This is a genomic window from Halorubrum distributum JCM 13561 (genome assembly GCF_000337395.1).
GTDB classification, from domain to species: domain Archaea; phylum Halobacteriota; class Halobacteria; order Halobacteriales; family Haloferacaceae; genus Halorubrum; species Halorubrum distributum.
This window is the reverse complement of record NZ_AOJF01000027.1, coordinates 1-54960: the sequence shown is the minus strand read 5'-3', so window position 1 is coordinate 54960 and position 54960 is coordinate 1. Positions and strand designations below refer to the sequence as shown.

The window sequence follows — 54960 nt, the reverse complement described above, 5'->3', positions numbered from 1 at the left end:
ATTCTTCAGTCGTCGTCCGCAGCCGGGGCGTCCGCGTTCTCGGCCTCGGCAGACTCGCGCGGCCCGCCCGCGTGCCCCTCGTGGGCGACGGCGGTCGCCATGAGGTGCGGCGGGATGGCAGGCACCTCGTCGGCCTCGACGGGGCCGTTCGCCTCGATGTCCTCGGGGGAGCGCGGGAACTCGCGGAGGCTCTTGTGGATCGCGATGCCAGCCTTCGCGCCCTGTCCCATCGCGACCGGGACCTGGTTGTGGCCCGGCGTCACGTCGCCGACGGCGAAGACCCCGTCGACGCTCGTCCGACCGTGGTCGTCGACGTCGACCTCGCCGCCGTCGGTGAGGTCACAGCCGAGGCCCTCCGCGAGCGAGGTGTTGTAGTCGGAGCCGTACATGGGGAAGCCGCCGCGGTACTCGCGGCGGGTCCCGTCCTCGAACTCCATTGCCTCCAGCCACCCGGAGTCGGGGTCGTTCTCGACGCCCGTAACGTCCTCGTGGACGATCTCGACCGGGTGTGCGCGAAGTTGTTCGTCGGTCTCCTCGCTCCACGTGGGCTCCGCGCCGCGGGTGAGCAGGTCCACCTCGTCGGTCATGTTCAGCATGATCATCGCGACGTGGGCGGCGGCCTCGCCGTGTCCCATCACGTACACCGGCTCGTCGACGAACATGTACGCGTCACAGTGGAGACACCAGTGGAGTCCCTTGGCGTTCCGCGGGAGCGGCGGGTCCGGGCGCTCGTCGGAGAAGCCGGTCGCGAGAACGACGTGGTCGGCGACGATCTCGGCGTCGTTCGTCGAGAGCCGGAACCGGCCGTCGTCGGTCTCGACCGCGTCGGTGACGAAGTCCCGGACGAAGGTGCCGCCGTACGACTGAACCTGTTCGCGGCCGGTCGCGAGCAGTTCGTTGCCGGACACCTCCTCGGTGACGCCGATCACGTTGTGCGTGTCCGCCATCATCGCCGCGCGCCCGCCGCCGCGGTCGATAAGCACCGTCTCGTGGCCCAGTCGAGCCCCGTACAGGGCGGTCGTCAGCCCGGCCGGCCCGCCGCCGACCACCGCGATCTCGTACTCGTCGTCGGACGAACTCATTATCCGTGTTACGAGGTGCGCCGGTTTAAATGGCGCCGTGCTGTGCGCGGCCGGCGACCAGCCACACCGTCGGGGTACGACCCGCCTACCTCCGACCGGCGGGCGTCGCCGCGATCCGACCGCATGCCCGGAGATTTATGCGTCCGTACCGCGTTCGCCCGGTCAGTGCCTTCCCGTCTCGCCCTCGCCGTCGGCCTCCTGCTCGTCGGCATCGCCGCCGACGTGGGAACGACGTACGTCGCCCTCACCGGGAGCGAGTACGTCGAGGGGTCGCCCGTCGGTCGCCTGTTCATCTCGCGGTTCGGGCTCCTCGGCGGGATGCTCCTCACGAAGGTCGTCGGCATGGCCGTCATCGGAGTCCCGGTCGCGCTCGCCGGCGGCACGCGGCGGTTCGTCGCGACCCTGATGTGCGCCGGGGTCGGCGCCCTCTCGCTGGCGGTCGCCGCGCGGAACCTCCTGTTCGTCGCCGGCATGTGGCCCTGACGGCCGCGTCGTCGTCGCCCGCAGTCCGCGGGTCGCCCTGAGCGGCGGCCTCGGCCGCCGCGACCCCAGCCGTTTTGCGTCGCCGGCGACAGGCGAACGTATGTCACGCCAGTCCGCTCCGGCCCCGTCCCCGCCGGAGACCAAGCGGGAGGTCGTCACGGAGACGCTCCACGGGATCGACGTCGACGACCCGTACCGGTGGCTCGAAGGCGACGACGAGGCGGTCCGCGAGTGGGTCGACGCGCAGAACGCCCACGTCGACGCAGCGCTCGACGACGACCTGCGCGACCGGCTCCGCCCGCGCTTCGAGGACCTCGTCGAGGTGGCCGACTACGGCCCGATCGCCGTCCGCGAGGAGCGGTATTTCGCGACGGTCCGCGAGCCGGGCGCCGACCACGCTCGCCTCGTCGCCCGCGGCGCCCCGGACGGCGCGGACCGCGTCCTCGTCGACCCGAACGCGTGGGCGGCGAACCGCGACGACGACCGCCCGCCCAGGTCGATGGCGTGGTACGTCCCCTCGCACGACGGCGAGCGCGTCGCGGTCGGCGTCACCGAGGGCGGCGACGAGAACTACGACGTGCGGGTGCTGTCGGTTCCCGACCCGAGCGAGGGGCACTCGGGCTCCGAGACGGGCGAGTCCGACTCCGACGCGGCCGAGGGCTACGGCCTCGGCGTCGAGGAGGTCGCGGTCCTCCCCGAGCGCGGTCGGGTCAACGCCGGGAGCCTCGCGTGGGAGGCGGACGGCGAGGGGTTCGTCTACGTCGCCACCGGCGGCGCGGCCGACGGCGCGCAGATGGACAAGGAGATCCGTCGGTTCCGGCTCGCTGACGGGGCTGACGAGGAGGATGTTCTGTTGGAACACGACGATCAGCACGTCTGGCCGCGGGTGACGGTCGACCCGGACTCCGGCCTGCTCGCGGTCGCCTTCTCCGAGATGGTGGGCGGCACCGAGTGGTACGTCCACGTCGACGGCGAGCTCCGACCGATCCTGACCGACACCGACGCCGAAACGTCGGTCCAGTTCCACGGCGGGACGGCGTTCGTCTCGACCGACCACGGGGCGCCCCGGCGGCGGCTGCTCGCCTGCTCCGTCGACCGCTTCCGCGAGGGCGACCTCTCGTTCGAGGAGTGCCGCGAGGTGCTCCCCGGCGGGGAGGGGATCATCCAGTCCGTGGTGCCGACCCCGGAGCGCCTCCTCGTCCACCGTCAGCGGGACGCCCACTCCCGGCTCTCGGTCCACGACCGCGACGGGACGCACCTGCGCGACGTGTCGCTACCGTCGTACTGCTCCGTCACGTGGGTCTCCGGGAACCGCGACGCGACCGAGGCGTTCTTCGGCCTCACCGGGTTCGACCGCCCGCCGGCGGTCCGCGGGCTCGACCTCGACGACGGATCGGGAGTCGGAGGGGACGAGTCGGACGGCGCGCCGGGACTCGCGTCGACGGAGCTCGATTCGACGGAGATCGACTCCGTCGACCTCCCGGTCCCAGACGACCTCGTCGTCGAACAGCGGTTCGTCGACTCGACGGACGGCGCCGAGGTCCCGGTCTTCGTCTGCTACCGCGAGGACGTGGAGGTCGACGGGGCGCGCCCGACGCTTTTGTACGGCTACGGCGGATTCCGGAACAGCGTCACGCCCTCGTTCGGGCGGTTCCGCCTCCCGTTCCTCGCGGACGGCGGCGCGTTCGCCGCGGTGTGCGCCCGCGGCGGGTACGAGTACGGCGAGCCGTGGCACGAGGCCGGGATGCTGGCCGACAAGCAGCACACGTTCGACGACTTCGTCGCGGCCGGGGAGGCGCTCTGCGGGTCGGGACTCACCGACGCGGACCACCTCGCGGTCGCCGGCGGGTCGAACGGCGGGCTCTCGGTCGGCGCGGTCGTCACGCAGCGCCCGGACCTGTGGGCGGCCGCGCAGTGCGCGGTCCCCCTCTTGGACATGCTCCGGTTCCACCGCTTCCTGCTCGGCGAGTCGTGGACGACGGAGTACGGCCACCCGGAAGACCCGGAGGCGTTCGAGTACCTCCGCGAATACTCGCCGTACCACAACGTCGACCCCGAGGCGACGCACCCGCCCGTCTACTTCACCACGGCCGCGAGCGACACGCGCGTCCATCCCTCGCACGCCCGGAAGATGACCGCGCGGCTCCAGAACGAGGCCGCTGGCGGTCCGTTCCTGTTGCGGACCAAAGGCGAGACCGGCCACGGCGTAGGCAAGCCCGCGTCGATGATCGTCGACGAGCAGACGGACTCGTGGGCGTTCCTCTACGAGCAGTTGGGTGTAGAAGTCGGCGGCGACGCCGACCGCGACGACGCCTGATCTACTTGCCTTCGTAGAGTCGCTCCGCGGTCGTCTCGGGGAGATCGGCGTCGCGGACGGCCTCCGCGACGCGGTCGACGTCGTACGCCACGCGGTGCGTCTCGACCGCGTCGGTCCCGTCGGCCGTGGTGTCGAGGACGGCGTAGCCCGCCCGCGGGTCGCCGTCGCGCGGCTGGCCGACGCTGCCCGGATTGAGCACGAACCCGCCGGCCACGGCGCGGCAGCCCTGGACGTGGGTGTGGCCGAGGACGATGCCGTCGTACTCGCCCATGTGGCGGTCGAGGTTGGGGAACTCCTCCGGGTAGACGTAGGCGTCCTCGCGCTCGGCCGCGGGGTGCGAGTGCACGAGCAGGTACCGGTCACCCCCGAACGTCTCCGCGCGCGGGAGGGCGCCGATCCACTCGCGCTGCTCGTCGGAGAGGGACGCCTTCGCGTGTTCGAGACCGGCCTCGGCCATCCGGTTGGCGGCGTAGCGCTCCGGGGTCTCGACGGTGCGGTCGTGGTTCCCGCGCACCGTCGCGGCCGCGACCTCGCGCACGCGCTCGACGCACTCGGCGGGCCAGGGGTTGTAGCCGACCACGTCGCCGGCGCAGTAGATCCGGTCGACGGCGGGCATGTCGTCGAGCACGGTCTCCAGCGCGGGGAGGTTCGCGTGAACGTCCGAGATGAGGCCGATCTTCATCGAGATGTGGTTCGATCGGCGGGATGGAATAGGTTGTGGCGAGAGGGTTCGTCGGACGGTTAGCGTCCCCGTGCCGTTTCGAGAGGATTTAAATATGGATGCTGGCGCGTGCCTCCGAGTGGCCGCCGAAGGCGGCCGCGAGGAGCACGCGCGAGGGAGTCAGTCGCCGGAGCGAAGCGGAGGCGACTGACGAGGCTGGGGAGGTGAGAGGTGCGGTGCTGTGCGGTGCGGGGTGGGACTCGAAGGGGCAGTTGCGAGGACGACGGCGCGCGACGTAAGCACCGCAGTGAGTGAGCGGAGCGAACGAACGAGGAGCGCAGCGAGCGCACCGAGTCCTCGCGACTGGGGCTTCGGAGGTGTTCGCCACCGATCCGCGACTAACCGCTTATAAACGAGCGACTGGGTCCTCGACGGTATTCCGTGCCGATCCCTACGCCTTGACCTTCTCGCGGAAGCGCTCGCGGACCTTCTCCACCTTCGGCTGCGCGTGCATCGTACAGTAGGCGTCGGCCGGGTTCTTCTCGAAGTAGTCCTGGTGTTTCTCCTCGGCGCGGTAGAACGTCTCCAGCGGCTCGACCTCGGTGACGACCTCGTCGTCGTAGCCGCCCTCCTCGTCGAGCGCCTCGACGTATCGCTCGGCGACGTCGCGTTGCTCGTCGTCGTGGTACAGCACGATCGACCGGTACTGGCTGCCGACGTCCGGGCCCTGTCGGTTCAGCTGGGTCGGGTCGTGGACGGTGAAGAAAATCTCCAGGATGTCCTCATACGAGAGGGCGTCGGGGTCGTACTCGACCTGAACGACCTCCGCGTGACCGGTGGTGCCGGTACACACCTCGCGGTAGGTGGGGTCGTCGGCGTGGCCGCCGGCGTAGCCGGAGGTAACGCTCTCGACGCCGTCGAGCTCCTTGAACGCCGCCTCGACGCACCAGAAACAGCCGCCGCCGACCGTCGCGGTCTCGGTGTTCGTCATAGAGACGTGTAGGCCCCGCAGACGTATTAATCACGCGTGGCCGGAAACGCGAGCGTCGGTGGTTTTTAAATAGCGAGCCGGTCTGAGTCAGCGGTGAACAATCACAAAGCCCCAGCCGCTCGTTTATAAGTACTCGACGACAGATCGGCGGTGAACAACCACAAAGCCCCAGCCGGGAGGCGGGCGCACGCTCGCTGCGCGCTTCGGTCGTTCGCTTCGCTCACTCCCTCCAGTGCTTGCGTCGCCTGCGCCCGCCTCCCGGCTGCCCCTTTGAGTCCCGCCCCGCACAGCACCGCAACCGCGCCTCACACCTCCCCAGCCTCGCGGCTCACGGCTCGCGGCTTCGCCGCTCGCGTTCGCCGCGTCCCTCGCGTGCTGCTGACTCGCGGCCGCCAAGGGCGGCCGCTCGCAGGCACGCGCCACCGCGGATCCATTTATAAACGATCGTCCGCCCGTTTGCGCCCTGTTCCCGAACGCGTTCGCCCGGCAACCCTGCGGTCGAACGGTAGACCTTTGCCGTCGCCCGCTCCAGTTCAGGTATGGTCTCGCTGGGACTGGTGGTGGCGCGGTTCAACGACGCCGTCACGGAGCCGATGGCCGAGGCCGCCCGGGAGGCGGCCGCCGACCGCGACGCCGTCGTCGTCGACGAACTGAGCGTGCCGGGCGCGTACGACAGCCCCCTGGCCGCGGACCGGCTCGCGCGGCGCGAGGACGTCGACGCCGTCGCGGTCGTCGGCGCCATCGTCACCGGCGACACCGACCACGACCGCGTCATCGCGAACGCGACCGCCGAGAAGCTCACGCAGGTGAGCCTCGACCGGGACACGCCGGTCACCTTCGGCGTGAGCGGCCCCGGGATGTCCGGCGCTGAGGCGCGCGAGCGGATCGACAAGGGGGCGGACGCGGCCGCGGCCGCGATCGACCTCGCGGAGGCGCTCGACTGACCGAGACACGACGACTACACACGACACATGAGCGACGCATACGACTTCTCGGAGCGGATCGGACGCGTAGAGCCCAGCGCGACGCTGGCGATATCGAACCTCGCGGCGGAGAAGGAGGCGGAGGGCGCCGACATCGTCGACCTCTCGGTCGGCGAGCCCGACTTCGACACGCCGGCGAACGTCGTCGAGGCCGGCAAGGACGCGCTCGACGCCGGCCACACCGGCTACACCTCCTCGAACGGCGTCCCCGAACTCAAGGAGGCGATCGCGGCGAAGCTCCGCGGGAACGGCGTCGACGCCGACGCCGACGAGGTGATCGTCACCCCCGGCGGCAAGCAGGCCCTCTACGAGACGTTCCAGACGCTGATCGACGAGGGCGACGAGGTCGTCCTCCTCGATCCGGCGTGGGTCTCCTACGAGGCGATGGCGAAGCTCGCGGGCGGCGACCTCTCGCGGGTCGACCTCGCGCCGCACGGCTTCCAGCTGGAGCCCGCGCTCGACGAGCTCGCGGCGACGGTCTCCGACGACACCGAGCTGCTCGTCGTCAACACCCCGTCGAACCCGACGGGCGCGGTGTTCTCCGAGGCCGCGCTGGAGGGCGTCCGCGACCTCGCCGTCGAACACGACGTGGCGGTCATCTCCGACGAGATCTACGAGCGCATCACGTACGGCGTCGAGCCGACCTCGCTCGCGAGCCTCGACGGGATGGCCGACCGCACGGTGACGGTCAACGGCTTCTCGAAGGCGTACTCGATGACCGGCTGGCGGCTCGGCTACCTCCACGCCACCGACGAGTTCGTCGGCGAGGCGGGGAAGCTCCACTCGCACTCCGTCTCCTGCGCCACCAACTTCGTCCAGCGCGCGGGGATCGAGGCGCTCGAGAACACCGAGGAGTCGGTCGAGGAGATGCGCGACGCGTTCGAGTCCCGCCGCGACCTGCTCGTCGACCTGTTCGACGAACACGGCGTCGACGTGGACGTCGGCGACGGCGCCTTCTACATGATGATCCCGGTGGACGACGACGACCAGGCGTGGTGCGAGCGCGCCATCGAAGAGGCGTCGGTCGCCTGCGTCCCCGGCAGCGCGTTCAACGCAGACGGCTTCGCGCGGATCTCCTACGCCGCGAGCGAGGAGCGCCTGCGCGAGGCGGTCGACCGGCTCGTCGCGAACGACCTGTTGTAGCTCGTCGCGCCGACCGCGCGGCCCCGAACCCGACGATTCCGCCGGGTTCGCTCGGCCGCCAACGTTTTTTGTCAGCTCGGATAAGTCCGGACGGACCACACTATGTACCAGACAATCCTCTACCCGACTGACGGGAGCGAGGGATCGGCGGCCGTCGCCGACCACGTCCGGGAGCTCGCGGCCGCGTTCGACGCGACCGTTCACGTCCTCCACGTGGTCGACGCGCGAAGCGCAAACTACGGGCTGAGCGGCGCCTTCCTGACGAAGGAGGGATCGGGCGTGCGGGCCGACCCGGCGCCCGACGACGGCAGCGGCATGGTCGGTGAGGGAACGGAGGCGGAGGCGACGCGGTCGGCGCTCGTCGAGCGCGGCGAGGAGATCGTCGAGGCCGCGGCCGCGGCGCTCCGCGACGCCGAGGCGCCGCCGGAGACGCTCACCGCCGTCGAAACGGGCACGCCGCACTCGGCGATCTTGGAGTACGCCGACGAGAACGACGTCGACCTCGTGGTGATGGGGACCCACGGCCGGACCGGCGTCGAGCGGTACCTGCTCGGCAGCGTCGCGGAGAAGGTGGTGCGGCTGTCGGACGCCCCGGTGACGACGGTGCGGGCGGACGACGGCGAGTGACGACGGTGCGGGCAGACGACGACGAGTAACGACGGCGCGGGCGGACGACGGCGAGTAACGACGGCGGTCAGGGTCGGCTTCGAGGCTCGGTCCGACGGTCCGGGCCCGCCGGCCAACGGTTTTTCTGGCTCCGTCGACCACGGTCGCTCATGAGCGACTCGGAGCGAACGGCGATCGGCGACGACGTTCGTGAGGCCCTCCTCGACCGCGTGACCAGTCAGAGCGCCACGGTCGGCGCGAGTGTCCCCGACGAGGTCGAGGTCGACGGGACCGCGCTCGACCTCTCCGCGTTCATCGTCGAGAGCCGGAAGGTCGACGCCGTCCCGCCCGCGCTCGACCGGAAGGTGACGGCCGCGCGCGACGCCCTCCGCGCGGAGCGGGAGCGGCGGCTCGACCGGTTGGAGACGGAGCCGCTCGACCGGGAGACCGCGGAGACGATCGCCGAGGAGGTCATCGGTATCGACCGCGCGCTGAACGCCTTGGAGGGGATCCGCCGCCCGGGGTTCGCCGACGAACACCACGCCGACACGCTGGCGGGCCACGAGCGCTGGCTCGCCTTCGTCGATCAGGTGCGGTGAGCCGTCGCCGGGCCGACGCCGCTCCTCCGCCGGGACGCCGCCGGTCCCTCGTCGCCGACCCCTTCCGAAACCCTTACTCGCCGCCCGCGTGGTACGTTCGGGTATGAGCGACACCGCAGCGTCGGACGACGGCGAGGCCGCCGTCGACGCCGAGGAGGTCAGACACGTCGCCGACCTGGCGCGGGTGCGGCTCGCCGACGACGAGGTCGACGAGTTCGCGGCGCAGTTCGGCGACATCCTGGAGTACTTCGCCGCGCTCGACGAGGTCCCCGAGACCGAGCGCGAGGAGGAGCTCGTCAACGTGATGCGCCCCGACGAGATCGAAGAGGGACTCTCCCAGGAGGAGGCGCTCGCGAACGCCGAGGAGACGGAAGACGGCTTCTTCGTCGGGCCGAAGGTGTCGTAGATGGCGGCCGACCTCAACGCCTTCGTCACGGAGGAGACGATCGAGGGCGACGCGGACGCCGAGGGCCCGCTCGCGGGGCGAACGGTGGCGGTCAAGGACAACATCTCCACCGCGGGGATCCGGACGACCTGCGGCTCAGAGATGCTGGCGGACTACGTCCCGCCGTACTCCGCGACCGTGGTCGACCGCCTGACCGAGGCGGGCGCGACGGTCGTCGGCAAGACGAACATGGACGAGTTCGGGATGGGGACGACGACGGAGACCTCCGCGTTCGGCCCCACCCGGAACCCGGTCGACACCGACCGCGTGCCCGGCGGCTCCTCCGGGGGCTCCGCGGCCGCCGTCGCGGCCGGCGAGGCCGACGTGGCGCTCGGCTCCGACACGGGCGGCTCGGTGCGGTGTCCGGCCGCGTTCTGCGGCGTCGTCGGCATCAAGCCCACCTACGGGCTCGTCTCCCGCTACGGGCTCATCGCGTACGCGAACTCCCTCGAACAGATCGGGCCGATCGCGGGCACCGTCGAGGAGGCTGCGGCCGCGCTCGACGTCATCGCCGGCGACGACCCGAACGACGGGACGACGCGCGACCTCGCCGACGTCGAGGGCGCCGATCCCGACGCGAGCTACGCCGCGGCCGCCGACGGCGACGTGGAGGGGCTGACGGTCGGGGTGCCCACCGAACTGTTCGAGGGCGCCGACGAGCGCGTCGTCGAGACGGTCGAGGCCGCGCTCGACGACCTCGAAGCGCAGGGCGCGGAGACGACCGAGATCTCGCTCCCGTCCGTCGAGCACGCGGTCCAGGCCTACTACGTGATCGCGATGGCGGAGGCCTCCTCGAACCTCGCGCGCTTCGACGGCGTGCGGTACGGGAACCGCGCCGAGTCGGACGGCAACTGGAACGAGTCGTTCGCGGAGACGCGCGAGGAGGGGTTCGGCGCGGAGGTCAAACGGCGGATCCTGCTCGGCACGTACGCGCTCTCGGCCGGCTACCACGACAAGTACTACGAGAAGGCCCAGGACGCCCGGGCGTGGGTCCGGCGGGACTTCGAGGACGCGTTCGCCGACGTCGACGTGATCGCCTCGCCGACGATGCCCGTCCTCCCCTTCGAGCTCGGCGAGAGCCTCGACGACCCGCTGCGGATGTACCTCGCGGACGCGAACACGACCCCCGTCAACCTCGCGAACCTGCCCGCGATCTCGGTGCCCGCCGGCGAGGCCGACGGGCTCCCCGTCGGGCTCCAGCTCGTCGGGCCGAAGTTCGGCGAGGAGACGATCGTTCGCGCCGCGAGCGCGGTCGAGGAGCGATGAGCCTCACGGACGAGGAACGCGGGCGGCTCGCGGACGTGGTCCGCCTCCAGCCGACGAAGAACGGCGAGCTGCAAGACGCCTGGGAGATGGAGAGCGGCAGCGACGTCCACGGCTACCTGGAGAACCACCTGAAGGAGTACTACTACCGCGACGACGACAGCCTGATCCGGACGACCGCCGAGGCGAACGACCTCGTCGACGTCGAGCCCGGCGTCGAACCCGACGCGGTCGCGAAGGGCGGCGTCCCCGAGACGGTCCGCGTTCCGGAACTGGAGTCGCGGGTCGTGGACGTGCTCGCCGGGCCGGACGAGCGCTCGCAGTCGGTCGTCAGTGTGCTCAACGCCCTCCGCGAGGCGTACGACGCCGACCCCGAGGTGGACGCGGTGCGGCGGGCGCTCCGGAGCCTCGAACGCAAGAACGTCGTCGAGGTCGTCTACCGCACCGTGCCGACGTTCCGGCTCGCGGTCGCCCGCGACGAGATCACGGTCGAGATCGAGGAGTAGGCGGCCGCGACGCGGCCGACCCCAGACCGGGGCGCGCTCAATCGCCGATACGACTTTGTACCGCGACTGACACCCTGCTACCGATGGCCGACGACGAGACCCTCCGCGAGCGGTTCCGCCGCAACGCCAGCGGCATCGCCGCTACGACGGTGACCGGGACGTGGCTCGCCGCCCTCCTGCTCAACTTCGACTGGTGGCTCGGGTTCATGCTGTTCGGGTACATCGTGATCGTTCCCGTCGTCTCGATGCTGTTTGACGAGGAGGAGGCGGAGTCCGTCCACGTCGAGTCCGACTCCGGCTCGGTCCGCGTCGAGCGCGGGACGGCGGCGGAGCGCGAGGAGGCGACCGGCGACACGGCGGACGCCTTGGAGCGGCTGCGGACCAGATACGCGAACGGCGACCTCACCGACGAGCAGTTCGAGCGGAAGCTCGACCGCCTGCTGGAGACCGAGACGCCGGAGGACGCCGCCGAGTGGGCCCAGCGCAACCGCACCGCCGCTCGGGAGCGCGAGGCGGAGCACGAGCGGTAACGCGAGTGGTTGAATCGGGGGCGGCTCCCGGCGGCGAGGCCGAACCTCAAGCTTCAATGCGCGCGGTCGACTCGACAGGGTATGAGCGACCAGGAACTGCGGAAGGAGGCGCACGACCTCGACGTCACCGTCTGGGTCGGGAAGCACGGCATCGACTCGGTCGTCGACGAGCTGGCCGACCAGCTCGACGACCGGAAGCTGGTGAAGGTGAAGTTCCTCCGGGCGGCCCGCGGCGGGACCTCGACCGACGAGCTCGCGGAGGAACTCGCCGAGGCGGTCGGCGCCGACCTGATAGAGACCCGCGGGAACACGGCGGTGCTGCACTGATGGGCGCCGCGGACGGGGCGGTCGGGGCCGTCGCCGTCGCGGGGACGCTGGAGCCGTACCTCGGCCCGGTGACCGGAATCGTCGTCGACGCCGCCATCTTCCTCGTCGTCGTCGCCGCGACGTACGTCATTTATAAATCGGTCGTCACGTCGATCCTCCGACGGGTGTTCGACAGGCAGGGGCTCGACGAGCACGCGCGGCGTCCGCTCCAGAAGATCGTGGCGTTCCTCGTGCTGTTCGCCGGTGTCACGGTGGCGTTCGGCGCGGCGGGCTACCAGGGGTTCCTGCGCTCGCTGGCGACGATCGCGGCCGCGGCGACGCTCGCGATCGGCTTCGCCTTACAGGACGTGATCAAGAACTTCGTCGCGGGCGTCTTCATTTATACCGACAAGCCGTTCCGCATCGGCGACTGGATCGAGTGGAACGGGAACTCGGGGGTCGTCGAGGACATCTCCTTCCGGGTCACCCGGGTCCGCACGTTCGACAACGAACTGCTCACGGTGCCGAACCACACCCTGACGAGCGACGTGGTGAAGAACCCGGTCGCGAAGAAGACGCTCCGCCTGAAGTTCGTCTTCGGGATCGACTACGAGGACGACGTCGAGACGGCGACGGACATCATCGTCGAGGAGGCCGAGAAGAGCGACGCCATCCTCGAAGACCCCGCGCCGTCGGTCCGGCTGACCGAGCTCGCCGACTCCTACGTCGGCCTCCAGTCGCGGATCTGGATCGACGACCCCTCGCGGGCCGACTACGTGAAGGCCCGCGCCGACTACGTGAAGGCCGTCAAACAGCGGTTCGACGAGGAGGGCATCTCGATCCCCTTCCCGCAGCGGACCGTCTCGGGGCGGAACGAGTGGACGGACCCCTCGTCGTTCGGCGGCGCTTCGGACGGCGGCGTCGACGGCGGGTCGCAAGCCTAAGCGTCCGCGGATCCGCCGCGCGTGCGACGCTGAACCCCTTCTTCCCCGCGTCGACGCGCCGGAGCCGTCGAGGGGAGCGATAGTAACGAACTTGAGGGTCCGGTAACTGGGTGTGCCCATGCACGTGGTCGTCATCGGGGCCGGCGAGGTCGGGACGAGCATCGCCGCGAGTCTCGCGTCGGACCACGAGGTCGTCGTCGTCGACGTCGACCCGGACCGGGCGGAACAGCTCAAGTACGAACTCGACGTGCTCACCATCGCCGGCGACGGCACGTCCTCGGAGATCCAGTCGGCCGCCGAAGTCGACCGCGCGGACATGGTCATCGCCTGTACCGACGACGACCAGACGAACCTCGTCGCCTGCGGCACCGCGAAGACGCTCGGCGGCGGGTTCACCATCGCCCGCGTGAAGAGCACGGACTTCCTCCGCACGTGGCAGGGCAGCGAGGGGGCGTTCGGCGTCGACTTCATGGTGTGTACCGACCTCCTGACCGCGGAGAACATCGTCCGCGTCATCGGGCTTCCGGCCGCGATCGACGTCGACCCGTTCGCCGGCGGCCTCGTTCAGATGGCGGAGTTCGAGATCGCGGAGGGGAGCCCCGTCGCCGGACAGACCGTCTCGGAGGCGGACCGGTTCGAGTCGCTCACGTTCGTCGGCCTGTTCCGCGACGGCGAGATGACGATCCCGCGCGGGGACACCGACATCGCCGTCGGCGACCGCGCGGTGGTGATCGGGAGTCCCGAGAGCGTCCAGTCGTTCGCGACCGACGTAGCGCCGGACACCACCCCCGACCGCGCCGACGAGATCGTCGTCGTCGGCGGCACCGAGATCGGCTACCAGACCGCCCGCCTGCTGGAGGAGCGCGAGTTCAAGCCGCGGCTGATCGAGCAGGACTCCGGCCGCGCGCGGTGGCTCGCCGAGAACCTCCCGGACACCGTCGTGATGGAACACGACCCCACCGACACCGAGTTCCTCTCCCGCGAACACGTCGACGAGTCCGATATCGTCGTCACGGCGCTCGGCTCCGACGAGAAGAACCTGCTCATCTCCGTGCTCGCCAAGCGGCTCGGCGTCGACCGCGTGATCGCCGTCGTCGACAGCCCGGACTACGTCACCGTCTTCGAGGAGATCGGCATCGACATCGCCGTCAACCCCCGTACGGTGACCGCCGAGGAGATCACGCGGTTCACCTACGAGAGCGTCGCGGAGAACATCGCGGTGCTGGAGAACGACCAGGCGGAGGTCCTCGAGCTCGAGCTCACCGAGGGGTGCGGGCTCGTCGGGCGACCGATCTCGGAGATCGTCGCGGAAAGCGACGTGCGGTTCGTCATCGGCGCGATCACCAGAGACCACCAGCTGGTCACTCCCCGCGGGGACACCGTGCTTCAGGCCGGCGACCACGTCGTCCTGTTCGTGGAGTCCGACTCCGTGGGCGAGATCACCTCCATGGCGTGATGCCGCCGTGACCAGCAGGATCCGGGTCGGCTGGCGGGCGAGCGTGGGGCTCACCGGCGACGTCCTCGCCGCCCTCCCGGTCCCGCTGGCGTTCCCGCTCCTCATCGCGCTCTACTACGGCGAGTCGCCGCTGCCCTTCGCCGCGGCGATCGCCGTCTCGCTCGCGCTCGGCGCGGCGTTCCGGTGGACCCGGGACCCGGCGGAAGACCTCGGGCCCCGCGAGGCGTTCCTCGCGGTCGCGATGATCTGGTTCCTCGTCGCCGCGGTCGGCGCGATCCCGTTCGTCGTCGCCGGCGTCGGCACGGTCGCGCACCCGGTAAACGCCATGTTCGAGTCGATGAGCGGGCTGACGACGACGGGCGCGACGGTCTTGCGCGACTTCTCGCTCCACTCGCAGGCAATCTTGATGTGGCGGCAGGTGATCCAGTGGCTCGGCGGGCTCGGAATCTTAATCCTCGCGACCGCGGTGCTCTCCGAGATCGGCGTCGGCGGGGCCCAGCTGATGGAGTCGGAGTCGCAGACGCAGGACGTCAACAAGCTCACGCCGAAGATCTCTCGAACCGCGCAGCTCATCTGGGGGATCTACTTCGGGCTCACGGGGCTGGCGATCGCGGTCTACTTCCTGCTCGGCCTCGCCGTCGACCCGCAGATGGACCTGTACAACGCGATCGCCCACGCGTTCACGTCGGTCGCGACCGCCGGGTTCTCGCCGGAGCCGCTCTCGGTCGGCGCGTTCCACCCGCTGATCCAGTGGGCGGTCGTCCCGTTCATGGTGATCGGCTCGACCAGCTTCGTCCTCATCTACTTCGCCATCAACGGCGAGCCGATGCGCCTGCTGAAAAACGAGGAGTTCCACTTCTATCTCGGCGCGATGGGGACGCTCGCGTCGATCGTCGCCGTCGGCCTGTTTCTCGACCCGAGCATCGCCTACGGTCCCGAGGCGACCCTCCGGCACGCCGTCTTCAACGTCGCCTCCATCGTGACGACGACTGGGTACGCCAGCACCGACTACGTGCGGTGGGCGCCCGCTGCCAAGCACATGCTGTTCATGGGGATGTTCATCGGCGGGATGGTCGGATCGACAACCTGCTCGATCAAGTCGCTGCGGTGGCTGGTGGCGCTGAAGTCGTTCAAGCGGAACCTCTACACCGCGATCCATCCCGAATCCGTTCGGCCGGTACGGATTACGGGCAAGTCGATCGACGAGGGCGCGATCCGGGACATCTACGCGTACCTCCTCCTCAGCATCGTGATATTCTTCCTGCTCGCCGTGGTCATCGTCGTCGACGCCGAGCGGGCGAACCTGCGCGTGACCGAGTTCGAGGCGCTCGGGGCCGCGGCGACCACGTTCCTCAACATCGGACCGGCGTTCGGCGAGGCGGGCCCGTACGGGACGTTCGCGACGTTCCCGCTGAGCACGCGGGCCGTGATGGTCGTGCTGATGTGGATCGGCCGGATCGAGATCATCCCCGTCCTCGTGCTGTTCACGAAGGCGTTCTGGACCTCCTAACTCCACGTTAGTCTCCCGCCGTCACCCCTTCGACAGTTTAATACAGCGAACGGGCGACTCCCATATCGATCGAATAACTATGTCGTGGGGCGTCAACTGGAAGGCGAGCGTGGGGCTGCTCGGCGTCGGGATCAAGTACCTCGCCGCCACGCTGTTGGTTCCGCTGCTTGTCGCCGTCGCGTACGGCGAGGACATCTGGGTCTTTCTCGTCTCGATGGCGCTCGTCGCGGGCGTCGGGTTCGCGGTCGAGCGGGTCGACCCCGACCCGGATCTGGGCCCCCGCGAGGCGCTGCTTTTCGTCTCGCTCGCGTGGCTCGCGGCGGCGGTCATCGGTACGGTTCCGTACCTCCTCGCCGGCTACGGCACCGCGTCGACCGTCGGGCTCCAGACCGGCTCGGTCGGCGCGCTAACGGGGTCGGTCGTCAACGCCCTGTTCGAATCGATGAGCGGGTTCACCACCACGGGCGCGACTGTCCTCGGGGAGATCAGCACCGACCAGCACTCCCACGCGCTCCTCATGTGGCGGCAGCTCACGCAGTGGCTCGGCGGGATGGGGATCATCGTCCTGATGATCGCCATCCTCCCGGAGGTCGCGGTCAACGGCGCACAGCTGATGGACTCGGAGGCGCCCGGCCCTGAACTCCAGAAGCTCACCCCGAAGATCGCGGAGACGGCGCGCGCGCTCTGGCTGATCTACTTCGGCTTCACGGTGTTGCTCGCGGCCCTCCTGTACGCGCTCCACCTCGTCGGGATGGCGCCGAACATGAACCTCTACAACGCCGTCGCGCACGGGTTCTCCACCCTCCCGACCGGGGGGTTCTCGCCGCAGGCCGAGAGCATCGGCTACTTCTCGGCGGCGGTCCAGTGGGTCGTGATCCCGTTCATGGTCGTCGCCGGGGTCAACTTCGCGCTGTTCTGGCACGCGCTTCGCGGCGAGGTCGACACGCTGCTGGAGAACGCGGAGTTCCGGACGTACGCCGGTGCGCTCGCCGTTGTCACCGCCCTGCTCGCCGTCCTCCTGTTCCGCGGCGCCGCGCCGGTCTTGGAGATCGGGGGCGCCACGGAGAGCGTCACGGAGAACGCGCTCCGGCAGGCGGCGTTCCAGATCGGCTCGCTGCTGAACTCCACCGGGTTCGCCACCTCGGACTTCGCGCAGTGGGACACGCACGCGCAGGTGCTGCTACTGTTCACGATGTTCATCGGCGGCTCTGCCGGCTCGACGGGCGGCGGGATCAAGATCGTCCGGTGGCTGATCGTCGCGAAGGCGATCCGGCGCGAGCTGTTCACGTCGGCACACCCAGACGTCGTCCAGCCCGTCCGGCTCAGCGGGAGCATCGTCGACGAGGACGCGATCCGCGGCATCATGGCGTTCACGCTCCTTTATCTGGTGTTGCTCTCCGTCTCGGCGGTGTTTATCGCGCTGGACGCCGCGCGAGTCGGCACGCAGCTCACCGCGCTGGAGTCGTTCAGCGCCTCGCTCGCCACGATCGGGAACATCGGCCCGGGGTTCGGCCGGCTCGGGCCGTTCGGGAGCTACCTCTTTTTCCCGGACACGTCGAAGCTGCTGATGGTGTTCCTGATGTGGATCGGCCGGCTGGAGATCGTCCCGGTGCTCGCGGTGTTCATCTCCGGGGTCGACGGACGGTAGGGCGCCCTCTCGACCCGGTGGCGAGAGCGTATCTTCATAACCGACGAGGAGAGTGGTGTTCGTATGACGAGTCCCGACGACGCCGGCGGCCAAGACCTGCTCGCTCACGTGCTCCTCCCCGTCGCGAACGAGGACGACGCGCTGGCGACGGCGCGGGCGCTCGAACCGTACGAGACCGGGCGCGTGACCGCGCTCCACGTCGTCGAGAAAGGCGAGGGCGTCCCGGACAAGACGCCCGTCGAGCAGTCGGAGGAGCTCGCGGCCGAGTCGTACGCCGCGGTCCGGACGGTGTTCCCCGACGCGGACGAACACACCGCGTACGCTCGGGACGTGGCCGAAGCGATCTTCGACGCCGCCGTCGAGACGGACGCGAGCGCGATCGCCTACCGGCCGCGCGGCGGGAACCGGCTCGTCCAGCTCCTCTCGGGCGACCTGTCGACCGAGCTCGTGACCGACGCGCCGGTCCCGGTGGTCGCGCTCCCCCGCGCCGAGGCGGACGAATGAGTCGTCGTCGCCCGCGCGCTCTCGGGCGGTCAGAGCGCTGAGAGGGGCCCGACCGATGACGCCGAGCGACGACGGCCCGACGGTCATGGTCGCGCTCTCGAACCCGCGGACGGAGGGCGCGCTCGTCGCGCTCGCCGGCGCGCTCGCGGAGCACCGGAACGGCCGCCTGCTCGCCGTCCACGTCGTCACCGTCCCCGACCAGACGTCGCTGGAGAAGGCCGCCGCGAACCGGGAGCGGCTCGACCGGTCCTCCGCGGATCTGCTCGCCGCGGCCGTCGACGACGCCGCGGCGTTCGACGCGCCGGTCGAGACGAAGACGGTCCTCTCGCACCGCGGGATCGAGGAGGTGTTCGACGCCGCGCGGACGAACGACGCGGACGCCGTCGTGATGGGCTACGGCGGGGCGCGGTTCGCCGGCGGGCGCGCCGAGGGGTCCCTGGACGAGCTCGCCCGCGACCTCCCCTGTGACTTCCTCGTCTTGGACGGGCAGCGACTCGACGCCGGGGAGGTCCTCGTACCGACCGCCGGCGGCCCCTCTTCGGACCTCTCCGCCGAGGTCGCGCTGGCGCTCCGAGACGTCAGCGGCGCGGAGGTGTCGCTGCTCCACGTCGTCGACGAGGGCGAGGCGGCGTCGGGCCGCGAGTTCCTCGCGGGCTGGGCCGACGGCCACGGACTCGGGGACGTCGACCTGCGGGTCGAGGCGGGCGACGTCGGGGCGGCGATCGAACGGGTCGGCGCGGGGTACGACCTCGTGGTCGTCGGCGCCACGGAGCGCGGCCTCCTCTCGCGGGTCGTCCGCGGATCGCTCGCGTCCGCGGCGATCGAGCGCCTCGATACGCCGGTGTTGCTCGCGGAGCGCCCGTCCGACCGGTCGCTCCGTGAGCGGCTGTTCGGCGGGCGCTGAGGCGGCCGCACGCGGGGTTCGTCGGCGAGCGTCGTTTCGGGCCGACCGCTCCTATTAATGTATAATGAATATTTATACGCGACCGGCGGGTACTCGGGGGTATGTACGACGACGAGGAGCTCTCCGAGATCCGCGAGGCGAAGGCGTCGTGGGAGGCGGAGACGCTCGACCCGACTCTCGACCGGCACGGCGAGCGGAAGGAGCGGTTCGCGACGGTCTCCAACCGCGAGGTCGACCGGATCTACACCCCCGAGGACGTGGCCGACCTCGACTACGACGAGGACCTTGGATACCCGGGCGAGGAACCGTACACCCGCGGCGTCTACCCGACGATGTACCGCGGTCGCACGTGGACGATGCGCCAGTTCGCCGGGTTCGGCACCGCGGAGGAGACCAACGAGCGGTTCCGCTATCTCATTGACGAGGGGCAGACCGGGCTCTCGACGGCGTTCGACATGCCCTCGCTGATGGGGATCGACTCCGACGACAAGATGTCGCTCGGCGAGGTGGGCAAGGAGGGCGTCGCGGTCGACACCCTGCGCGACATGGAGGTGCTGTTCGACGGCATCGACCTCGCGGAGGTGTCGACCTCCTTCACGATCAACCCGAGCGCGCCGGTGATCTACGCGATGTACGTCGCGCTCGCGGACCAGCGCGGAATCGACCGCGAGGAGCTGCGCGGGACCCTGCAAAACGACATGCTCAAGGAGTTCATCGCGCAGAAGGAGTGGGTGGTCCCGCCGGAGCCCTCCCTCGACTTGGTGACGGACACGATCGAGTTCGCGGTGGCGGAGACACCCAAGTTCAAGCCCATCTCGGTGTCGGGCTACCACATCCGCGAGGCGGGGTCGACGGCGGTCCAGGAGCTCGCGTTCACCCTCGCCGACGGGTTCGCTTACGTCGAGGCCTGCCTCGACCGCGGGCTCGACGTCGACGAGTTCGCCCCCCAGCTCTCCTTTTTCTTCAACTCCCACAACTCGCTGTTCGAGGAGGTGGCGAAGTTCCGCGCCGCCCGCCGGATCTACGCGAACGTCATGGACGAGTGGTACGACGCCGAGGCCGAGGCGTCGAAGCGGCTGAAGTTCCACACCCAGACGGCGGGGCAGTCGCTGACGGCCCAGCAGCCGCTGAACAACGTCGCGCGCGTCACGATCCAGGCGCTGGCGGGCGTGCTGGGCGGGACCCAGAGCCTCCACACCAACTCCTTCGACGAGGCGCTCGCGCTCCCCTCCGAGCAGGCGGTGCGCGTCGCGCTCCGGACCCAGCAGATCATCGCCGAGGAGTCGGGCGCGGCCGACATCGTCGACCCGCTCGGCGGCTCCTTCGCGGTCGAGAGCCTTACCGACGAGACGGAGGCGGACGCGATGGCGTACATCGAGGAGATCAGGGAGATGGGCGACGGATCCGTGCGCGACGGCGTCCTCCGCGGCATCGAGCAGGGGTACTTCCACCGCGAGATCCAGGAGTCGGCGTACGAGTACCAGGAGCGCGTCGACGAGGGCGAGGAGACGGTCGTCGGCGTCAACGCCTACGAGATCGACGAGGACACCCGGCCGGACCTGCTGAAGGTCGACGAGACCACCCGCGAGCGACAGCTCGACCGGCTGGAGTCGGTGAAGGCCGACCGCGACGACGACGCGGTCGACGCCGCCCTCGGCGACCTCCGCGACGCCGTCGAGGCCGGCGAGAACGTCATGCCCGCCATCGTCACGGCCGTGAAGGCGTACGCGACGATGGGCGAGATCATGGAGGTGTTCGAGGCGGAACACGGCGCGTACCGCGAGCGGATCGGCGTCGCCTGACCGGACAAAAAAGGGGAACGGGCGGACCGGCGGCGCGGTTCGACGGGACGGTACGCTGCCTCGACGGGACGTACGCCGTTTCGACGGGATCTCAGACCGTCTCGACCGGTCGCGCGGACTCCGCGCACCACGCGTTGCCCCGGCGGCCCGCCCGCCGGAGGTCGAGCTCGACGACCGAGCCGGTGTCGAGCGACGACAGCTCGGCCTCCACGTCGGGGTCGTCGTACTCGACGACGTACAGCGTCCCGTTTCGCGGGTATTCGCGGAGCGTGATCGCCCCGTGGTCGTTGCACGCGTCGACGACCGTGTACTTGCCAGTGCGGTCCATCCCGCGTGGAGCTACGATGTGACCCGTGTTAACAGTTGTGCGCGTCTGCGTCTGAACCGCACGCACCGACCACGAACGGTCCATTTTAATCGGGGCGCCGCCTCGCACGGGTATGACTGAGACGGAGGTCCCCGAGGACCACCCGCGCTACGCGTCGCTCGTGACGCGCCACCGGATCGAGGCGGGCGTCGAGAAGGGGATCACCTCGAAGCAGGGGCTGATCGCGCAGGGACGCGGCGAGGCGTTCGATTACCTCCTCGGCGAGCGCACGCTCCCGAGCGCCGACGACGCCGCGCGCGCCGCGGCCGCGACGCTCCTCCTCGCGGACCACCCCGTGATCTCGGTGAACGGCAACGTCGCGGCGCTCGCGCCGGCGGAGACGGTCGAACTCGCCGAGGCGGTCGACGCCGACCTGGAGGTGAACCTCTTCAACCACACGGACGAGCGCGTCCGACGGATCGCCGAGCACCTCCGCGAGCACGGCGCCGACGAGGTGAAGGGGCTCGCCGGCGACGGCGAGATCCCCGGCCTCGACCACGCGCGCGGCGTCGTCGACGCCGACGGGATCGAGGCGGCCGACGTCGTCGTGGTGCCCCTGGAGGACGGCGACCGCGCCGCCGCGCTCGACGCGATGGGGAAGACCGAGATCGTGATCGACCTCAACCCGGGAAGCCGTTCGCCGCGAACGGCGGACGTGCCGATCATCGACAACCTCCTGCGCGCGGTGCCGAACGTGACGGCGCACGCGGAGGACCTCGCGGACGCGGTGCCCGCCGAGTTGGAGCGGACCGTCGAGGAGTTCGACGCCGACGCGGCGCTCGACGCGGCCGAGGCGGCGATCCGCGAGGGATCGTTCGCGGACGGGGACGGGGAGTAGTTCGCCGGCCGCCCCCGCCGGAAGGCAAAAGCGTACGCCGCCCGTAACGGACGCCATGGAACTCGACGAGACGGACCGGGCGATCCTGCGGATCCTCCAGGAGGACGCGCGGACCCCGTTCTCGGAGGTCGCGCGGCGGATCGACATGTCCAGCGCGACCGTCCACGACCGGGTCAGCCGCCTCGAGGAGGCGGGCGTCATCCGCGGGTACCACGCCGACATCGACCCGAAGGCGGTCGGGTACGGCGTCGGCGCGTTCGTCGGCCTGCGCGTCGAACAGGGCCGCGAGGAGGACGCGCTCGAACGCCTCCGCGGCATCGACGGCGTCCGCGAGATCCACCTCACCACCGGCGAGTGGGACGTCATCCTCCGGGTCGTCGCGGCCGACACCGACCGGCTCCGCGAGCTGATGTTCGAGCGGATCGCGGAGACCGAGGGGTTCTCGCGCTCGCAGACGATGGTCATCCTGGGCACCGACTACGAGCAGCCCGGGCCGCCGCTGTAGCGGGGGACGGCGCGCCGCCGCCAGCGCTACGGGACCGGAACGCTCAACTCGGGACCTCCCCGAACGGTGACCATGAGCACAGGAGTGGCCGACGGGTTCGACCCGTCGCCGGAGCGCGCGTGGGCGGCGGTCGTCGGCGGCGTCACGGCGCTGCTGGCGATCGGATCGGTCGTCTTCCCGCGCGTCGTCTACGACCGCTTCCTCTGGCGCTACTTCTGGGGGCCGGTCGTCGCGGACGGCGAGGGCGCGCAGTGCGCGGTCCGCGAGGCGGGCGGCACCACGGAGCTGCTCGGCAGCAGCGCGGCGTGTCAGGCGGCGCGGAGCGCCGGCGAGGTCGTCGCGACCCCGGGGTACACCACCTTCTCGACGGTGAGCTACGTGGTGATCCTGCTGGCGATGCTGATCGGCGTCGTCTTCCTCCTCCGCCGGCTCGACATCGCGACGGAGCTCCGCTTCTTCTTCGCGCTGTTCCCGTTCATGCTGTTCGGCGGGGCGATGCGGACGGTCGAGGACGCGGGCGTCGCCGCGACCGACGCCGGCGTCGAACCGTTGATCCCGTTCCCGGCGAGCGCGGTGCTGATCAGCCCGTTCATCTACTTCACGGTGTTCCTGTTCACGCTCGCGTGCGTCCTCGCGGCGTACGGGCTCGAACGCCGCGGCGTCGTCGAAGACTACGCGCGCCCGCTGTTCGCGTCGGGCGCCGCGGGGCTCGCGCTCGCGGTCGGCTACCTCTCGTATCTCGCGGCCACGACCGGCTACGTCACCTTCTACCCGCAGGTGCTCGTCCCGACGCTCGTCATCGCGACGGTTGCGACCGCGGGCACGTGGGCGATCGCGACCCGACGGATCTCGACGATCCGGCAGGGCACCGGCGCGGCGGGGATCGTGATCATCTGGGGGCACGCGATCGACGGCGTCGCGAACGTGATCGGGCTCAACTGGATGCCCGCGCTGACCGGCACCGCGAACCTCGTGCCGAAACACGTCGTCAACGCGCTGATCGTCGACTGGACCGGGCGGCTGCTCCCCGATTCGATCCTCGCCGTCACCGGCGACGCGTGGCCGTTCCTCCTCGTGAAGCTCGCGGCCGCGACGTTCGTCGTCTGGGTGTTCAACGGCGAGATGTTCGAGGAGTCGCCGCGCTACACGCTGCTGCTGCTTATTACCGTGCTGGCCGTCGGGCTCGGGCCGGGGACGCGGGACATGCTGCGCGCGACGTTCGGGGTTTAAATAGCGGGCGGTTACTCCCCGTAATACAGGATGCTCGCAGATACGCTCGTTTATCCCGAGGTCGGATTACTGGCAGTCGGAAACTGAATTTGACACAATGAACGGGCACGTCAGAATTATTCTTCTCGGAAGTCTTGGTCTGATCATTAGCGTCCCCATTTGGTATACGATTATATCCTCTGAAGAATTTTCACCGGACGTTTTCTTGAATCCGAGCCTGCTATTCTGGCTGATATTCGGGTTTGTCGTTTTTCTGTTCGGGTATTACAACACCGATGTAGAGTAATTCGGGTCTACTCACGAGGCGATCGTTCCCGAAGGCTCACTCGCTCATTTATAAATGGCTAACCGCGGATCAGTGGCGGACTCCTCCAAAGCCCCAGCCGGGAGGCGGACGCACGCTCGCTGCGCTCCTCACTCGGTCGCTCACTGCGTTCGCTCCCTCGTTGCGGTGCTTACATCGCCTGCGCCCGCCTCCCGGCTGCCCCTTTGAGCCCCGCCCCGCACAGCAACCGCGCCTCACGCCTCCCCAGCCTCGCGGCTCCCTCCGCTTCGCTCCGGTCGCCGCGTCCCTCGCGCGTGCGACTCGCGCCCTGCGGGCGCTCGTCGGCACGCGCCACCGCCGACCATTTATCAGCAGTTTTCAGGAGATCGCGCCGGGGTTGGTCATTCGACGCCGTTCCGCAACGGCATCTTATAAGCCGCCGGGGGCGGAACGGTCTCGGTAATGCTGGACGGGGTCAACGTCGCGCTCGGCGTCTCGGGGAGCATCGCGGCGGTGAAGGTCGTCGAACTCGCGCACGAACTGCGCCGCTACGGCGCGAGCGTCCGCGCCGTCATGTCCCCGTCGGCGACGAATATCATTCATCCGTGGGCGGTCGACTTCGCGACCGACGAGCCCGTCGTCACCGAGATCACCGGGAGCGTCGAGCACGTCGAGCTCTGCGGCCGGGAGGGGTGGGCCGACGTACTGCTGCTGGCGCCCGCGACGGCGAACACCGCCGGAAAGATAGCGTCGGCGGTCGACGACACGCCCGTGACGACCTGCGCCACGACGGCCTTGGGCGCGGACGTGCCGGTCGTGATGGCGCCCGCGATGCACGAGCCGATGTACGACCACCCGGGCGTCCTCGACGCGCTCGATCGCTTGGAGTCGTGGGGCGTCCGCTTCGCCGATCCCCGAGTCGAGGAGGGGAAGGCGAAGATCGCGGCCGAGGACGACATCGTGACTGAGGTCGCCCGCGCGACGACGCCGCAGTCCCTCTCCGGGTCGCACGTCGTCGTCACCGCGGGCGCGACGAAGGAGCGGATCGACCCGATCCGCATCCTGACGAACCGCGCGTCGGGGAAGACCGGCCGGGCGGTCGCGCGGGCGTGCTACGCCCGGGGCGCGCGGGTGACGCTCGTCCAGGACGGCCCCGAGGTCCCCTACGCCGACGTGGTCGCGGTCGAGACGGCCGACGAGATGATGGCGGCCTGTCGGCGGACCGCGGCGACCGCGGACGCGCTGATCTCCGCGGCCGCCATCTCCGACTTCACCGCCGACGCCGTCGACGAGAAGATACGGTCGGGGTCGCCGCTGTCGGTCGAGCTGGAGCCGACGCCGAAGCTCATCGACTCGGTGCGCGAGGCGTACCCGGACCTCCCGATCGTCGGGTTCAAGGCCGAGACGTCGGGCGACGACGCGGCGATGGTCGCGGAGGCGGAGCGCATCCGCGACCGGGTGGGGCTGGCGTTCGTCGTCGCGAACGACGCGAGCGTGATGGGCGGCGACGAGACGCGCGTCCTGCTCGTCGGCGAGGACGGAACCGACCCCGAGGAGGTCGCCGGCTCGAAGGACGCGGTCGCCGGCCGCATCGCCGACCGGCTCGCGACGACGCTCGACGCGTCGGGGTGAGCGGCGGTCCGACCGGACGCTCGCGCCGCGGTTCCGACGGCGCTGGACGGCCTCGCGTGGGACGGAAGCCGCGCGGACGGTATCGCCCGCCTCCGGCAGGGTCTCCGCGGATACAAACTGTTTTGAGGCGGTAGGGTGACCAAACGGGTAGAGAAACACATGTGTAACGAGACGGTCACGCACGGCTCCGTGGGAGGTGTGGTGGGTGGCTGACGCCGGCCCGTCGCCCGGCGACGACGACCCAGACACCGAGGCGTCGGCCGACCCCGAGGCGACCTCGGATTCGGACGCGGCGTCGGCGCCGGCGTCCGGCGCGGTCATCGTTCCGGTCGAGCCGAGCTCCACGCTGCGCTCGACGATCGCGCACATCGCGGAGGCCGCCGCCACGGAGGGCGCGTCGGCGCTCCACCTCGTCGAGATCGCCTCGTGGCGGAACGGGGACCCGGAGAGCGACGAGCGGGCCGCCGCCGCGGAGCGCGTGCTCGAACGCGCGGCGGCGTGGGCGAGGGCCGACCTGGAGGACTCCGAGGCGCCCGGCGCCCCGGACGTCGAGGTCGTCACGGCGGTGCTCGGCGCCGACGGGTACCTGTTCGGCGCCGACGACTACGTCCGCGTCCTCGCGGAGTACGCCGAGGCGAACGACGCCGACCGCGTCGTCTTGGACCCCGAGTACACCCCGGTGGGGAACACGACGCTGCTTCAGCCGCTGGAGTTCGCGCTCTCGAACACGCCGCTGTCGGTCGAGACCGCGCCCGTCGACCGGCCGACGCGCCGCGAGCGCTTCCGGACCGAGGCCACGACCGGTCGGTTCGTGGCGCTGTTCGGGCTCTCGCTGGCCTTCTACCTCCTGTTGGGCGACCCGACATACTGGTTCGACGCCGTGACGGGCGTCGCGACCGCCGCGGTCGTCTCGATCACCCTCTCGCGGGTGAGCCTCGACTCCGACCCGGCGTTCCCGCGGACCCCGATGCGGATCGTCCGCGGGCTGATATACGTCCCCGTGCTGCTGTTCGAGATCGTGAAGGCGAACCTCGTCGTCGCCCGGGTCATCCTCGACCCGCGGCTCCCGATCGAGCCGACGCTGAACCGGATGCGGGTGATCGTGGGGAGCGGCCTCCCGCTGATGACGCTCGCGAACTCGATCACGCTGACGCCCGGGACGCTCACCGTCCGCGCCCGCGACAGCGACCTCTACGTCCACTCGCTCGTCCCGTGGGCCCGCGAGGGGCTGTTCGACGGCCCGCTCGAGCGGTGGACGCGCTTCGTCTACTACGGTCGCCGGGCCGCGCGGCTTCCGTCCCCGCGCGAGCGCGACGACGTCGCGATCCTCCAGGGCCCCGACGCCACCGAGGAGCTGCCAATCGCCGCCGCCGACGGCGGCGATCCGGGATCGGGCGTCGAGTCCGAATCGAGTGGCGGCGCGGGCGTCGAGGTCGAGTCGAGTGATGACTCGACCGACGCCGACGGGGTGACCGACCGATGAGCCTCGTGGACGCCTCGCTCGCGGCCGGCTACACCCTCGGCGACTTCCTGCTCGTCGCGGCCGCCGGCTTCGCCGTCCTCGCCGTCGGCATGCTGTACCGCGCTGTCGTCGGGCCGACGATGCAAGACCGGGTGCTGGCGGTGAACGTCCTCGGGACGAACACCGTCGTCATCCTCGCCATCCTCGGCGCGGCGCTCGGCGAGCCGACGTTCCTCGACATCGCCCTGGTGTACGCGCTGCTCAACTTCCTGATGGCCATCGCCATCTCGAAGTTCACCGTCGAGCGGGGTGGTGTGCTGTGACCGCCGCCGCCATGACGGAGACGGCCCGCGTGTGGCTCGTGGTCGCGCTCACGCTGCTCGGGCTGTTCTTCTCGTTCGTCTCGATGGTGGGCGTCCTCCGGCTGCCGGACGTCTACTCGCGGGCGCACACCGCGTCGCAGGCCGACACGCTCGGCGCGGGGTTCGGCCTCGCGGCCGTCGCGCTCACCGTCGGGCTGGCGGGCGCCGGCTTCAAGTCGGTGCTCCTGCTGTTCTTCATCTTCGTGACGAACCCGACCGCGGCCCACGCCATCGCGCGGGCCGCCTTCGAGGAGGGAATCGTGCCGTGGATCGAGGGGGACGACCGCCGATGACGGGGGCGCTCGCGTCGGCCGCCCCTCTCGGCGCGCCGGTGGTCGCGCAGGTCACCGCCATCGAGGCGAGCCTGTTCGTCTTCGTGGTGTTGACCGCGCTGTTCACCGCGTTGGCGCGCGACGTGCTCGCGGCGGTGATCATCTTCGGCGCGTACAGCCTCGGGATGGCCGCGCTGTACACGTTCTACCGCGCGCCGGACGTCGCGATGACGGAGGCCGCCATCTCCGCCGGGGTGACGACCGTGCTGCTGCTGCTCACGCTCGCGAAGACGACCCGCCTCGACCACGAGGCAGCCTTCGAGTCGGTGAACCTGCCCGCGGCCGGCGCGGCCGGGCTGCTGTTCGCCGGGCTGATGCTCACGATGGGCGACATTCCGGCGGTGGGATCGGCGGACGCGCCGATCTGGTCGAACCCGGACGTGACCCAGTGGTACATCGCGGAGACGTACGCTGAGACGCACGTCGAGAACACGGTGATGGCGGTGCTGGCGGCGTTCCGCGGGTTCGACACGTTCGGCGAGGCGGTCGTCGTGTTCGCGGCGGGGATCGCCGCCCTCATCGTCCTCCACCGGGAGGTGTTCGCATGAGCGGCACAGACGCCGGCGGCGACGCCGACGCGGGTTCCGACACGGGCGCCGCTGCCGACACCGACGCAGGAGAAGCCGGCGACACCGCCGGTTCCGAGTTCGCGTCCGGCGGCGGGTTCGGTCGCGACCGGCCGCCGCGCAGCGACGGCCGACTCGACTCGGAGCGCCGACAGGGAAGCCCGTACACGGAGAGCCAAGTGATCATGCCGACGGTGAAGATCGTCGCGCCGTTCGCGTTCACCTACGGGCTGTTCGTCACCTTCCACGGCGCCGGCTCGCCCGGCGGCGGGTTCCAGGGCGGTGCGATCGTGGCCGCGGTCGTGTTCATGATCGCGTTCGCGTTCGGGATCGAGGCGACCCGGCAGTGGCTCGCGAACACCGTCGTCGTCGCGCTCGCGGTCGGCGGCGCGCTCGTGTTCGCCGGCATCGGGTTGGTCCCGGTCGCGCTCGGCGGCGCGTTCCTCCAGTACGAGCTGCTCCCGATCCCCGACCCCGTCAAGTACGGGATGGAGGGCGTCGAGATCCTCGGCATCGGCACCATCGTTGCCGGCGTCCTCATCGGGCTGTTCCTCGTCCTCGCGAAGGGGTTCAGCGACGCGGGCGGGTTCGCGGACGCCGACGCGTTCGACGACGAGGTCGGCGAAGGTCCCGGCACCGAGGAGGGCGACGAGTCGACCGACGACGGGGCGACCGAACCGGGAACGCCCGGTCCGGCCGCGACTGACGGGGGTGAGCGGTAGTGTCCGCGCTCACCGGCGCGGCTGACCTCGCCGGAATCGCTGGCTCGGTGCCCGCATCGGCCGCCGGCGCCGTCGAGATCCTCGCGACGAGACACGCGTACGTCGCGTTCGCGCTGCTGCTGTGCATCGGCCTCTACATGATGATCGCGAACAAGAATCTCGTGAAGAAGATCATCGGTCTCAACCTGTTCCAGACGGCCATATTCCTGCTGTTCATCGCCTCGGCGTACGTCGAGGGCGGATCGATTCCGATCGTCCCGACCGGCGGTCCGGAGGGCGGGCTCTACGTCAGCCCCCTGCCGCACGTGCTCGTGCTCACCGCCATCGTCGTCGGCGTGAGCCTCACCGCGGTCGCGCTCGCGCTGTGTATCCGGATCTACGACGAGTACGGCACGCTTCGGACCGACACGCTCCGCGAACTGCTCCGCGACGAGGGGTCGATCCCGTCGCGGCGGTCGGCGGGGGCGTCGGGCACCGACGGGGCGACCGCCGCCGACGCGGCGCCCGAGACCGACGGGGCGACGGCCGCGCCCGGCGCAGGGGGTGAGACGGATGACTGACGTCCTCCTGCCGCTCGCGGTCGTCGTCCCCATCGTGGCGGCGACGCTGCCGCTGGCGCTCGGCCTCCGGTACGACCGTGTCGGCTGGCCGATCGCCGCGGTCGGGACGACGGCCGTGGCCGGGATCGCGGCCGCGATCGCCGCGGAAGTGGTCGCCAACGGCCCGTTCGACCACGCGCTCGGCGGCTTCCTGCCGCCGGTGGGGATCGAGCTCGTCGCCGACCGGCTGTCGGTGGCGGTGCTGCTGCTCGTCGCCGCGGTCTCGGTCGCGACGCTCGCGTTCGCGCGGGTCGCCGGCCCGCGGGGGAACCCCTTCTACAGCGCCTACCTCCTGCTGGTCGGCGGGCTCGTCGGGATGACGCTCACCGGGGACCTGTTCAACCTGTTCGTGTTCCTCGAGATAACCGGGCTGACGACGTACGCGCTCATCGCCTCGGACCGGTCGGGCGCGAGCGCGTACGCCTCGCTGAAGTACCTCGTCGTCGGCACCGTCGGCGCCTCGCTGTACCTGCTCGGCGTCGGCTACGTCTTCCTCGCGACGGGGACGCTGAACATGCTCGACGTCCAGGCGCAGATCGTCGCGCAGGCCGGCTACGGCGACCCGCTCGTCCGCGCGAGCTACGCGTTCATCGTGACCGGGCTGGCGCTGAAGATTGCCATCTTCCCCGTCCACTCTTGGCAGCCGGACGCCTACCAGCGCGCGCCGGACTCGGTCACGACGATCGTCGCGGCGCTCGTCTCGACGACGAGCGCGTACGCGCTGATCCGCGTGACGTACACCGTGTTCACTGTCGACTTCCTCGCGGCCAACGAGGGGATCGCGACCGCGCTGCTCGTCGTCTCGACCGTCTCGATCGTCGCGGGCTCCGCGCTCGCCGCGATGCAGTCGAACCTCAAGCGGATGTTCGCGTACTCCTCGGTCGCGCAGTTCGGGATGATCGGCGCGGCGGTCGCGCTCGCGAACGAGACGGCCCTGCTCGGCGGGATCGTCCACCTGATCGGTCACGGGATCATGAAGTTCGGCCTGTTCCTCGGGATCGGGCTGCTGGCGCTCGGCTACGGGACGCGGCAGATGGAGGGCCTCGCGAGCGCCGCGCGCGCGGCGCCGTACACGTCGGGCGGGGTCGCGGTCCTCGGGCTCGCCTTGGTCGGGATCCCGCCCTCGATAGGCTTCCTCGGCAAGTGGTACATCGGCGTCGGCGCGGTCGACGCCGGCCTCGCGGGCGGGGGTGCGGTCGGGATCGCGGTCGCGGCGGCGATCTTCGTCAGCACGCTGTTCACGCTGTCGTACGTCGCGCGCCTGCTAGAGCGGTTCTACTTCGCCGGGGCGGGGCTCCCGGGCGACCACGGCGAAGTTCCCGGGACCGGTGACGACGGTGACGGCGCGGGCGACGCGGCGGCGACCGACGGTGGGCGCGGAGATGACCACGCGGCGACCGACGGTGGGCGCGGAGATGACCACGCGGCGACCGACGGCGGCGAGGCGTCCCCCGCGAAGACCGCCGACGGCCTTTCCGCGCCCGTCGAGGGCGCCCCGCGGTCGTCGCTCGTCCCCGACCGAGTGCCCACGGCGCCGCTGCTCGCGCTCGGGCTGGCGGTGCTTGCGACCGTCGCGCTCGGCTTCGGCGGCTTCGCGCTCGCGGAGTGGTTCGACCCGTTCCTCACGGAGGCCTTCGCATGACTGACGCTGTACTCTCAGACCCACGACCCCTGCTGGCGGTCCTCGTCTCGTTCGTCGCGGCGTTCCTCATCGTCGCGTCGTACCGATCGCCGAACGTCCGCGAGGGGTGGACGCTCGTCGCGTCGCTCGCGAAGTTCGGCATCGTCGCGTCGATGCTGCCGGCGGTCCTCGACGGCGCGGTGTTCGAGTGGTCGGCCGGCGCGTTCCTCCCCGGGATCGGCGCGCCGATCGAGTTCGCGCTCCGCGCGGACGCGCTCGGCATGCTGTTCGCGTTCCTCGCGAGCGGGCTGTGGATAATCACCTCCTTCTACAGCATCGGCTACATGCGCGGGCTCGACGAGCCGAACCAGACCCGGTACTTCGCGGCGTTCGCGGTGTCGCTCGCGGCGACGATGGGGATCGCGTTCGCCGGCAACCTCGTGACGATATTCGTCTTCTACGAGCTGCTGTCGATCGCGACGTACCCGCTCGTCGCGCACGACGAGACGGCGGAGGCGCGCTCGGCCGGCCGGAAGTACCTCGCGTACACGATGTTCGGCGGCGGCGTGCTCGTCCTCGCCGGCACCGCGCTCGTCTACCTGCTCGCCGGCTCCGTCGACTTCACCGCCGGCGGCATCGCGGCGCTCGCGAACGCCGACCCCGGGCTGGCGATGCTCGCCTTCTTCCTGCTCGCGATCGGGTTCGGGGTGAAGGCCGGGATCATGCCGCTCCACCAGTGGCTCCCCGAGGCGATGGTGGCGCCGACGCCGGTCTCCGGACTGCTCCACGCGGTCGCGGTCGTCAAGTCCGGCGCGTTCGGCGTCTCGCGGGTCGTCCTCGACGTGTTCGGCCCCGAACTCGTCTACAATCTCTCGCTCCCGTTCGGCTTCACGGCGGGGCTCGTCCTCTCGACCATCGGGGCGATCACGCTCACCGCGGCCTCGCTCATCGCCCTGCGGAAGGACCACCTGAAGCGCCGGCTCGCCTACTCGACGATCAGCCAGTTGAGCTACATCATCCTCGGGCTCGGGCTGTTCGGCTGGTACGGGCTCGTGGGCGCGCTGCTCCACATCCCGGCGCACGCGTTCATGAAGCTCACCCTGTTCTTCTGTGCGGGCAACATCCACGTGTCGACCCACACGGACTACATCTCCCAGATGGCGGGGATCGGCAAGCGGATGCCGCTGACGATGGGGGCGTTCACGATAGCCTCGCTGGGGATGGCGGGGATCCCGCTCCTCGCCGGCTTCGTCAGCAAGTACTACATGCTGATCGGCGGGGTGCGGATGGGGATGAACTTCACCCCGGTCGCGTACTACCTCGTCGGCGCGCTGCTGTTGTCGGGCGTGCTCAACATCGCCTACTTCTGGCCGGTCATCTACACCGCCTTCTTCGAGGCGGAGGACGCCCACGACGCGAAGCCGCTCGTCGACTTCCCGCTCGGCGGCGAGTCGCGCTCGATCGTGGCAGCGACCGACGGGGGCCGCGCAGGTGACGGGGACGCTGACCAAAACGACGACGACCACGAGGGATCGGCTGACGACGTGGAGGACATCGTCGCGGACGCGGGCGACGGAGACGACCCCTCGTCCGAGGCCGCCGACGGGGTCGACGAGTCGGACATCCCCGACGCCGACCTCGACGACCTGCCGACCGACGAGGAGGGCGTCGTCCGGCCGGACTTCGCGGCGAGCGAGCGCGACTTCTCGGAGCCGGCCGAGCGCGTCGACACGGGCGATTACGCGGTCGACGAGCGCCCCTCCGACGCGGACGTGCCGTTCGGTCCCGGACGCGCCGACCCGGAGGAGTCGGCCTCGGCGGATGCCGTCGAAGCTGACCGCGGCCCCGACGATCCGCACGGCGACCACGACGACGACCCGCACGGCGGCCACGACGCGGACACGCACGACGACGGTCACCACGGCGGGCCGCCGGCCGGCGGCTGGAAACACATCGCCGGGCTCGACGCGCTCCGCGGGCGCGAGTCGACCTGGTTCACGCTCGGGCCGATCCTCGCCGCGATGACGCTCGCGGTGCTGCTCGGCGTGATCCCCTACGAGATGGGCTTCCTGGAGCTGATCGAGCTCATCGTCGACACGCGGCTCCCCGAGGGGGTGGTGCGCCCGTGACGGTGCCCACGAGCCTCCTCACGGCGGTCCCGCCGTACGTCCTGCTCGCGTTCGCGGCGCTGGCGGTGCTGGCGCTGCCGCGGCGGGCGGGCCACGCGGTGGCCGCGCTGGCGACGGCGCTCACCTTCGTCCAGGCGGTGCTGCTCGGCGACGGCGGGACGGGCGCGCACCTCGCGACGACGTTCCTCGGCTTCGACGTCGTGTTCTTCAACGTCGACCAGTTCTCCCTGCTGATGGGGGTCGTCGTCGGCTTCCTCGCGACCGCGGCGGTGCTGTACGCCTACGGCAGCGAGGCGCCGACGTGGGTGACGGCGTTCGCGCTGCTGTACGTCGCCACGACCTTCGGCACGATCTACGCCGGCGACTGGCTCACGCTGGTCTTCTTCTGGGAGCTGACGGCCGTCACCTCGACGCTGCTGGTCTGGCAGCACGGCGGCGAGGCGGTGCGGGCGGGCTACCGCTACGCGCTCTTCCACGGCACCGGCGGGACCATCCTGCTCGCCGCCGTCGTCGTCCACTTCGTCAACGCCGGGACGTTCCTGTTCTCGGAGACGGCCGGAATCGACCCGGCGGCGACGGCGCTCGCGGCGATCGGCATCGGGATCAACTGCGGGTTCATCTTCCTACACAGCTGGCTGCCGGACACCTACCCGCGCCCGCACGTCGCGGCGTCGGTGTTCCTCTCGGTGTTCACGACGAAGACCGCGGCGTACGTGATGTACCGCGCGTTCCCCGAGGGCGGCATGTGGCTCGCGTACCTCGGCGGGTTCATGGCCGTCTACGGCGCGTTCTTCGCGCTGCTCCAGTACGACCCGCGCCGGCTGCTCTCGTACCACATCCAGGCCCAGCTCGGCTACATGCTCGCCGGATTCGGGCTCGCCACGGCGGTCGGCGAGTTCGCCGTCACCGGCGGCTTCGCGCACCTGTTCAACAACGTCCTCTACAAGAGCCTCCTGTTCATGGCGGTCGGCGTCGTGGTGTACCGGACCGGCGTCGAGGACATCAGGGATATGGGCGGCCTCTGGAAGGTGATGCCCGTCACCTTCCTCGTCTACCTCGTCGGCGCGGCCTCGATTACGGCGGTGCCGGGGTTCAACGGGTTCATCTCGAAGGGGATGGTGCTCGACTCCGCCCACGAGGTCCACAACTACATCCTGCTCCTGGACAGCGGGCTGCTCTGGTGGCTGCTCGTCCTCGGCGGCGTGGGGACGTTCATGTCGTTCATCAAGCTCGGCTACTACATGTTCTTCCACGGCTCGGCGACGCTGTCGCCGGACGACGCCACGCCGTTCCAGACGGCCGGGATGCTGCTGGCCGCGGGCGCGTGCGTCTTCTTCGGCGTCTTCTACACCCAGCTGATCGAGCTGATGCCGTTCACGGACCTGATCCTCAGCGACGAGGTGTACTTCAAGCCGTACAGTCAGAGCCACCTGATCGAGAGCGCGGCGCTGCTGATCGCCGGGTTCGTCGGCTTCTTCGCGCTGAAGCGCCCGCTCGGCTGGCTCGCCCACCGCATGCCGGACGTCGATCGCGTCATCTTCCCGGCCGCGTTCTACCTGGGGCGGGGTTCCGTGTGGGGCGTCACGGAGCTGTGGGCCGCGGTCGACCGCGCGACGATGGCGCTGGCGGGCGCGACGATGCGGACCGCGAGCCACCCGCGGGAGGCGCTCTCGCGGGCCGGAGTCGACGTGGAGATCCGCGCCGGCATCGGTCGGAGCGTGCTGCTGTTGACGCTCGCGGCCGGCGTCGCGCTGTTCGCCTTCCTGCTGGTCTGACCCCGCGGCGCGGTCGTCCCGCGCTCGCGCCGCGCCGCACGTCTGTCCGGCGTCACCCCGTCTCGTCGTCGGTCCGCCGCGCCTGCTCGCTAAGCGTGAGGAAGGCCACCGCACCGAAGAACGCGACCACGAACCCGAAGACTGCGGCGTCTTCGCCGGCGTAGTGGCCGAACAGAAGCGGCGTGACGCTCAGACCGAAGAGCCCCACTCCGTAACCGATCCGGTCGGTGCGCCCCTCGAACCGCGGCGCCGCCGCGAGCAGCGAGACGTCGAACGCGAGGTAGAAGTAGGCGGCTCCGGCGTACACGGCCGCCGTGCCGACGGCGGTCGGGAGGTACGGGACGAGCTCGTAGACGCCGAGCGCGGCGAGCAGGCCGACGCCGGTCGCGAGCGGGAGGGCTCGGTTCACGGGCGTCCGGTTCGACGTCGGGGGTAAAAAGCGCCGCGTCGACGCCTTCTGGTCGTCGCGTGTGATTCAGGTCGGGACCGAGCGGGAAAGCCGAGCAGTTCGGCGTCAGTACTCCTCGTAGGCGAGATTCATCATCCACTGCGAGAAGGCGTCGGCCTGCGCGTCGACCTCCTCCTCCCCGATGAACGGCGAGAGCATGTCGTCGGCCATCAAAAGCGAGAAGTCGAGGTCGCGCGGCGCGGGCTCCAAGTAGTAGGTGTTGTGGCCGTCGTAGACGGTGTCTTCCCGCTGGATGACCCCGGCCTCCTCCAACGACTCGGCGATGCGGCTCCCCTTCCGCGAGGAGACGTCGAGTTCCTTCCAGAAGTCGCTCTGGTGGATGCCGCCGGTCTCGCGGATGAGTTCGAGACCGGCGCGCTCGTCCGCCGACAGGTCGGACTCGATTTCGGACGCGCTCATACTCTCTCACGCCTCCCGAATCGCTTAAAACTGGCTTTCCGGTCGGACGCCTCGCGGCCGCACGGGGCTCGTCTCACCGGCGGGCGGGCGCGAAGTCCTCGGGGAGCGACACCGCCTCCGTCGGCGTCTCGCAGGGCGGGCCGTCGGCGTACGCGACCGCGGGGTCGTCGCCGGTCCGGATCCGGGTGAACGACCGGGTGCCGAACGCCTCGCCGTGGAGGCAGGCGCCGTACTCGTGGTCGGCGAGGACCCCGCTCGCGCGGTCGAGCCACGACGCGCCAGACTCGCCCGGCTCCGGGACGAGCGCGGCCGCGATCCGCCTGGCGCTGTCCGCGCGCTCCTCGCCGAACTCCCGCCGCCGCTCGGGGACCGCGAACCGCTCCGCGCCGTTGACCACGCCGCCGACGTTGCCGACGACGTGGACGCCCGGGTCGAGTCGGGTCACGGCGAGGCCGCCGTCGTACGTCAGGAGGAACGCCGCCCGCCCGTCGGCGAGGACGAGGTTGAAGCCGTCGTACGCGCGCTCGTCGAGCTCGCGCTCGACCGCCCGGACCGCGTCCTCGGCGGAGGCGGCCGTCAGGCAGTCGCGGACGAGCAGCCCGCGCGAGCGGTCGCCCTCGCGGTCGGCGTCGAGCCACCGGTTCGTGACCGCGACGACGAGGCCGCCCTCGGAGACGCCGATCCACGTCCCGCCGGCCTCGGCGTCGCGCGGGGCGACGTACCGGACGCCGTCGCCGTCGGCCGTTCGGAGCGTCGGCGGTTCGCTCGGGCGGTCGAGCGCCTCGTCGCGGGTGGCCGCGAGCGCGACGGGGGCGTCGCCGAACGTCCGCCACGCGAGAGTCAGTGTACACACGCCCTCGAGTACGCCCGAACGACTGAAAACTCCACGGGGGTCCGAAGCACGTGTTTACTCACAATAAAAGAAATCTTTTGGTGACTGACCGCTTGGGTCCGGATATGAACGCGATTGCCGTCTACGAGGGAGCCGACGAACCGGTCGTGACAGAGAAGCCGCGACCGGAGCCCGCGCCCGGCGAGGCGCTGGTTCGGACTCTCCGGGTCGGCGTGGACGGGACCGACCACGAGGTCATCGCCGGCGGGCACGGGGGGGCTCCCGCGGGCGAGGACCACCTCGTGCTCGGCCACGAGGCCGTCGGCGTGGTCGAGGACCCGAACGACACGCCGTTCGAGGCCGGCGACGTCGTCGTTCCGACGGTGCGCCGCCCGCCGAACGGGGCGAACGAGTACTTCGCGCGCGGCGAGCCCGACATGGCGCCGGACGGCGAGTACCACGAGCGCGGCATCGTCGGCGCGCACGGCTTCATGGCCGAGTACTTCACCAGCCCGGCGGAGTTCCTGGTCGAGATCCCGCCGGCGCTCGCGGAGTGGGGGTTCCTCGTGGAGCCGATATCGATCGCCGAGAAGGCGATCGAGCACGCGTACGCCAGCCGGTCGGCGTTCGGCTGGGAGCCCGAGTCGGCGCTCGTGCTGGGCAACGGCTCGCTCGGCCTGCTGACGGTCGCGACGCTCGACGAGGAGTTCGATCGGATCTACTGTCTCGGGCGTCGCGAGCGCCCCGACCCGACGATCGACATCATCGAGTCGCTGGGGGCGACGTACGTGAACTCCAACGACACCGCGGTCCCCGAGGTCCCAGAGGCGTACGAGCCGATGGACTTCGTCTTCGAGGCGACCGGCTACGCGCCGCACGCCTTCGAGACCATCGAGGCGCTCGCGCCCAACGGCGTCGGCGCGCTGCTCGGCGTCCCGGGCGACTGGGAGTTCGAGGTCGACGGCGGCCGGCTCCACCGGGAGTTCGTCCTCCACAACAAGGCGCTCGTCGGCAGCGTCAACTCCGGGTACGGCCACTTCGAGTCGGCCGTCGAGTCGCTCGCGGCGCTCCCCGAGTCGTTCTTGGGCGATCTCGTGACGGGAATTCACGGGCTCGACGACTTCGAGGCCGCGTTCGCGGATGACGACACGACTATTAAAACGGCGGTCGAATTCGGCGCATATGAAGAACGTTGACGACCTCATCGACAGCGCGGCCGAGCTCGCCGAGCGGGGGCTCTCGAAGGGCGAAATCGCGGACGAGCTGAACGTCTCCCGCGAGACGGCGAGCTGGCTGGTCGAGCGCGGCGGCGGGGCGGAGAGCGCGGAGGCCGCGGACGCGACCGCCTCCGCCGACATCCACGTCGACTGGTCGGCGCTCGGGCGGGACTCGACCCGCCTCGGCTACGCGGCCAGCGCGATGGCGGACCTCCTGGCCAAGCAGGGCGAGGCGGTCGACCTGACGGTCGGCATCGAGAAGGCGGGCGCGCCGCTCGCGACCGCGGTCGCGGACCGGCTCGACACCGACCTCGGCACGTACGCGCCCGCGAAACACCAGTGGGAGGAGGGGGACATCGACGAGCACGGCGGCGGCTTCTCGCGGAACTTCGCCGCGATCCGGAACCGCGACTGCTACGTCGTCGACGACATCATCACCTCGGGGACGACGATGCGGGAGTCGATTGACGCGATCCGCGAGCAGGGCGGCGAGCCGGTCGCCTGCGTCGTCCTCGTCGACAAGATGGGGTACGACGACATCGACGGCGTCCCGGTCTACTCGCTCGTCGACGTCGTCCGCGTCGACCGCGACGAGTAGGACTGCGGGCGCGCTCGCCGATATTTATAAATGCGGATCGTCCGAGAGACACGCAGCGTCGGCGTGCGCCGGTGAGCGGCCCGCAGGGCCGCGAACCGACCGCACGAGGGAGTCGGTCGCCGGAGCGAAGCGGAGGCGACTGACGAGGCTGGGGAGGCGTGAGGCGCGGTTGCTGTGCGGGCGGGACTCAAAGGGGTAGTCGCGAGGACGAAGCCCGGCGTTCACGAGGGCGGAGCTCTCGTGATCCAACCAGAACGCGGAGCGTACTGGTGACGACGTAAGCACTGGAGGGAGCGAACGGAGTGAGCGACCGAAGCGCGCAGCGAGCCGCCCGAGTCCTCGCGACTGGGGCTTTGGCGGTGTTCGCCGTCGCTCCGTCAGTAGCTGTTTATAAGTGAACGACTGGGGCTTTGGCCGTCTTCGCCGTCGATCCACTGTTAGTCCGCATTAACCGACCAAGCGCCCGCTCACCTCACGATCGCCGCTCGTCCCGTGCGGAACCCATTTGCCTCGCCGACGCGTACCCGGTCGCATGACGTTCAGCCCCGAAACGGACGCCGACTCCGAGGAAATCGAAGCGCGCGTCGAGAACACGATCGCCGACAACGACGTGGTGCTGTTCATGAAGGGGAACCGCCTGATGCCGCAGTGCGGCTACTCGAAGCGCGCCGTCGAACTCATCTCCCAGCACGTCGAGGAGTTCGAGACGGTCGACGTGCTGCCCGCGCTCCCGCAGTACCGCGAGGCGCTCGAGTCGCACAGCGGCTGGGAGACGATCCCGCAGACGTTCGTCGACGGCGAGTTCGTCGGCGGCAGCGACGTGCTCGCCGAACTCGACGAGCGCGGCGAACTCGCCGCCGAACTGGGCGCGGAGTGAGGTCGGGGGCGCCGCGGACTCCCGCCCGAATCCCTGACGCGCCGGCCGCGCGCCGCGCCGATCCTCACACCTCGAAGGGCAGTCCATATAAACCCACGGTGCCTATGTGGGGTAGGTGCAGCCGTTGCCGCTGCCGCCGTGACCACCGGTTCGACCCCACCGCATTCCACAAACAATGACAGGCCGCGTGTTCCGACTTCATTCGACGCTCGAACTGCCCCTCGAAGACGTAGAGACGTACTTCGACGAAGACCCCGATCTGCCCCCGGAGATCGACGACATCGACATCACGCGTCGAAACAACACACTCATCATCAAGGCCCTGTCCGACGACGAGTCGATCAGCAAGTACACGCCCACGGCGCAGCTGAAGGCGTCGGTCACGGAGACCCGCGTCTGGGAGGAGGAGCCGCCGCGCGCCGGCGGCCCGCAGTGGATGGACGACGAGGAGGAAGAGATCCCCTCCGAGCTCGTCGAGTTCGCCTGCTTCAAGGGCGACCGCGAGACCGTCCTCCAGAACTCCGCGCTCCAGTACCCGATGTTTCGGGTGCTTCGCAAGATCGCGACGCTCTCCGAGAAGGGGACGCTGACCGCGATCACGGAGGAGGACGGGGAGCTGGAGGCGACCCGCATTGTCGAGGGCGAGCCCCGCCCCGCCAGCATCGAGGTCGTCGAGAGCCCGCAGGGCGCGGGCGAGGGCGACGGCGGCGTCAACTGGCGCGACAACGAGTTCATCTCGGACTGAGACCGCCGCCGCGGCGTCGGCCGGCGTCAGCGGTCGGCCGGCGGCGTCGTCGTGCGACGGTTCACCGCGTCGAACCCGCCTTTTAAATCCGCGATCAGGTCGTCTACCCCTTCGATGCCGACCGACACGCGGAGCAACGTGTCCGAGATCCCGAGCGCTTCCCGCTCCGCGGGCGAGAGCGGTTCGTGAGTCATCGCGGCCGGCAGCTCGATCAGGCTCTCGACGCCGCCGACGGAGACCGCGAGCGTGAACTCCGTCAGCGCCTCGACGAACCGCTTCGCGTCGTCTATCGTCCCGTCGAGTTCGAACGAGAGGATCCCGCCGAATCCGGACATCTGCTCGCGGGCGAGCTCGTGGTCGGGATGACTCGACAGCCCCGGGTAGTACACGTCGCTCACCTCCGCCCGTCCGTCGAGGAACTCGGCGACGGCCGTCGCGTTCGCCTCGTGTCTCTCCATCCGCGCGGCGAGCGTTTTGGTGCCGCGTAACACGAGGTAGCTGTCGAACGGGCCGCTCACCGCGCCCACGCCGACTCGCTGGAGGAACCGAATCTCCTCGGCCAGCGCGTCGTCGTCGGTGACGACCGCGCCGGCGATGGCGTCGGAGTGGCCGTTGAGATATTTCGTCGTACTGTGCGCGACGACGTCGGCGCCCAGTTCGAGCGGGCGCTGGAAGTACGGGCTCGCGAACGTGTTGTCCACGCCGAACAGCACGTCTCGGTCCGCGACCAGGTCGGCGATACCGGCGATGTCACACAGCGCGAGCTTGGGGTTCGTCGGCGACTCCATCCAGACGACGGCGGTCTCCTCGCGGAGCGCGGCCGCCACGTTCGCCGTGTCCGTCGCGTCGACGTACGTGACGTCGACGCCGAGGCGCGACCGGAACACGTCGTCGAGCATCCGACGGGTGCCGGCGTACAGGTCCTCGAAGGCGACGACGTGGTCGCCGGGGGTCAGTCGAGCGAGCAGCGTCGTGAATATCGCCGCGGTGCCCGAGGCGAACGCGGCCCCGTGAGCGCCGCCTTCGAGCGCTGCGATTCTGGTCTCCAGCGCGTGTCGGGTGGGATTCGACAGCCGGCCGTAGACGAACTCGCCGGCGGCCGGGTCGACGTCATCCAGTCGCATCTCGGTGTCGAGGCCCGGCAGGGCGAACGTCGACGAGAGATGAATCGGCGAGACGACATCGCCCGCCTCGCTCCCGTTCTCGAACGGCTCTTCGCCCTCGGTGACGGTGAGCGTCTCGAACGTCGACTTCGATCGGTCTTCCATACGCGGACTCCGAAGCATCGCCGCTAATAGTTTATCATTTTTCATTAATAATGCTGAATTCCCGGATAACTCGCGGGGATATTACTGTCGGATCGACAGATCGGCGCGTCCGGCAGCCGGCAGTCGACGGTCGTCAACCGGGACCGTCGACAATTTACGTAAGCCGGGCGTTCCCTCGCCAATGACCGACGACTGGGTGAGCCTCTTTTCGGGGGGCAAGGACTCCTCGTGGGCGCTGTACCGCGCGCTGGAGGAGGGCCTCGACGTCTCGCGGCTCCTGACCGTCCACCCCGCCGGCGACTCGTACATGTACCACACGCCGGCGACGGAGCTCGCCTCGCTCGCGGCCGAGAGCGTCGGGATCGACCTCGTCGAGGTGTCGCCCGACGACTTCGGCGCGGACGACGTCGACGACGCCGGCGCGCAGGGCGACGCCGAGCTGGAGCCGATGGAGGCGGCGCTCCGCGAGCTCGCCGCCGCGGACGACGTCGACCTCGCGGGCGTCACGGCCGGCGCCGTCGAGAGCGAGTTCCAGACGAATCGAATTCAGGCGATGTGCGACCGGCTCGCGATCGACCTGTTCGCCCCGCTGTGGCAGCGGGACCCGGTCGAACTCGCGGAGGCGATGTTCGACGCCGGCTTCGAAATCCGGATCGTCCAGGTGGCGGCGTACGGGCTCGACGAGTCGTGGCTCGGGCGGCGGTTCGACGCCGACGCGCTCGACGAGCTGCTCGAACTCCGCGAGGAGTACGGCGTCCACCCGCTCGGCGAGGGCGGCGAGTTCGAGACGTACGTCGTCGACGGGCCGCACATGGACCGGCGCATCGACCTGACCTACGACGCGGTGTGGGAGGGCGACCGCGGCCACGTCGAGATTCGCGACGCGCGCCTGGAGTGAGTCGAAGCGGTTCCTGAAGCGGTCGACTCTGCCCGCTACGGCCAGCTGCCGGCCTGATCGTACGCGTCCACGATCCGACCGATACCGACGACGTACGCCGCGGTGCGGAGGTTGTGGACGTCGTTCGACTCGTAGGTGTCGACGAGCGTGTCGAACGCGTCCGTGATCACGCGTTCCAGCTCCTCGTTGACGCGCTCCTCGGTCCAGCTGAACCGCTGTCGGTTCTGGACCCACTCGAAGTAGGAGACGGTGACGCCGCCCGCGTTCGCGAGGATGTCGGGGACGACGTGGACGTCGCGCTCCGCGAGCACGTCGTCGGCGTCGGGCGTCAGCGGTCCGTTGGCCGCCTCGACGACCAGCTTCGCGTCGACGTCCGCCGCGAGGTCCTCGTCGACCGCGTTCTCCAGCGCGGCCGGGACGAGGCAGTCGACGTCGAGCGTGAGCAGCTCGTCGTTGGTGATCTCCTCGGTGTCGGCGTAGCCCACCACCGAGCCGGTCTCGGCCTTGTGCGATTTCACGTCGCGCGGGTCGAGACCGTTCGGGTCGTGGATCCCGCCCGAGGAGTCGGAGACCGCGACCACGCTCGCGCCGAGGTCGTCGAGCAGCGCAGCGGCGACCGACCCGGCGTTACCGTACCCCTGGACGGCGACCGTCGCGCCCGAGAGGTCGCGGTCGAGCCAGTCGAACGCCTCGCGGGCGGACAACGCCACGGAGCGGCCGGTCGCCTCGACGCGCCCCTCGCTCCCGCCGGAGTCGAGCGCCTTCCCCGTGATGACGCCCGGCGCGGTGGTGTTCTCGAGGGTCTCGTAGGTGTCTTTGATCCAGTTCATCTCCCGCTGGCCGGTGTTGACGTCCGGCGCGGGGACGTCGCGGTCCTCGCCGATCAGGGGCCGGAGCTCCGTCGCGAACGCCCGGGTGAGCCGTTCAAGCTCGGTCTCCGAGTAGTCGGCCGGATCGATCGCGATCCCTCCTTTCCCGCCGCCGTAGGGAACGTCGACGACGGCGCACTTGTACGCCATCCAGCCGGAGAGCGCCTTCACCTCGTCGCGGGTGACGCCCGGGTGATAGCGGATTCCGCCCTTGTACGGCCCTCGGTCGCCGTTGAACTGCGAGCGGTACGCGCGGACGGTCTCCAGCGAGCCGTCGTCGCGCTCGAACGTCAGGTTCGTCTCTAACACCCGCTCCGGGTTCTTCAGGCGCTCGATGACGCCCGGGTCGGCGTCGACGACCGCCGCGGCGTCGTCCACCTGCTCTCGCAGACTCTCGAACGGGTTCGCCTCAGAAGACATACCATCACGTGCCGGCGGCCGGAGGTTAACTGTGACGACCGGAACGGAAATTGTGTGTGTCGACACCGCACACAGCGACTCCGAAAGCGCGGACGGGCGACTCGAAGGCAGCGCGGACGGGCGACCCGGCCTCAGCGGTCGCCGTCGGGCGCTCGGTCGAGGATCCGCTCCGCCTGGGCGATCAGCGGCGCGTCGATCATCTCGCCGTCGACCCGGAAGACGGCTCGGCCCTCCCGCTCCGCCTCGTCGCGCGCGTCGAGGACGGCCTCGGCCCACTCCACGTCCTCGGGGTCCGGCGTGAACGCCTCGGTGATCGGCGCCACCTGCGCCGGGTGGATCGCGAGCTTGCCGTCGTAGCCGAGCCGCCGCGCGAACGCCGCGTCCTCGCGGAGCCCCGCCTCGTCGGAGAAGTCCGTGTACACGGTGTCGATCGCGTCGACGGCGGCCGCGCTCGCCGCGAGGACGACGTGCTCGCGGGCGTACAGCACCTCCGTCCCCTCGTCGGTCCGGGTCGCCCCCACGTCGGCGGCGAGGTCCTCGGCGCCGAACACGAGCGCGTCCGTCGCGTCCGCCGCCGCGATCGACTGCGCGGAGAGCACCCCCGCCGCGGTCTCGACGAGCGCGAACACGGCCGGGTCGCGCCCGCGCTCGGCGCACAGGTCGGCGACGCGCTCGACCCGATCCGCGGCCTCGACTTTCGGGAGCATCACGGCGTCGAGGCGGACGCCGCCGGTCCCGTCGCCAGTCCCGTCCTCGCTACCTCCCCCCAGCACGCCGTCGAGGTCGGCCGCGGGCGATTCGGCGGTCAGCCGGACGCAGACCTCCGCGTCCGGATCGAAGGCTGGGTCCGCGAGCACCTCGCGGACCGCCGCCCTCGCCTCGTTCTTCCGCCCGGGGGCGACGGCGTCTTCGAGGTCGAAGCAGATCACGTCGGCGCCGGCGCCGGGCGCCTTCCGCATGAGGTCGGGGCTGTCGCCGGGCGAGAACAGCAGACTTCGTCTGGCCATGTCGAGGCCTCCCCGCCGGCGGACATAAATCGTGGGCGTCCAAGCTGGATCATTTATAGATAAACGAGGAAGATGCGGTGGCGCGCGCCGGTGAGCGGCCGACAGGCCGCGAACCGCACGCGCGAGGGAGTCGCTGGCGCCGCCGGCGCCAGCGACGAGGCTGGGGAGGTGTGAGGTGCCGTGCGGTCGCGGATGGCTGGGACTCAAAGGGGCAGCCGCGAGGAGCCCGTAGGTGACGCAAGCACCGCAGCGAAGGAACGGAGTGACTGAGTGAGGAGCGCAGCGAGCGTACGGGCTCCTCGCGGCTGGGGCTTTGGCGGTGTTCGCCGTCGAGTCGCCAACCACGTATCGCCGAGCGGCTGGGGTTTTGGCGGTGTTCGCCGCCTATCCGCCAACAGCTATTTATAAATGAGCGGCTGGACTTCGGGCGGAGTCACCGCGGATGACTCCCCAGTAAAGAGCGGTACCGATTTCACCTCACCGGCTGACCGGCAAGTCATGCCCGGACTGTACTACGAGGAGTTCGAGGTCGGCGAGACCATCGACCACGCGAAGCGACGGACGGTGAGCGAGGCCGACAACCAGCGCTTCTGCGACATGACGATGAACCAGCAGCCGCTCCACCTCGACGCGGACTTCGCGGGCGAGACGCAGTTCGGCGAGCGGCTGGTGAACGGGCTGTACACCATGTCGCTCGCGGTCGGTCTCACCATCCCGGAGACGACCGACGGCACCATCGTCGCGAACCTCTCGTACGACGACGTCGAACACCCGAACCCCGTCTTTCACGGCGACACGATCCGCGCGCGCTCGACGGTCACCGACAAGCGGGAGACGAGCGACGGCGAGCGCGGCGTCGTCACCATGCGCGTGGAGGCGTTCAAGATCGTCGACGGCGACGACGACGTCCTCGTCTGCGAGTTCGAGCGAACGGTCCTCTCCGAGAAGCGGCCGGAGGGCGACGCGGACGATGCGGAGGACGGGGGGGACGCGGACGATGCGGACGACGAGGCCGCTCCGTAGCCCCCGCCGGCGTCAGTCCTCCTCGTCCGCCAACAGCAGCCCGAGGTAGGAGGTCCGGACCTGATCGTCCGCGTCGAGCCCGAGCCGGTCGAGCGCCGCGACCGCCGCGTCGCGCGCCGCGTCGACCTCGCTTTCCGCCTCGACTTCCCGCTCGATCTCGACGTACTCGTCGAGCCCGGTGACGGCGTCGAGCGTCACCGTGAACCCGTCGTACGACCAGAACTCGCGGCGCTTCTCCACCGTCGCGGCCGGAGCGAAGCCGAGTCCGGAGAGGACCGCGGCAAGCGCCTCGCCGTCGTCGACGCCCGTCTCGTGTTCGGTGCGCGTCTTCGAAGCTTCCTCGAGGAGCGGTCCCTTGTAGGTGACCGTCGCCGCCGGATCGGGCGCCGCCACCGACTCGCCGTCATCCGCCGCCGACACGCCGGCCTCCGCCAGCGGCGTCTCCCGTCGGATCCGGAGCGCCTCGTCGGTCTCGGCGAACTCGCGGTGCGGCGCGTCGTAGTAGGTGTCGCGCTGGCGGCGCGCGTCGACGCGCCCGGCGCCGGCCTCGCGGAGGCGCTCCCGCGTCGCCTCCAGGTCGGCCGGGACCTTGATCTCGACCTCGTACATGCCCGGGGATGCGACCGGGGCGTTCATAAGCGACGCGGGACTCCGCGGGCTCAGCGCCCGGTCGACGGGACCCGCTCGTCGGCCGCCGCGCGCCCCGAACCGCCGCTGTCGCCCGTTCGTCGGCGGCCTTCGGGCCGAACCGTGCTTCTTAAGGGTGTAACAGGTGACGTTCGGGTATGAGCGATCAGGAGCAAGCGGACGCGGCCGACGAGGCCGAGGAGAGCGAGACCGAGACTGACGCCGGCGGACTCGAAGACGGCGACTTCGTCCGCGTCGCGTACACGATCCGAACGGCCGACGACGGCCGCGTCATCGACACGACCGACGAGGAGACGGCCGAGGACGCCGAGATCGACGTCGACGAGTACGAGTTCGAGCCCCGAATCATCGCGCTCGGCGCCGGCCACGTGTTCCCCACCGTCGAGGAGGCGTTCGTCGCCGGCGCCGTCGGCGACGAGGGCACGGTCGACGTCCCCGCCGAGGACGCCTTCGGCGAGTACGACCCCGACGAGGTCGAGACGGTCAAGGCCGACAAGATCCCGGAAGACGACCGCTACCCCGGCGCGCAGGTCCAGATCGACAACCAGCAGGGCCACCTCGAGACGATCATCGGCGGCCGCGCCCGCGTCGACTTCAACCACCCGCTGGCCGGCGAGGACCTCGAGTACGAGTACGAGATCATCGAAGCCATCGACGACCGCGAGGAGCAGGCGTCCGGCATGCTCGGGATGTACCTCCAGGAGGCGCCCGAGGTCCGCATCGAGACGGAGACCGAGGAAGAGGAGACCGTCACCGAGGACGACGACGGCGAGGAGACCGTCAAGACCGAAGAGGTCGAGAAGGACGTCCTCTACGTCACCGCGACGCAGGCGATGCAGATGAACCAGCAGTGGATGTTCCAGAAACAGCAGATCGCCCAGGACCTCATGGACCGTCTCGATCTCGACCGCGTCGTGATCGAGGAGGTCATCGAGGGCGGCGGCATGGGCGGCCTCGGCGGCATGATGGGCGGCATGGGCGGCGCCGGCGCCGGCGACGTCGACATCGAGGAGGCGCTCGAGGACGTCGACGTCGACGCCGACGAGATCGTCGACGAGATCGACGAAGAGTAGTCGACTCCACTTCTCTACCCACCCGATTCTCGCGTTTTTCCTTCCCGGCGAGCGACCGGTCCGACCGGCGAACGGAGCCCTTTTGCCCGGCGACGCGCCCACACCGAGTATGGAGATCGAACGGGCACGCGAGGACGCGCTCGTCGCCGGGGTCGCGGGCGCGGCGACGGTCGCGATCGCGCTGCTGTCGAGTTTCACCGGCGTCGTCTCTGTCGCGACGCTCCCGACGCTGGCGCCGCTCGCCGTGTACGCGCTGTACCTCTTCTCGCGGAAGGGCGGGCCGTACGGAGCCGCGGACACCGCGCGGAACTGGGCGGTCGCGGCGGCCGTCGTCGGCGCGGTCGTCCTCCTCGCGTCCGCCGTGCTATAGGCTCGGAGCGCCGACGAACGGCCGCGTCAGGCGATGTCTCGGCTCGTGTCGACGGCGACCTCGTCGGTGAGCTTCAGCTTCAACGGCTCTTCGAGGGCGGCGCCGCCCCGGAACTTGGGGATGACGAGTTGGTTCGCGATCTCGGTCCCGGTGACGGTGGTTCGCAGGTCGAACACCACGTCCGCGACCTGCTCCGTGACGCGCCGCGTCCGCGGGTCCTCGCCGCCGCGGAGCGCGTGGAGCAGCGCGACGCCCCCGGCGTCGACCACCCGTGACCGCACGTCGTCGAGGAACTCCGCGTACGCCGCCGGGGACGCGCTCTCTTCTACCGGCCCCACGGAGTCGACGATCAGCGTGCCCTCCTCGGGGAGGTCGTCGGACAGCGACGCCAACTCGTCGAGATCGCCGGCGTCCTCCGTGGCCTCGACGGTCGTCTCCTCGTCTCCGTCGCGACTGAGCGCCGCCGCCACCGCGCCGGCGGACCGGACGGTTGTCAGGTAGCGGCACTGCCGGACCCGGGCGAACCGGTTTAAGATGAGCTCGGACTGACTGTCGGGGTTCGCCTTCAACACGACGACGCTACCGCTCGGGAGCCCCCCGCCGAACTGTCGGTCCAGCACCGAGATCCCAGTCGGAAGCGTCTCCATACGATCGCTGCCGCCTGTGGACGTTTGGGTCTGTCGATGGCGGCTCTCTCGGCCGCTCGTGACCCCGTCGTCCGCCGTTTCGGCGCCGCCGGTGGGGGAGATCCTCACGCGATCTGCCACCCGCTCGCCGCCGCGGTCTCGCCGAGCCGTGAAGCGAGGCCGTCGTACGCGCTCCGGACGCTCGGGTCGGACAGCGGGACGGCCCCGCCGTCCGGGATCGCGCCGAGGACGGGACAGCCGAGCAGCGTCGCCACCCGGTCCGGCACGTCCGTCTCGCCGATCACGACCGCACCGACCGGCGGGCAGTCGAGCCGGCGGGCGATCGCAGCCGTCTTCGCGGCGTCCCGGAGCGCGGCGCGCCGGAGCGGCGTCGCGATCAGCGCCCGGTCCGCCGCCCGAAGCGGCGCGGCCACGTCCGGCGACGCGCCCGCCGGACTGTCGAGCAACACCGGCGCGCTCTCGGGCGTCGCGCCGGCGAGCGCGTCGAAGGTCGCGCCGGCGTCGACGGACCGCGGCGCGTCCGGCGCGGCGAGGACCGTCGGCGCCGAGCGACCCGGACGGACCGGCTCCGTCCCCCGGACCGCGTCGAGGACGGTCCGCGTGTCCGCCCCGTCGGTGCGACGGGCGGCGCCGACCGGCGGGCCCTCGGCTTCGGTCTTTCCCGGGGGCTCTGGCTTCGTCTCCGCGGCCAGCCGCGCGAGGTTCGGGAGGTCCCAGTCGGCGTCGGCCGCGACCACCGGCGCGCCGCGACGCGAGAGCGCGCGGGCGAGCCCGAGGGTGGTCGTCGTCTTTCCGCTTCCGCCCTTGCCGCCGGCGACGGCTATCACGGCGGGCGTGGGGCGGGATCCGGTATAAAGAGTCGGCCGCAGTCGCCGCGCGGTACGGCGTTCAGCTCACCATGACGGCGACGGGGGGCGCTTAGTCCTGACAGCAGCCGCCGGCCTCGCCGCCGAAGTCGACGGCGAGGGGCTCGGAGATGGCCTCGTTGACCGCTTCGAGCGTGTCCTCCAACTCGTCTTGCGCGTCCAGATACTCGCTCATCACCGGCATCGAGTGGAGTTCGTCCTGCGCCTCCTGGACGCGCTGGAGCTCGTCGTTCGTCGCCTGTCCCGTCTGTCGGGCCTGCATGAACTCCGCGCGGAGCTGCTCGAACTCGTCGATCCGCTCTTGGACCTCCTCGTCGCGCTGGACAGCGGCTCTCGCCTCCTCGAAGCGCTCGTACTCCGCGGTTTCGGCGATCCGCTCGCCGAGCTCTCGGCCGAGGTCCTCGATGGAGACCTGTTCGACGCTCATATCCGGACATCGTTGCCGAGCGGTTTGAACCTGCCGGAGCCGGGGTTCGGTGGGGCCGACTTCGGAGCCCGCTACGCCGTCCGCGACGCGACGAACTCGACGACCGCCTCCAGCTCCTGCGGGCCGATGCCGTGGCCGCCCGGGAAGCTCCCGCTCGTGACGTCTGCGCCGACGGATTCGAGCCGGTCGACGGCCGCCGTCGTCCGCGACTCGGGGATCACGCGATCGCCTGCGCCGGCGCCGACGAAGACGGGCTTGCCTTCGATTCCCTCCGGGTCGAGGTCCGCGTGCGACTCCGCGAGGTAGCCGTGGAGCGCGACGACCCACGCGTAGCGGTCGGGGTCTTCCAGCAGGAGCGAGAGGCTCGTGATCGCGCCCTGGCTGAAGCCGAGCAGGCCAATCCGGTCGGCGTCGAGCCCGTATGCGTCGACCGCGGCCGCGACGCTCTCGACGATCAGGTCGAGGCTCCGCCGGAAGTCCTCGGCGTCGGGCTGGCTCGATTCGAGTCCGCCAGCCGAGAGGTCGAGTTCGTACCACGTGTACCCTCCCTGGAGCGGGTCGGGCGCACGCAGGCTGACGACGTGGTGGCCGTCGGGCAGTTCGGCGGCGACGGGGAGCAGGTCCTCCTCGTCGGCCCCGCGGCCGTGGAGGACGAAGACGGCCGGTGCGGGCTCGCCGTCGGGGCTGTCGTCGGGCGCGACGTGGACGTGCTCGAGCGGAATGTCGGTCATCGGACCCCGATTGGCGGGGGCGGCCGTTAGGTTCGTCGACCGCGGCAGGGACACGAGGACGCTCGGCGGGGGCGAACACCGGTCAACGCCGTCGGCCTCGGAACTGGTAACCGAGACCGGTTACACCAGTCGTCGCCGAACGCGCCGTTTAACCGTCCTGCCGCACAATTCGCTCGATATGAGCGGCTCCACGGAGGGCGACCTCACGAAGACCGGGATGGCCCTGAAACACGACCGCGAGTGGGACTACGAACTCGACCGGATCCTCGAGGCCATCGAGGAGCGCGACGCCTCGAAGGTCGGTCTTCAATTCCCCGAGGGGCTCAAGCGACGCGGCCCGAAGGTCGCCGACGACCTCCGGGAGGTCGCGCCCGACGACGTCACCTTCATGCTCTCCGGGCAGCCCTGCTACGGCGCCTGCGACCTCGACACGTACCTGATGCGCCGCACGGACGTGTTCGTCCACTTCGGCCACACGCCGATGAAGGAGTCCGACAGCATCGTCTACGTCCCCCTCTTCTCGAACGTCGACCCCTTCCCGATCATGGAGGACGCGCTCGAGGAGGAGCTGACCGCGCCGGAGGAGGACGCCGACGTGGGGCTCGTCACGACGGCCCAGCACATGAACCGCTTCGAGGAGATGACCGACTGGCTGGAGGAGCGCGGCTACGAGGTCCACACCCGCCGGGGCGACGACCGCCTCACGAAGGAGGGGCAGGTGCTCGGCTGTAACTACGCCTCCGCGGACATCGACGCCGAGCAGGTGCTGTACGTCGGCGGCGGGAAGTTCCACCCGGTCGGCCTCGCCATGGAGCACCCCGACAAGCGCGTCGTCATCGCCGACCCGGTCAACAACGCGGTGTCGGTCGCGGAACACGACCAGTTCCTCAAGCAGCGCTACGCCTCGGTCCACAAGGCGATGGACGCCGAGAAGTGGGGCGTCATCTTCTGTACGAAGATCGGCCAGGGGCGCTGGGAGACGGCCCAGGAGATCGTCGACAACAACGAGAACGCCTACCTGATCACGATGGACGAGGTGACGCCGGACCGCCTGCGCAACTTCGACATGGACGCGTTCGTCAACACCGGCTGCCCGCGGATCACGACCGACGACGGCCCCCGGTTCCACAAGCCGATGCTGACGCCCGGCGAGTACGAGGCCGCAATCGGCGAGAAGCCGCTCGACTCGATCGAGTTCGACACGTTCCACGACACCTGGTAGAGCGGCGCGGAGCGCGAGGTTCGCTTTTTCAGACTCCGTCGAACCCCTCCAGCGGAGAGATTACTTATAGATACTGAGCCCTGCGGCGCGTGCCGGCGGAACAAAGTTCTTTTAAGCACAATTTCTGTGGGGGAGTGTGTCATGGTAGCCATCCTGGACCGAGTCGTGCGGCTGTACGGTCGATACGGACCGTCGCGGTTGCCGCTCGGAGACCGACGGGACGTGGGTGGTGGCTACAGTATGGCCGCCGGTGTCCTCGCCGGTGGAATCGTGTTTGCTCCGGTGAGTGCGTTGGTTTCGGGTACGGTGGGTTCCGCAGGGGTGATTCTGTCTGCGATCCCGGTGTACCTCGCCACGGGATTCGCGGTCGGGGCGCTCACGTGGCGCTCCCTGCCGTCGAGTGTCCCGTACTACAGTGCCGTCGCAGCGTTGGTCACGGTCATCGGGAACTACCTCGCCGGGACCGCCGTGTGGTTGCTACTGGCCCCGGTGTACGGCTACGAGGTTTTGAACCCGTACGTGGGGGCCGATCCGCCGACCTCGCTCACCGAGTTCCTCGGAGCCTTCTTCGAGCTGTACCCCCTTACCGTCTTGACAGTGGTCGTGTGGACGATCTGGATAGCCGTCCCACTCAGCCTCGTTTTCAGCTACGTCTACGAGCGCAGTCGTAGCGGAGCATAGCCGATCCGTTCGCGGCATCCATCTGGCGGCTGTTTCACTCGATATCTCTCCTGGAAAACAGAACTTCACCGAATCCCCTTTCTGATCCGCTTCCGCCCTAACGGGTCGTCACGCCTCGTCCGGCGGGTTCAAGAAGAGCCCGTCGACCACGAGGGCGCCGGCCGCGAGCGATCCCCCGGCGACGGGGAGCGTGTAACCCCGAGCGAGGAGCGACGCGGCCGCGTACACGGCGCAGAAGGCGAGGGGGATCGCGAGCAGGATGAGGTCGGCGCGCTCGACCCCGCCGAGGGGGTTCGACCCGCCCGTCCGGTGCCGCCCGCTCATTCCATGTACCCCAGGTCCCGGAGCTTCTGGGCGATCTGTTTCGCCTCCGCCTCGGAGACCCCCTCGTCGGACTCCATCTCCTGGACGACGACGTGTTTCACGAACTCCTTGACGGAGCCGAACGGCTCGTCCTCGATGTACGCCTCCACGTCCGCGACGAACTCCTTCCGCAGCGAGATGGTGGTGTAGTCGCTCATTGCCGTACCTTGCTCACCGCCGGCTAATAAGTCTTAATTACATCTAATTACCGGTCGTCGGAGTCGCGGTCGATTCCGGGAGGAACCGCGGCAGTGCCGGTTCCGCCGGATTCCGCCGGATCCTCGGCCCTTTTGGGGAAGCGACCCGTCGGATCGATCGATGACGACGAACGACGGCCACATCCCCACCACGCACATCGGTAGCCTGCCGCGACCGCCGGAACTGCTCGACCTGCTCACGCGTCGGCAGGACGGCGAGGCTGTCGACCCCGACGAGTGGGACGAGACGGTCGCGGAGGCGACACGCGACGTCGTCGATCGGCAGGTCGAGACCGGCCTCGACGCGATTAACAACGGCGAGCAGTCCCGCGTCTCGTTCAACTGAAGCGGTAGCGCGGAGTCCCCTTCCTCAAGGAGCGACCGAAGGGAGCGAGTAGGGAGGCGAGGAGCGCGTTCGTATCTGTAACAAACACCAGATTATAAATAGCCACTCGTACACATTGAAACTGTGGCAGACGACTACGTGCGTCGGACGGCAATCACTCGTCTCTCGGTAGACGATGAGCAACGCGAGTTGCTTGAGGAAACCATCTCCGAGTGGAAGCGTGGGTGCCAACTCGCCACGGACATGGCGTGGGGCAAATGTAACGCGAAAAGCGACGTACAACCCCTCGCTTACGACGACGTGCGCGAAGAAACCGACCTCGGTAGTCAGCACGCGATTCTCGCCACCCATCAAGCCGCACAAGCCATCACCGGCTGTCTCGAACGCCGCTCGAACGGCAAGCAGGTCAGTAAACCCACGTTCACTGCACCCACGGTAATATACGACACTCGAACGATGACGCTGTTCGATGACGATACAGTGTCACTCTCCACGACGGAGAGTCGCGTTCGATGCGAGCTTGCGCTCCCTGAAGCCGAGGATGGCTACCAACGGCAGTACCTCGACTCCGACCACTGGAGCGTCGCGGAGAGCACACTCACCGCTCGTGACGGCGATTACTTTTTACACATCGGCTTCCGCCGACACAAGATCGAGATCGAGCGAGACACCGCCGAGGACGGAACGGTCCTCGGGGTCGACCTCGGTATTGAAAACCTCGCCGTCACCAGCACAGCACGATTCATCAATGGGCGCGAACTCTCACACAACCTCCGCGAGTTCGAGAAAGTCCGTGCGGGACTCCAACAGACAGGCACGCGAAGCGCCCACAGAACGCTCGAACAATCAAGTGGACGCGAACGACGATACGTTCGTGACGTGGTTCACCAAGCGTCGAACGCCATCGTAGACGAAGCACTCCGATACGAGTGCGACGTGATCGCGTTCGAGGACCTAACCAATATCCGCGACCGTACGGGAGCGTCGTGGGGACACAAGTGGGCGTTCCGAACGCTCTACGAGCAGGTGGAATATAAAGCCGAAGCGGAAGGTATCACGGTGAAGCAAGTGGGGTCGGCGTACACGTCGCAACGGTGCGCCGAGTGTGGATTCACGGCAGACGAGAATCGCCGAACTCGCACGGAGTTCCGGTGCGTGAAGTGCGAATCGGAAGCGAACGCGGATTACAATGCGGCGAAGAACATCGGGATGCGGTACGTCCGTCGAGGCCAACAGTCGTCTCGGCGGACGGGCGACAGTCAACTCGCCCTCAAGTCTGGAACGGTGACGCCAAGTGGCGGATTCACCGCCCACCCGGACGGGTTCGAGGCTGAGCTCACGGACAAGCCCCTCCCTCAACGAGCGAACCCGTCAGGGTGAGCGAAGTAGGGAGGGGTTGTTGACCTGGTACGTCGCCGACCGGCTGAGCGGCATCGACGGGAAGCGGGAGACCGAGCTGTGGGCCGACCTCCAGGAGTTCCCCTCCTACGCCGAGGAGACGTTCAAGACCGACGTGATCGACCTCTCGATGCACCCGGTCGTCACCGAGGCGGTCGAGTACACGGGCCGCGAGGAGGCGGAGGCTGAGATCGACGAGTTCACCGACGCGCTCGCGGCCGCGGGCCGCGACGTCGACGGCGCGTTCATGACCTGTCTCTTATACACATCTCTGAGCGGGC

At 69.8% G+C, this 54960-nt stretch carries 59 protein-coding genes and 2 pseudogenes; 44 read left to right on the top strand and 17 right to left on the bottom strand.

Annotated features, from left to right (window positions below; genetic code table 11):
- Positions 1-5: 5 nt before the first annotated feature.
- Complete coding sequence (locus C470_RS04220) at positions 6-1082, bottom strand: NAD(P)/FAD-dependent oxidoreductase (RefSeq protein ID WP_008365504.1); 1077 nt, start codon at positions 1080-1082, stop codon at positions 6-8.
- A gap of 165 nt (positions 1083-1247) precedes the next feature.
- Between C470_RS04220 and C470_RS04215 the strand changes: the two genes are divergently transcribed.
- Both C470_RS04215 and C470_RS04210 read left to right on the top strand, forming a co-directional pair.
- On the top strand, positions 1248-1565 hold the full coding sequence (locus C470_RS04215; RefSeq protein ID WP_007346235.1) for a hypothetical protein: 318 nt from the start codon (positions 1248-1250) through the stop codon (positions 1563-1565).
- A 100-nt stretch (positions 1566-1665) separates the two neighbouring features.
- Positions 1666-3882, top strand: coding sequence for a prolyl oligopeptidase family serine peptidase (locus C470_RS04210; protein ID WP_008365501.1), 2217 nt, complete (start codon positions 1666-1668; stop codon positions 3880-3882).
- Position 3883: 1 nt separating this feature from the next.
- On the opposite strand, the gene C470_RS04205 is transcribed toward C470_RS04210, so the two are convergent.
- Complete coding sequence (locus C470_RS04205) at positions 3884-4564, bottom strand: metallophosphoesterase family protein (RefSeq protein ID WP_008365498.1); 681 nt, start codon at positions 4562-4564, stop codon at positions 3884-3886.
- 430 nt (positions 4565-4994) lie between these two features.
- Positions 4995-5534 carry a peptide-methionine (S)-S-oxide reductase MsrA gene (gene msrA / locus C470_RS04200; RefSeq protein ID WP_007346238.1) on the bottom strand — a complete coding sequence of 180 codons (540 nt, stop codon included), beginning with the start codon at positions 5532-5534 and terminating at the stop codon, positions 4995-4997.
- A gap of 539 nt (positions 5535-6073) precedes the next feature.
- Here msrA and ribH point away from each other — a divergent pair.
- The 16 genes from ribH (at position 6074) to C470_RS04120 (ending at position 20683) form a co-directional block, all read left to right on the top strand.
- Positions 6074-6478, top strand: a complete 405-nt coding sequence (gene ribH, locus C470_RS04195; protein ID WP_007346239.1) for a 6,7-dimethyl-8-ribityllumazine synthase — start codon at positions 6074-6076, stop codon at positions 6476-6478.
- Positions 6479-6505: 27 nt separating this feature from the next.
- On the top strand, positions 6506-7660 hold the full coding sequence (locus C470_RS04190; protein ID WP_007346240.1) for a pyridoxal phosphate-dependent aminotransferase: 1155 nt from the start codon (positions 6506-6508) through the stop codon (positions 7658-7660).
- 102 nt (positions 7661-7762) lie between these two features.
- Complete coding sequence (locus C470_RS04185) at positions 7763-8287, top strand: universal stress protein (protein WP_008365495.1); 525 nt, start codon at positions 7763-7765, stop codon at positions 8285-8287.
- A 149-nt stretch (positions 8288-8436) separates the two neighbouring features.
- Positions 8437-8865, top strand: coding sequence for a DUF5788 family protein (locus C470_RS04180; protein WP_004598242.1), 429 nt, complete (start codon positions 8437-8439; stop codon positions 8863-8865).
- 103 nt (positions 8866-8968) lie between these two features.
- On the top strand, positions 8969-9271 hold the full coding sequence (gene gatC, locus C470_RS04175; RefSeq protein WP_004598241.1) for an Asp-tRNA(Asn)/Glu-tRNA(Gln) amidotransferase subunit GatC: 303 nt from the start codon (positions 8969-8971) through the stop codon (positions 9269-9271).
- Complete coding sequence (gene gatA / locus C470_RS04170; protein WP_004598240.1) at positions 9272-10576, top strand: Asp-tRNA(Asn)/Glu-tRNA(Gln) amidotransferase subunit GatA; 1305 nt, start codon at positions 9272-9274, stop codon at positions 10574-10576.
- A complete protein-coding gene (locus tag C470_RS04165) occupies positions 10573-11079 on the top strand; it encodes a DUF5797 family protein (protein ID WP_007346244.1) in 507 nt (168 codons plus the stop codon). Before gatA ends, C470_RS04165 begins: the two co-directional genes overlap by 4 nt.
- Positions 11080-11162: 83 nt before the next feature.
- Complete coding sequence (locus C470_RS04160; protein ID WP_007346245.1) at positions 11163-11609, top strand: SHOCT domain-containing protein; 447 nt, start codon at positions 11163-11165, stop codon at positions 11607-11609.
- 81 nt (positions 11610-11690) lie between these two features.
- Positions 11691-11936 (top strand): YhbY family RNA-binding protein, encoded by a 246-nt coding sequence (locus C470_RS04155; RefSeq protein WP_004598237.1) that lies wholly within the window; start codon positions 11691-11693, stop codon positions 11934-11936.
- Positions 11936-12859, top strand: a complete 924-nt coding sequence (locus C470_RS04150) for a mechanosensitive ion channel family protein (RefSeq protein ID WP_008365491.1) — start codon at positions 11936-11938, stop codon at positions 12857-12859. Before C470_RS04155 ends, C470_RS04150 begins: the two co-directional genes overlap by 1 nt.
- 118 nt (positions 12860-12977) lie before the next feature.
- A complete protein-coding gene (gene trkA, locus C470_RS04145) occupies positions 12978-14315 on the top strand; it encodes a Trk system potassium transporter TrkA (protein ID WP_008365489.1) in 1338 nt (445 codons plus the stop codon).
- Between the two features lie 7 nt (positions 14316-14322).
- Positions 14323-15825, top strand: coding sequence for a TrkH family potassium uptake protein (locus tag C470_RS04140; RefSeq protein WP_049908587.1), 1503 nt, complete (start codon positions 14323-14325; stop codon positions 15823-15825).
- A 79-nt stretch (positions 15826-15904) separates the two neighbouring features.
- Positions 15905-17473: a TrkH family potassium uptake protein gene (locus C470_RS04135; protein WP_007346249.1), complete on the top strand. Its 1569-nt coding sequence runs from the start codon at positions 15905-15907 to the stop codon at positions 17471-17473.
- Positions 17474-17536: 63 nt separating this feature from the next.
- Positions 17537-17977, top strand: a complete 441-nt coding sequence (locus tag C470_RS04130; RefSeq protein ID WP_007346250.1) for a universal stress protein — start codon at positions 17537-17539, stop codon at positions 17975-17977.
- 55 nt (positions 17978-18032) lie between these two features.
- Entirely contained in the window at positions 18033-18881 is an 849-nt protein-coding gene (locus tag C470_RS04125) for a universal stress protein (RefSeq protein ID WP_008365484.1), read from the top strand.
- 101 nt (positions 18882-18982) lie between these two features.
- On the top strand, positions 18983-20683 hold the full coding sequence (locus tag C470_RS04120; RefSeq protein WP_004598230.1) for an acyl-CoA mutase large subunit family protein: 1701 nt from the start codon (positions 18983-18985) through the stop codon (positions 20681-20683).
- Positions 20684-20774: 91 nt separating this feature from the next.
- Here C470_RS04120 and C470_RS04115 read toward each other — a convergent pair whose 3' ends face one another.
- The gene (locus C470_RS04115; protein WP_004598229.1) at positions 20775-21011 is read right to left on the bottom strand and encodes a hypothetical protein; all 237 of its coding nucleotides are present in this window, start codon (positions 21009-21011) and stop codon (positions 20775-20777) included.
- Positions 21012-21123: 112 nt separating this feature from the next.
- On the opposite strand from C470_RS04115, the gene C470_RS04110 reads away from it, so the two are divergent.
- The 13 genes from C470_RS04110 to C470_RS04045 all read left to right on the top strand — a co-directional run bounded on the left by C470_RS04110 (position 21124) and on the right by C470_RS04045 (position 35088).
- Positions 21124-21888: a 4-phosphopantoate--beta-alanine ligase gene (locus C470_RS04110; RefSeq protein ID WP_008365482.1), complete on the top strand. Its 765-nt coding sequence runs from the start codon at positions 21124-21126 to the stop codon at positions 21886-21888.
- 55 nt (positions 21889-21943) lie between these two features.
- On the top strand, positions 21944-22393 hold the full coding sequence (locus C470_RS04105; RefSeq protein ID WP_004598227.1) for an Lrp/AsnC family transcriptional regulator: 450 nt from the start codon (positions 21944-21946) through the stop codon (positions 22391-22393).
- 72 nt (positions 22394-22465) lie between these two features.
- Positions 22466-23623, top strand: coding sequence for a DUF63 family protein (locus C470_RS04100; RefSeq protein WP_049908585.1), 1158 nt, complete (start codon positions 22466-22468; stop codon positions 23621-23623).
- A 727-nt stretch (positions 23624-24350) separates the two neighbouring features.
- Positions 24351-25520 carry a bifunctional phosphopantothenoylcysteine decarboxylase/phosphopantothenate--cysteine ligase CoaBC gene (coaBC, locus tag C470_RS04090; protein ID WP_007994038.1) on the top strand — a complete coding sequence of 390 codons (1170 nt, stop codon included), beginning with the start codon at positions 24351-24353 and terminating at the stop codon, positions 25518-25520.
- Positions 25521-25725: 205 nt separating this feature from the next.
- Positions 25726-27003, top strand: coding sequence for a monovalent cation/H+ antiporter subunit E (locus C470_RS04085; RefSeq protein ID WP_008365477.1), 1278 nt, complete (start codon positions 25726-25728; stop codon positions 27001-27003).
- Positions 27000-27305 (top strand): cation:proton antiporter, encoded by a 306-nt coding sequence (locus C470_RS04080; protein WP_004598222.1) that lies wholly within the window; start codon positions 27000-27002, stop codon positions 27303-27305. The genes C470_RS04085 and C470_RS04080 overlap by 4 nt, the downstream gene beginning before the upstream one ends.
- A complete protein-coding gene (gene mnhG, locus C470_RS04075) occupies positions 27302-27637 on the top strand; it encodes a monovalent cation/H(+) antiporter subunit G (protein ID WP_007346258.1) in 336 nt (111 codons plus the stop codon). Before C470_RS04080 ends, mnhG begins: the two co-directional genes overlap by 4 nt.
- Positions 27634-28224 (top strand): DUF4040 domain-containing protein, encoded by a 591-nt coding sequence (locus tag C470_RS04070; protein ID WP_004598220.1) that lies wholly within the window; start codon positions 27634-27636, stop codon positions 28222-28224. Before mnhG ends, C470_RS04070 begins: the two co-directional genes overlap by 4 nt.
- Complete coding sequence (locus tag C470_RS04065; RefSeq protein ID WP_008365475.1) at positions 28221-28964, top strand: MnhB domain-containing protein; 744 nt, start codon at positions 28221-28223, stop codon at positions 28962-28964. The genes C470_RS04070 and C470_RS04065 overlap by 4 nt, the downstream gene beginning before the upstream one ends.
- Complete coding sequence (locus tag C470_RS04060) at positions 28964-29524, top strand: cation:proton antiporter subunit C (protein ID WP_007346260.1); 561 nt, start codon at positions 28964-28966, stop codon at positions 29522-29524. Before C470_RS04065 ends, C470_RS04060 begins: the two co-directional genes overlap by 1 nt.
- On the top strand, positions 29517-31205 hold the full coding sequence (locus C470_RS04055; RefSeq protein ID WP_008365473.1) for a proton-conducting transporter transmembrane domain-containing protein: 1689 nt from the start codon (positions 29517-29519) through the stop codon (positions 31203-31205). Before C470_RS04060 ends, C470_RS04055 begins: the two co-directional genes overlap by 8 nt.
- Positions 31202-33313 (top strand): cation:proton antiporter, encoded by a 2112-nt coding sequence (locus C470_RS04050; RefSeq protein WP_004598216.1) that lies wholly within the window; start codon positions 31202-31204, stop codon positions 33311-33313. Before C470_RS04055 ends, C470_RS04050 begins: the two co-directional genes overlap by 4 nt.
- A complete protein-coding gene (locus tag C470_RS04045; protein ID WP_008365471.1) occupies positions 33310-35088 on the top strand; it encodes a Na(+)/H(+) antiporter subunit D in 1779 nt (592 codons plus the stop codon). Before C470_RS04050 ends, C470_RS04045 begins: the two co-directional genes overlap by 4 nt.
- Positions 35089-35140: 52 nt before the next feature.
- Here the strand turns inward: C470_RS04045 and C470_RS04040 are convergent, their stop codons facing one another.
- From C470_RS04040 to C470_RS04030, 3 genes are all read right to left on the bottom strand, one after another.
- Positions 35141-35497 carry a hypothetical protein gene (locus C470_RS04040; RefSeq protein ID WP_004598214.1) on the bottom strand — a complete coding sequence of 119 codons (357 nt, stop codon included), beginning with the start codon at positions 35495-35497 and terminating at the stop codon, positions 35141-35143.
- Between the two features lie 105 nt (positions 35498-35602).
- Positions 35603-35956, bottom strand: coding sequence for a helix-turn-helix transcriptional regulator (locus C470_RS04035; RefSeq protein ID WP_004598213.1), 354 nt, complete (start codon positions 35954-35956; stop codon positions 35603-35605).
- A 73-nt stretch (positions 35957-36029) separates the two neighbouring features.
- On the bottom strand, positions 36030-36809 hold the full coding sequence (locus C470_RS04030; RefSeq protein WP_008365468.1) for an NRDE family protein: 780 nt from the start codon (positions 36807-36809) through the stop codon (positions 36030-36032).
- A 104-nt stretch (positions 36810-36913) separates the two neighbouring features.
- Between C470_RS04030 and C470_RS04025 the strand changes: the two genes are divergently transcribed.
- The 4 genes from C470_RS04025 to C470_RS04010 all read left to right on the top strand — a co-directional run bounded on the left by C470_RS04025 (position 36914) and on the right by C470_RS04010 (position 40225).
- Positions 36914-37984 carry a glucose 1-dehydrogenase gene (locus C470_RS04025; RefSeq protein ID WP_008365466.1) on the top strand — a complete coding sequence of 357 codons (1071 nt, stop codon included), beginning with the start codon at positions 36914-36916 and terminating at the stop codon, positions 37982-37984.
- On the top strand, positions 37971-38603 hold the full coding sequence (gene gfcR / locus C470_RS04020; protein ID WP_004598210.1) for a transcriptional regulator GfcR: 633 nt from the start codon (positions 37971-37973) through the stop codon (positions 38601-38603). The genes C470_RS04025 and gfcR overlap by 14 nt, the downstream gene beginning before the upstream one ends.
- A gap of 532 nt (positions 38604-39135) precedes the next feature.
- Entirely contained in the window at positions 39136-39480 is a 345-nt protein-coding gene (locus C470_RS04015; protein WP_004598209.1) for a glutaredoxin family protein, read from the top strand.
- A gap of 175 nt (positions 39481-39655) precedes the next feature.
- The gene (locus C470_RS04010) at positions 39656-40225 is read left to right on the top strand and encodes a DUF7110 family protein (protein ID WP_007346265.1); all 570 of its coding nucleotides are present in this window, start codon (positions 39656-39658) and stop codon (positions 40223-40225) included.
- 26 nt (positions 40226-40251) lie between these two features.
- Here the strand turns inward: C470_RS04010 and C470_RS04005 are convergent, their stop codons facing one another.
- Entirely contained in the window at positions 40252-41493 is a 1242-nt protein-coding gene (locus C470_RS04005) for a trans-sulfuration enzyme family protein (RefSeq protein ID WP_008365463.1), read from the bottom strand.
- A gap of 181 nt (positions 41494-41674) precedes the next feature.
- Between C470_RS04005 and C470_RS04000 the strand changes: the two genes are divergently transcribed.
- Complete coding sequence (locus C470_RS04000; RefSeq protein ID WP_008365461.1) at positions 41675-42391, top strand: diphthine--ammonia ligase; 717 nt, start codon at positions 41675-41677, stop codon at positions 42389-42391.
- A gap of 35 nt (positions 42392-42426) precedes the next feature.
- On the opposite strand, the gene C470_RS03995 is transcribed toward C470_RS04000, so the two are convergent.
- Both C470_RS03995 and C470_RS03990 read right to left on the bottom strand, forming a co-directional pair.
- A complete protein-coding gene (locus C470_RS03995; protein WP_008365459.1) occupies positions 42427-43680 on the bottom strand; it encodes a Glu/Leu/Phe/Val family dehydrogenase in 1254 nt (417 codons plus the stop codon).
- Between the two features lie 131 nt (positions 43681-43811).
- On the bottom strand, positions 43812-44687 hold the full coding sequence (locus C470_RS03990) for an HpcH/HpaI aldolase/citrate lyase family protein (RefSeq protein WP_008365457.1): 876 nt from the start codon (positions 44685-44687) through the stop codon (positions 43812-43814).
- 498 nt (positions 44688-45185) lie between these two features.
- On the opposite strand from C470_RS03990, the gene C470_RS03985 reads away from it, so the two are divergent.
- Positions 45186-45710, top strand: coding sequence for a MaoC family dehydratase (locus C470_RS03985; protein ID WP_008365456.1), 525 nt, complete (start codon positions 45186-45188; stop codon positions 45708-45710).
- Between the two features lie 12 nt (positions 45711-45722).
- Here the strand turns inward: C470_RS03985 and cyaB are convergent, their stop codons facing one another.
- Positions 45723-46319: a class IV adenylate cyclase gene (gene cyaB / locus C470_RS03980; RefSeq protein ID WP_008365453.1), complete on the bottom strand. Its 597-nt coding sequence runs from the start codon at positions 46317-46319 to the stop codon at positions 45723-45725.
- A 176-nt stretch (positions 46320-46495) separates the two neighbouring features.
- On the opposite strand from cyaB, the gene C470_RS03975 reads away from it, so the two are divergent.
- Together C470_RS03975 and C470_RS03970 are read left to right on the top strand one after the other, a co-directional pair.
- A complete protein-coding gene (locus C470_RS03975; protein ID WP_008365451.1) occupies positions 46496-47431 on the top strand; it encodes an FKBP-type peptidyl-prolyl cis-trans isomerase in 936 nt (311 codons plus the stop codon).
- A gap of 109 nt (positions 47432-47540) precedes the next feature.
- Positions 47541-47801 (top strand): hypothetical protein, encoded by a 261-nt coding sequence (locus tag C470_RS03970; protein WP_004598200.1) that lies wholly within the window; start codon positions 47541-47543, stop codon positions 47799-47801.
- A 26-nt stretch (positions 47802-47827) separates the two neighbouring features.
- On the opposite strand, the gene C470_RS03965 is transcribed toward C470_RS03970, so the two are convergent.
- From C470_RS03965 to C470_RS03950, 4 genes are all read right to left on the bottom strand, one after another.
- The gene (locus C470_RS03965; protein ID WP_008365448.1) at positions 47828-48448 is read right to left on the bottom strand and encodes an RAD55 family ATPase; all 621 of its coding nucleotides are present in this window, start codon (positions 48446-48448) and stop codon (positions 47828-47830) included.
- 104 nt (positions 48449-48552) lie between these two features.
- Positions 48553-49275 carry a MinD/ParA family ATP-binding protein gene (locus C470_RS03960; RefSeq protein ID WP_008365446.1) on the bottom strand — a complete coding sequence of 241 codons (723 nt, stop codon included), beginning with the start codon at positions 49273-49275 and terminating at the stop codon, positions 48553-48555.
- A gap of 91 nt (positions 49276-49366) precedes the next feature.
- On the bottom strand, positions 49367-49741 hold the full coding sequence (locus C470_RS03955) for a YlbF family regulator (protein ID WP_004598197.1): 375 nt from the start codon (positions 49739-49741) through the stop codon (positions 49367-49369).
- Between the two features lie 71 nt (positions 49742-49812).
- Positions 49813-50472, bottom strand: coding sequence for an alpha/beta hydrolase (locus C470_RS03950; RefSeq protein WP_008365443.1), 660 nt, complete (start codon positions 50470-50472; stop codon positions 49813-49815).
- A gap of 178 nt (positions 50473-50650) precedes the next feature.
- Between C470_RS03950 and dph2 the strand changes: the two genes are divergently transcribed.
- Together dph2 and C470_RS03940 are read left to right on the top strand one after the other, a co-directional pair.
- Positions 50651-51694 carry a diphthamide biosynthesis enzyme Dph2 gene (dph2, locus tag C470_RS03945; protein ID WP_007346274.1) on the top strand — a complete coding sequence of 348 codons (1044 nt, stop codon included), beginning with the start codon at positions 50651-50653 and terminating at the stop codon, positions 51692-51694.
- A gap of 141 nt (positions 51695-51835) precedes the next feature.
- The gene (locus tag C470_RS03940; protein ID WP_239638560.1) at positions 51836-52375 is read left to right on the top strand and encodes a hypothetical protein; all 540 of its coding nucleotides are present in this window, start codon (positions 51836-51838) and stop codon (positions 52373-52375) included.
- A 108-nt stretch (positions 52376-52483) separates the two neighbouring features.
- Here C470_RS03940 and C470_RS03935 read toward each other — a convergent pair whose 3' ends face one another.
- Positions 52484-52699 carry a hypothetical protein gene (locus tag C470_RS03935; protein WP_004598193.1) on the bottom strand — a complete coding sequence of 72 codons (216 nt, stop codon included), beginning with the start codon at positions 52697-52699 and terminating at the stop codon, positions 52484-52486.
- A complete protein-coding gene (locus C470_RS03930) occupies positions 52696-52896 on the bottom strand; it encodes a hypothetical protein (RefSeq protein WP_007993996.1) in 201 nt (66 codons plus the stop codon). Before C470_RS03930 ends, C470_RS03935 begins: the two co-directional genes overlap by 4 nt.
- A 160-nt stretch (positions 52897-53056) precedes the next feature.
- Between C470_RS03930 and C470_RS03925 the strand changes: the two are divergent.
- The 3 genes and pseudogenes from C470_RS03925 to C470_RS03915 all read left to right on the top strand — a co-directional run.
- Positions 53057-53278, top strand: a pseudogene (locus tag C470_RS03925) (methionine synthase); the annotation flags it as partial.
- Positions 53279-53404: 126 nt separating this feature from the next.
- Positions 53405-54661: an RNA-guided endonuclease InsQ/TnpB family protein gene (locus tag C470_RS03920; RefSeq protein ID WP_008365437.1), complete on the top strand. Its 1257-nt coding sequence runs from the start codon at positions 53405-53407 to the stop codon at positions 54659-54661.
- A pseudogene (locus C470_RS03915) lies at positions 54657-54960 on the top strand (methionine synthase); the annotation flags it as partial. The gene C470_RS03920 and the pseudogene C470_RS03915, both read left to right, overlap by 5 nt.

Excerpts from the sequence above, each read along its gene's own strand:
- C470_RS04055 (WP_008365473.1), top strand. The coding sequence starts at position 29,517 with ATGACTGACGTCCTCCTGCCGCTCGCGGTCGTCGTCCCCATCGTGGCG.
- C470_RS04120 (WP_004598230.1), top strand. The coding sequence starts at position 18,983 with ATGTACGACGACGAGGAGCTCTCCGAGATCCGCGAGGCGAAGGCGTCG.
- C470_RS04065 (WP_008365475.1), top strand. The coding sequence starts at position 28,221 with ATGAGCGGCACAGACGCCGGCGGCGACGCCGACGCGGGTTCCGACACG.
- C470_RS04005 (WP_008365463.1), bottom strand. The coding sequence starts at position 41,493 with ATGGAAGACCGATCGAAGTCGACGTTCGAGACGCTCACCGTCACCGAG.
- C470_RS03930 (WP_007993996.1), bottom strand. The coding sequence starts at position 52,896 with ATGAGCGACTACACCACCATCTCGCTGCGGAAGGAGTTCGTCGCGGAC.
- C470_RS04100 (WP_049908585.1), top strand. The coding sequence starts at position 22,466 with ATGAGCACAGGAGTGGCCGACGGGTTCGACCCGTCGCCGGAGCGCGCG.
- C470_RS04130 (WP_007346250.1), top strand. The coding sequence starts at position 17,537 with ATGACGAGTCCCGACGACGCCGGCGGCCAAGACCTGCTCGCTCACGTG.
- C470_RS03985 (WP_008365456.1), top strand. The coding sequence starts at position 45,186 with ATGCCCGGACTGTACTACGAGGAGTTCGAGGTCGGCGAGACCATCGAC.
- C470_RS04185 (WP_008365495.1), top strand. The coding sequence starts at position 7,763 with ATGTACCAGACAATCCTCTACCCGACTGACGGGAGCGAGGGATCGGCG.
- C470_RS04220 (WP_008365504.1), bottom strand. The coding sequence starts at position 1,082 with ATGAGTTCGTCCGACGACGAGTACGAGATCGCGGTGGTCGGCGGCGGG.
- ribH (WP_007346239.1), top strand. The coding sequence starts at position 6,074 with ATGGTCTCGCTGGGACTGGTGGTGGCGCGGTTCAACGACGCCGTCACG.
- C470_RS04010 (WP_007346265.1), top strand. The coding sequence starts at position 39,656 with ATGACAGGCCGCGTGTTCCGACTTCATTCGACGCTCGAACTGCCCCTC.
- C470_RS03935 (WP_004598193.1), bottom strand. The coding sequence starts at position 52,699 with ATGAGCGGGCGGCACCGGACGGGCGGGTCGAACCCCCTCGGCGGGGTC.
- msrA (WP_007346238.1), bottom strand. The coding sequence starts at position 5,534 with ATGACGAACACCGAGACCGCGACGGTCGGCGGCGGCTGTTTCTGGTGC.
- C470_RS04035 (WP_004598213.1), bottom strand. The coding sequence starts at position 35,956 with ATGAGCGCGTCCGAAATCGAGTCCGACCTGTCGGCGGACGAGCGCGCC.
- C470_RS03990 (WP_008365457.1), bottom strand. The coding sequence starts at position 44,687 with ATGGCCAGACGAAGTCTGCTGTTCTCGCCCGGCGACAGCCCCGACCTC.
- C470_RS04050 (WP_004598216.1), top strand. The coding sequence starts at position 31,202 with ATGACTGACGCTGTACTCTCAGACCCACGACCCCTGCTGGCGGTCCTC.
- C470_RS03975 (WP_008365451.1), top strand. The coding sequence starts at position 46,496 with ATGAGCGATCAGGAGCAAGCGGACGCGGCCGACGAGGCCGAGGAGAGC.
- C470_RS04025 (WP_008365466.1), top strand. The coding sequence starts at position 36,914 with ATGAACGCGATTGCCGTCTACGAGGGAGCCGACGAACCGGTCGTGACA.
- C470_RS04150 (WP_008365491.1), top strand. The coding sequence starts at position 11,936 with ATGGGCGCCGCGGACGGGGCGGTCGGGGCCGTCGCCGTCGCGGGGACG.
- C470_RS04070 (WP_004598220.1), top strand. The coding sequence starts at position 27,634 with ATGACGGGGGCGCTCGCGTCGGCCGCCCCTCTCGGCGCGCCGGTGGTC.
- coaBC (WP_007994038.1), top strand. The coding sequence starts at position 24,351 with ATGCTGGACGGGGTCAACGTCGCGCTCGGCGTCTCGGGGAGCATCGCG.
- C470_RS04205 (WP_008365498.1), bottom strand. The coding sequence starts at position 4,564 with ATGAAGATCGGCCTCATCTCGGACGTTCACGCGAACCTCCCCGCGCTG.
- C470_RS04210 (WP_008365501.1), top strand. The coding sequence starts at position 1,666 with ATGTCACGCCAGTCCGCTCCGGCCCCGTCCCCGCCGGAGACCAAGCGG.
- C470_RS04180 (WP_004598242.1), top strand. The coding sequence starts at position 8,437 with ATGAGCGACTCGGAGCGAACGGCGATCGGCGACGACGTTCGTGAGGCC.
- C470_RS03995 (WP_008365459.1), bottom strand. The coding sequence starts at position 43,680 with ATGTCTTCTGAGGCGAACCCGTTCGAGAGTCTGCGAGAGCAGGTGGAC.
- C470_RS03955 (WP_004598197.1), bottom strand. The coding sequence starts at position 49,741 with ATGAGCGTCGAACAGGTCTCCATCGAGGACCTCGGCCGAGAGCTCGGC.
- gatC (WP_004598241.1), top strand. The coding sequence starts at position 8,969 with ATGAGCGACACCGCAGCGTCGGACGACGGCGAGGCCGCCGTCGACGCC.
- C470_RS04190 (WP_007346240.1), top strand. The coding sequence starts at position 6,506 with ATGAGCGACGCATACGACTTCTCGGAGCGGATCGGACGCGTAGAGCCC.
- C470_RS03950 (WP_008365443.1), bottom strand. The coding sequence starts at position 50,472 with ATGACCGACATTCCGCTCGAGCACGTCCACGTCGCGCCCGACGACAGC.
- C470_RS04135 (WP_007346249.1), top strand. The coding sequence starts at position 15,905 with ATGTCGTGGGGCGTCAACTGGAAGGCGAGCGTGGGGCTGCTCGGCGTC.
- C470_RS04160 (WP_007346245.1), top strand. The coding sequence starts at position 11,163 with ATGGCCGACGACGAGACCCTCCGCGAGCGGTTCCGCCGCAACGCCAGC.
- C470_RS04125 (WP_008365484.1), top strand. The coding sequence starts at position 18,033 with ATGACGCCGAGCGACGACGGCCCGACGGTCATGGTCGCGCTCTCGAAC.
- C470_RS04165 (WP_007346244.1), top strand. The coding sequence starts at position 10,573 with ATGAGCCTCACGGACGAGGAACGCGGGCGGCTCGCGGACGTGGTCCGC.
- C470_RS03970 (WP_004598200.1), top strand. The coding sequence starts at position 47,541 with ATGGAGATCGAACGGGCACGCGAGGACGCGCTCGTCGCCGGGGTCGCG.
- dph2 (WP_007346274.1), top strand. The coding sequence starts at position 50,651 with ATGAGCGGCTCCACGGAGGGCGACCTCACGAAGACCGGGATGGCCCTG.
- C470_RS04155 (WP_004598237.1), top strand. The coding sequence starts at position 11,691 with ATGAGCGACCAGGAACTGCGGAAGGAGGCGCACGACCTCGACGTCACC.
- C470_RS04115 (WP_004598229.1), bottom strand. The coding sequence starts at position 21,011 with ATGGACCGCACTGGCAAGTACACGGTCGTCGACGCGTGCAACGACCAC.
- cyaB (WP_008365453.1), bottom strand. The coding sequence starts at position 46,319 with ATGTACGAGGTCGAGATCAAGGTCCCGGCCGACCTGGAGGCGACGCGG.
- C470_RS04110 (WP_008365482.1), top strand. The coding sequence starts at position 21,124 with ATGACTGAGACGGAGGTCCCCGAGGACCACCCGCGCTACGCGTCGCTC.
- C470_RS03940 (WP_239638560.1), top strand. The coding sequence starts at position 51,836 with ATGGTAGCCATCCTGGACCGAGTCGTGCGGCTGTACGGTCGATACGGA.
- gfcR (WP_004598210.1), top strand. The coding sequence starts at position 37,971 with ATGAAGAACGTTGACGACCTCATCGACAGCGCGGCCGAGCTCGCCGAG.
- C470_RS04000 (WP_008365461.1), top strand. The coding sequence starts at position 41,675 with ATGACCGACGACTGGGTGAGCCTCTTTTCGGGGGGCAAGGACTCCTCG.
- C470_RS03965 (WP_008365448.1), bottom strand. The coding sequence starts at position 48,448 with ATGGAGACGCTTCCGACTGGGATCTCGGTGCTGGACCGACAGTTCGGC.
- C470_RS04080 (WP_004598222.1), top strand. The coding sequence starts at position 27,000 with ATGAGCCTCGTGGACGCCTCGCTCGCGGCCGGCTACACCCTCGGCGAC.
- C470_RS04015 (WP_004598209.1), top strand. The coding sequence starts at position 39,136 with ATGACGTTCAGCCCCGAAACGGACGCCGACTCCGAGGAAATCGAAGCG.
- C470_RS04105 (WP_004598227.1), top strand. The coding sequence starts at position 21,944 with ATGGAACTCGACGAGACGGACCGGGCGATCCTGCGGATCCTCCAGGAG.
- trkA (WP_008365489.1), top strand. The coding sequence starts at position 12,978 with ATGCACGTGGTCGTCATCGGGGCCGGCGAGGTCGGGACGAGCATCGCC.
- gatA (WP_004598240.1), top strand. The coding sequence starts at position 9,272 with ATGGCGGCCGACCTCAACGCCTTCGTCACGGAGGAGACGATCGAGGGC.